Below are 56,313 nucleotides of genomic sequence, written 5' to 3'. Positions count from 1 at the left end.
CCCGCGCCGCCGCGCGGTCCTCCGGCGCCGCCGCGCCGCTTTCCGGCGGGCGCGGCCCGCGCCGAACGGGCCCCGCGGTCCGTGTGCCCGCCGCGGGCCGGCACCGGGCCCGCTCGGCTGTGTGCTCTGCTCAGCTCCATGCGTCCTTCCTCGGCGACCCGGAGTCATGCGGAAACTACCGACAGCGACGTCTCATGGCACTGCGTAACACGCGGTGGCCCCCCGAAATCCCCTGCGGCTTCCGGCCGCAAAGGTGTGGCGGCCGCCGGTGACGCTCTAGGCTTGTCCCGTGGCTGAGACCGCTGAGACCCCCTCGACCCGCCCGTCCCCGGCCGCCTCCACCGCGGCGGCCGCCGGTGAGGCGCCGGTGCCGACCTACGACCTGGAGCGCGAGCTCCAAGCCGGAGGCGCCGACTGCGTCGCCGGAGTCGACGAGGTCGGCCGCGGCGCGTGGGCCGGCCCGGTCGTGGTCTGCGCGGCGATCGCCGATGGCACCGGCCCGCCCGAAGGGCTCACCGACTCCAAGCGGCTCACCCCCCAGCGGCGCACCGGCATGGCCGAGGCGCTGCGGGGCTGGGTGCGCGACCACGCCGTCGGCAGCGCCTGGCCCGGCGAGATCGACGAACTGGGCATGACCCGCGCACTGCGCCTGGCCGCCACCCGCGCGCTGGAGAGCCTGGCGCTCAGGCCCGACGCCGTCATCCTCGACGGCAAGCACGACTTCCTGGGCGCGCCCTGGAGCGTGCGCACCCGCATCCAGGCCGACCTCTCCTGCGTCGCGGTCGCCTCGGCCTCGGTCCTGGCCAAGGTGCACCGCGACTCCTACATGGCCGGCCTGCACCCCGCGTTTCCCGACTACGGCTTCGACACCTGCGTCGGCTACCCCTCACCCGCCCACCGCGCGGCACTGGCCGAGCACGGCCCCACCCCTCACCACCGGATGACCTGGTCCTACCTGGACGCCCTGCCCAAGTGGCGGCACCTGCGCAAGCCGCGCCCCGACCCCGGCGGCCAGATACCCCTGCTGTAGCCGGTCAGGCCCCGACACGCCGGATCCCTGCTGGGCACGGCTCCTATGCACGCCGCGGCAGTGCTGCAGTGCTTGAATATGGGACCCGCTACGCACGAAGGGAAACGGATGCCGCGCGACGAACGCTCCCGCACCACGGAGCCGCCCCACCGCGCCTCCGCCCTGAACCGCTTGCGCGGCCTCTACTACGGGTTCCCGCTGCGCACCCGCCTCGTCGCCGGCCTGGCCGTCGTGACCGTGCTCGCGGTGGCGGCGCTGCTGCTGGGCCTGCCGGTGGCCACCACCGTCTTCGCGGCCGCCGCCGCCCTGCTGGTCTTCGCGGCGCTGATGCGCTCCTCCGACGCCGTGGCCACCGCCCTGATCAGCATCGGCTGGCTGGTGCTGGCCTACACGCTGTTCCTCATCCCCATCCGCGTGGCCGACTCGTCGGTACTGCTGCTGTTGCCCCTGCTGCCGCTGCTGGTTTCGCTGGCCGCCACCCGCATCACCGCCTTCCCGGTGTGGCACACCACCCTGCTGGCGCTGCTGGTGGCGCTCATCGCCGGCATGGGCACGGCCCTGGCCGGGATGCTCGCCGGGTCCGCGCCCGCCGCGCTCGGGGTCGTGTGCGCCTTCGCCGGCGCGGGAGCCGCCCTGCTGTGGCGGGTGGTGGCGGCCTACCGGCTGCGCCGCACGATGAGCGACCTCGGCGCGCCCCCGCCCGGCCGCAGCCGGGGCACGCGCGGCGTCGCGCCCGCGCAGCAGGCAGGCGGCCAGGCGCGCCAGCGCGCAACCGAGGGCGGGCGCGCCCGCGCGGGCCAGGACGGCGGCGACGACGCCGTACCCGTGCCCGTGGACGAGGCGCTGGCAGAGCTGGAGGACATGATCGGGCTGGACCCGGTCAAGCAGCAGGTGCGCGCCATCGCCGCCTCCATAGAGGCCGCCCGGCTGCGCGCCGACGCCGGGTACGCCGTGGACCGGCCGCTGCGCCACCTGGTCTTCTCCGGACCGCCCGGCACGGGCAAGACCAGCGTCGCCCGCACGCTGGCCACCGTCTTCCACTCGTTCGGCCTGCTGCCCACGCCTCGGGTCGTCGAGGCCCAGCGCGCCGACCTGGTGGGGGAGTACCTGGGCGCCACCGCCATCAAGACCAACGAGCTGGTCGACCGCGCGCTGGGCGGCGTGCTGTTCGTCGACGAGGCCTACGCGCTGGTCAACGACTCCGACGGGCAACCCGACCGGTTCGGCAACGAGGCCGTGCAGACCCTGCTCAAGCGCGCCGAGGACGACCGCGACCGCGTGGTGATCATCCTGGCCGGCTACGAGGCCGAGATGGACCGGTTCCTGGCCTCCAACACCGGCCTGGCCTCGCGGTTCTCCACCCGCATCACCTTCCCCAGCTACAGCGCCGACGAGCTTGAGCGCATCGCCGGGTTCCTCTTCGAGCAGCGCGGCGACCTGCTCGACGGCGAGGCGCGCCCCGCCCTGCGCCGCCGCTTCGACCGGATCGTGCAGCGCGGCGCGATCGACGACCTGGGCAACGGCCGCTTCGCGCGCTCGCTGGTCGAGAAGGCCGCCGAGGCGCGCGACGTGCGGGTGGTCACCTCCTCGGAGCAGGCGGGCCCGCCCGAGGCCGCGGAGCTGGTGACCGTGCGCGCCCCCGACATCGCCGCGGCCTTCGACGGCCTGACCGCGCGGCTGGCGGGGTTCGGCGAGGCGCCCGACATCGACGAGGCGCTGGCCGAGCTGGACGCCATGATCGGGCTGGAGCCGGTCAAGCGCCAGGTGCGCTCGCTGGTGGCCCAGCTGCAGATGGCCAAGCTGCGCGAGGAGCAGGGCCTGCGCAACCATCCGCCCATGCGGCACTTCGTCTTCTCCGGGCCGCCCGGCACCGGCAAGACCTCGGTCGCGCGCATACTCGGCCGGGTCTTCGCGGCCCTGGGCCTGCTCAGCAGCGCCGGCGTGGTCGAGGCCCAGCGCGCCGACCTCGTCGGCGAGCACCTGGGCGCCACCGCCATCAAGACCGGCAAGCTGGTCGACCGGGCGCTGGGCGGGGTGCTGTTCGTGGACGAGGCCTACGCCCTGCACAACCCCGGCTACAGCGGCGGCGACGCCTTCGGCGCGGAGGCCGTGCAGACCCTGCTCAAGCGCGCCGAGGATGACCGCGACCGGCTCGTCGTGGTGCTCGCCGGCTACCCCGCGGAGATGGACCGGTTCCTGGCCAGCAACGCCGGCCTGTCCTCGCGCTTCAACGTCCGGGTCGCCTTCCCCAGCTACACCCCCGAGGAGCTGGCCGAGATCGCCGAGTCCGTGGCCGAGGGCACCGGCGACGCCTTCGACGCCTCCGCCCGCGAGGACCTGCGGCGCATCTTCGGCTACGTGTGCGAGTCCGGCTGGATCGACGAACTGGGCAACGGCCGCTTCGCCCGCTCCCTGTTCGAGAAGGCGTGCTCGCAGCGCGACGTGCGGGTCGCCGAGGAGCTGGGCGACAGCGCCACCGCCGCGGAGCTGACCGTAGTCACCAGCGCCGACGTGCGCCAGGCCTACGCCGAGGCCACCCAGCGCTGACAGACCCCCGCCGACGGGGGCGCGCCCCGGCCGCGGCGCGGGCTCCGCGTGACTCCGGCGGCCGGGCCGGGCGGCGGGCGCCTGCTGCTAGTGTCCGCCCCATGAGTGGACCCAACGCCCCCGTCGGCCAGGCCGTGATCCTCGCGGGAGGACAGGCGACGCGGCTGCGCCCCTACACCGACACCCGCCCCAAGGCGATGGTCGAGGTGGCCGACCGCCCCATCATCGACTACCAGCTGGAGTGGCTCGCCGGTCACGGAGTCGAGCACGTCGTGGTCTCCTGCGGCTACAAGGCCGAGGTGCTGCGGGAGCACCTCGACGCACACCCCTCCGGGCTGGACATCACGCTGCTGGTGGAGGACGAGCCGCTGGGCCGCGGCGGAGCGCTGCGGTACGCGGCGTCGGGGCTGCGCGAGTCCGCCGCGCCCTACTTCGCCCTCAACGGCGACGTGCTGACCTGGTTCGACCTGGAGGAGTTCACCGCCTTCCACCGCGAGAAGGGCGGCCTGGCGACCCTGGCGCTGGCCCAGTACCAGACCAGCTGGGGCATCGTCGACGTCACCGACGACGGCGCGATCGAGGGCTTCACCCAGAGCCCGATGCTGCCGTTCTGGATCAACGCCGGGGTTTACGTCTTCGAGCGCGCCGCCACCGACCTGCTGCCGGCCAAGGGCGACCACGAGTCCTCCACGTTCCCCGACCTGGCCGCCGAGGGCCGCCTCTTCGGCTACCGGATCACCGGGTTCTGGCGGGGCGTCGACACGGTCAAGGACGTCAAGGAGGCCGGCGAGCAGATCCCGGCCCTGCGCGGCGCGCGCTAGAGCCGGGACCGCCGCCCGCCCGCTGCCGGGGCGGGCGCGTCAACGACCTGTTCAGCCCGCGGACGTACGGGCGCCGCGGCCGTGTCGGATACCGCCCGGTATGGTCGGGCCGTGACGTACTTAGCGCCTGCCCCGCTGTCCACCGCGCCCAACTTCCGCGACCTCGGCGGACACGCCACGCGCGGCGGCGGCCGCGTCCGCCCCGGGGTGGTCTTCCGCTCCGATGCCCTGGACCGGGTGGACGCCGCGGACATGCGCACGCTGGAGGAGGCCGGTGTCCGCCAGGTCATCGACCTGCGCACGTCCTTCGAGCGCGAAAGCAGGCCCGACCGGCTGCCCGAGGGCGCCGACCACGTCGTGCTGGACGTGCAGGGCGACCACTCGACCGGCGCCGACCTGGTGCAGGTGCTGACGGAGCCCGGGCGGGCCCGGACCGTCTTCGGTGACGGCGGCGCGACGAGGTTCATGCACGAGGTCAACCGGGTCCTCGTCAGCGCCGAGGACGCCCGCGCGGGCTACGCCGAGATGGTGCGGCGCATCGCCGCCGGCCCCGGCGCGGCCGTCGTCCACTGCACCGCCGGCAAGGACCGCACCGGCTGGGCCGCGGCGGTGCTGCTGGAGATCCTGGAGGTGCCGCGCGAGACCGTCTTCGCCGACTACCTGGCCAGCAACGACCGGCTGGTCCGGATGCAGGAGCTGACGCGCGAGGCCTGCGAGCGCTCGGGTGTCGACCCCGCGCTCGTGGCGCCGATGACCGAGTGCCGCCGGGCCTACCTGGAGGACGCCTACGCCGAGGTGGAGCGGGTGTTCGGTACCTTCGAGGGCTACGTCCGCGACGGGCTCGGGCTGGACCGGCCCACCGTCGAGGCCGTGCGCGGGCGCATGCTGGGACAGTAGCTGGAGTAGGGGAGGCGGTGGCACTTGCACGGCATGCACGAGGACCTCGTCCTGCGGCCCGACAGGCGCAAGGGGCTGATGTACCTGTGCGCCGCGGCGGCGCTCTCGGTGGCCGTGGTCGCGAGCGCGGCGGTCGGCGCCGGCGGCGCGGCGGCGCTGGCCGCGGCGGTGCCGTTCGGCGCGATGCTCGCCTTCGGCGCCGGGCACATCCACAGCGCCCGGGTCGTCCTCACCGAGCAGGAGGTCGTCACCCGCGGGCTGGTGCTCCAGCGGCGCCGGGCGCGGTCGCGCGTGGCGGAGGTGGTGCGCGCCACCCTCGTCGCGCACAGGGGATCGCCCGGTGACACCCTGTTCCTGCTCGACGCCCGGCGCGCCGTCCTCTTCCGGCTGCCTGCCGCTCTCTACCCCCGCGGTGAAGTCGACCGGCTGGTCAACGCGCTCGGTGTGCCGTCCAGCGGTCCCCGCGAGCCGGTCAGCGCCGGCGAGCTCTCCGACATGTACCCCGGGCTGGATCTGGTCTCGGTCCTCGAGCGGCATCCGTTCCGGATCGGGTTCGCGATCACCGGTGCCGTGCTGGTCGCCGTCTTCGCCACCATGCTCGCGGCGTGGTACCTCCCAGCGTTCTGACCCGCCCTGACCCGGTCGGACGCAGGCGAACGGTGCCGGCGCCTCAGAGGTCTTCGAGGCGGGCCGTGACGTCCTCGCCGGGCTCGGCGTCCTCGACGACCTCCATCAGCATGCGCAGTACCACCGGGCGCTCATGCCCGCGGTCGAGCAGCCGCTCGGCGGCGGTCCACAGCTCGGCGGGCTCGCCCTTCCACAGCCGCTCGGCCAGCCGCTCGTGGGCGTCGAGCGCCTCCTCCGTTGCGGCCGGGTCGGCGGAGGGTCCCGCCGGGGCGCCGGTGGAGTGCTTGCCCTTGTGCTTGACGGGGGAGTCGTACTCGCCGAAGTGGTCCAGCCGCAGCAGCGCGCGCCTGCCCTCGCGGGTGGCGGGGTCGAACTCGTCCTCGGACTCGGCGAGCAGGTCGCTGGTCAGCAGCGGGAACGCGAACATCCGGCGCGGTAGCGCCGACAGGTCGCCGTCGGGGACCAGGCGCCGCACGACCTCGGGCGGCAGGCCGAAGGAGGCCGCGTCCAGGTAGGAGGTGGTGAAGGCCGAGGTCGCCTCCCACAGCGCGTCCAGGGTCGCGTTGACCGCGACCTCGGGCAGCCCGTGGCGCGGTCCCGCCCAGCGGATCCAGGCGGCCAGCACGTGCGGCATGGCCTCGTGCTCCTCGGGCAGCAGGATGACGCGCCGGGGCAGCCATCTGAGCAGGAACGCCTCGATCTTTCGGGGGCTGACCCGCAGCGGGCGGTCGGAGTCGGCGTCGCAGCCGTAGGCGATGATGTGGTCTACGCAGCGGCTCGCGGCGCCGGAGTCGGAGAGCTCCGCAGCGGCGTCGGAGGCCAGGAACCGCGCGGCCAGGGTGGCCCGCCGGTCGCGGCTGCGGGCTGCGCGCTGGTTGGCCCTGGGGTCGCGCGGCAGCGCCCGCACGCGCGACCTGATCAGCGCGTGGTGGGCGGCCGGCGAACCGTCGGTGATCCCGGGGCCGCCGGCGTTGGCGGCGATGGCCCGGTCGGTCTGCTCGACGGCGCCTTCCAGCAGGTGGCGGGCGCGCTCCGGCCGAATCTGGGTGAAGGTCGCCATCGGGTCGCCGCCCTCGGCCTGGCCGCGGCAGTGCTCCAGCAGACGTTCGACCTTGGTGGTCACCCAGGCGTCGCGCAGCACGCCGCCGCTGTTGTGGTCGAGGACGGCGATCAGCGCGTGCTCGCCGGATTCGGCGTCGTCGTCGCCGCTGCCGTAGCGGAAGGTCGTGATGACGTCGTCGGTGTCGCCGAAGCGGGTGCCCGAGGTGTAGGCGGCGATGGGCCGGGCGCGTCCCACGGACTCGGCCCAGACCGGGCGGGCGACGCCGCGCTCGGTGAGCGTTGCCGCTCCCTTTTCGGCCAGTTCCCTTTGGCGGACAGTGGTGCCCAGAACGGCGATCCCGGTGAGCAGGGCGAGGCCGGCCGCGGACCCGGAGGCCTGCGCGTGGGCCACCAGCCCGTCGCCGAGCAGGCGCTCGACGTCGACTCCCGGCACACGCCGGCCCCACCAGGAGCCGAGCATCTCGCTGACTCCGATCTCCGCGTCCAGGGGGTCGCGGGTGGCGAGCAGCGCGCGTGCGGCGCGCAGCATCTCGGCGAAGACGGCGTCAGGCAGGGCACCGGGGTCCGGCTGGTCTGAGTGGGGCGGTACGGACACCCCACAGAGCCTAGGGCACCGGCGGTATCGGACGCGGTGCGTGCGCGCGATCGAACGCCCGGCAGCGGGGCGGATCGGCGCGGCGCGGGCTGCGCGGGGCGCAGGGCGGGCGGTCCGGGGCGCCGCCGGCGGCGGGGCGGAGTGGCCGGCGACCGGGAGCCGCGGGGCGGGTGCGCACACGTCCGCCCCGCGCCGGGGGCGCGGGGCGGACGAGGCGCGGTCGGCGCCGGAGCGCGGCGTGCGGAGCGCTGCGTGCGGCGGGTCAGGCCAGCCGGTCGTGGCCGTGGGTCCGCGGCGGGGCGATGAGCCCGGAGGGCGGCGCGGACTTGACCATGGCCTGCAGGTGCTCGCGGGCCACCCGCTCCACGAGTCCGGCGGTGACGGTGAAGCCGAGGTGCTCGGCGCACTTCCACGTGTCGTGGACACAGCGTTCGACGCATCGGTGGGACAGTCCGAGCCCGACGAACTCGTCCTGGAGTCGTCCGGCGATACGTTGCAGATCACCCACTGGATACGTTTGCAGCATCCTCGCTCACGCCCCCTCGCATGCTTGGCCTGGCCGTCGACTCGTCGACCACAATCCATTTCACTTCGTTATGGCGGGGTGTCAACCCCTGCAACGGAGGGCCTTAACGAGGTTTTGCGCGCCGCTGAGACGCGGCCGGTCAGCCCTTGTGAACGCGGTCGCCGCTGAGCAGCGGCCGTGCACCGTCCGGTTGCGGTCCTGTTTTCGGACAGGGGGCGTGTCCTAGAGTAGGCAGACTTTCCAGCCTTATCCTGCGCAAACCACACGGCATTAGGAAAAGGCTATCCGAAACGGTGGACAGCAGCCTAGGGTGGACACCAAGGCGTATTATTTACCATCCGCTATGGCCGCTGACTTTCCGCAGTCCCCGTCTCGGCGAGTCGATGCGGTTGTGGCCTATGCTGATGCGGTGACGGGCCCGGCACGCCCCCTTGCGGGATTTCGCGTCAGGGATCGCACGTCGCCGGTGCGTCATGGACGATAGGGAGTGATCGGCGCGGCCACCGGTGAGCCGTGGACGAAGCGGCCTCCGCCTCCACAGGTGCCCGCCCGCATTGGTTAAGCTTCTGGCGCTCGCCCAGGCGAGTCCCCTCGAACGGGGGAAAGGACCCCGGAGGTGTCATTGTTGAGCACCGAGACGTCCGTCCCGCCCCCTCGCATGTCCGAACTGGGCCCCGTCGACTCCGCCCTGCTGGACACGCTGCTCAGGGAGGCCCCGATCGGGTTCGCCTTCTTCGACCGCGCGGGCAGGTTCCAGCGGATGAACCGGACCCTGGCCGCCATCTACGGTCTGGAGGAGCCCGCGTGCCGCGGCCGCACCCCCTCCGACGTGCTGGCCTCGCCTGACGACGCCGCCGCCCACGAGGCCGCCATCGCCGAAGTGCTCGCGGGAGCCGAGGCGGTCGACAGCGGCCACCGCCTCGCCGCCGGCGAGCCCGACGAGTCCGGCGAGCGGCGCCAGTGGTCGCTGTCCTGGTTCCCGGCCCGCGGCGAGGGCGAGGCCGAGGGGGTGGCGATGATCGCCGTCGACCTGTCCGACCGCTACCGGGCCGAGGTGGCGCTGGGGCGCACCGAGGAGCGCTACCGGTCGCTGCTCACCGCGACCAACCAGGTCGTGTGGACCGCCGACGCCGGCGGTGAGGTGCGCGAGGACTGCCCGGAGTGGCGCACCATCACCGGCCAGACCGCCGAGCAGTACCTGGGCCGGGGCTGGCTCGACGCCGCCCATCCCGACGACCGCGACCAGGTCGAGCGCGCCTGGAACGACGCCGTCGCCGACCGCGCCACCTTCGACGAGATCTTCCGGGTGCGCACGCAGTCGGGCGACTTCCGCTACTACCGCTCCCGGGCCGTGCCCATCATGCGCGGCGACTCGCTGATGGAGTGGGTGGGCGCGCACAGCGACATCACCACCCAGCACGAGGCCGACGACATGCGCCAGCGCCTCACCCAGCAGCTGGGCGAGGCCGCACTGCGCACGGTGCGGCTGCAGAAGGCCACCGCGGACCTCGCCGAGGCGCTGACCGTGGGCGAGGTCGTGCAGGCCATGACCGAGATCGGGCAGTCGGCCGTGGGCGCCGACTCGACCGCGCTGGGCGAGCTGGACCGCGACGACCTGCGGCTGCACATGCTCGGCGACGAGCACGGAGCCCGCTCCGGCGCGCGCACCGCCGCCGGTGCGGAGTGCCCGGTGACCATGGAGTTCGCGGTCCGCGAGCGCCGTCCGTTCATCGCCGGCAACCCCGCCGAGATGCGGGCGCTGCTGGAGGACGCGGACGAGGCCGAGGCGCTGGAGTTCCTGCGCGCCACCGACGAGCGCGCCTGGGTCGCCCTGCCGCTCCTGAGCGCCGGCCAGCCCATCGGCGCGCTGCGCTTCACGTTCGCCAGCGCCCGCGACATCTCCGACGAGGAGAAGGTGTTCCTGGAGGCCTTGGCCGGCCAGTGCGCACTGGCCCTGGAGCGGGCCAAGCTCTTCGAGCGCGAGCACCGCACGGCCGAGGCGCTGCAGGCCAGCCTGCTGCCCGAGGACCTGCCCAAGGTCAAGGGCATCCGGATGCAGGCGTTCTACCGCTCGGGCACCCAGCACGTGCAGGTCGGCGGCGACTGGTACGACGCGTTCCCGCTGCCCGACGGCCGCGTGGCCGGGGTGCTCGGCGACGTGATGGGCAAGGGGATCAAGGCCGCCACGGGCATGAGCCGGGTGCGCAACGCGCTGCGCGCGCTGGCGTTCAGCATGCCCGAGCCCGCCGACGTCCTCACCGGCCTGGACCGGATGTTCGACGCCACCGAGGGTGTCGACCAGGTCACCACGCTCGTCTACTTCGTGCTCGACCCCGAGACCGGGCAGATCGACCTGAGCAACGCCGGGCACCTGCCGCCCCTGGTGGTCACCGAGAACGCGGGCCCCTGGCTGCTGGAGACCGCCCCCGACACCCCGCTGGGGGTCAGCTCCGAGCGGGGCCACCACAAGTTTTTCGTCCAACCCGGTAACACCGTGGTGCTCTATTCCGATGGACTTGTTGAGAACCGAAAGCGCGCGGTCGCATCCGGTCTCGACGAACTGGTCACCGTAGCTTCCCAGGCGCGGCCGGAGGTGGTGGGCGATCCACAGCACATGCTCCAGTACCTTGTTGAGGGCATGCTCGCGGGGTATGAGCAGGACGACGACGTCACGCTGCTCGCCGTCCACCTACCGGTGATGGACAGCGCACCGGAGTAGGAGACCGTACGAAGAAGTCCGACACTTTGCCTAAGGTGGAGGAGCCATCAGCCCCGCTCCGGCGGGGGGTGGGTTCGAGGACCCGACGGTGGGGTTGGGCCCGCGCACAGAGCGGGAAAATCCTACTGGGCGGATGTGCCCAAACGCTAGAGAGGGCGCATACGCTGAAAGAAGTCGGTGTCCCCGTCGGCCAGGCGGGGATGATCCCGGGCAAGAGCGAGGAGAGGGCGGGGCTCTCCCCTCGCGGCTCATAGGGCCGCCGGGTCCAGCAATCTCGCCACACGTCCGTTCGAGAGGTGTTTGTGTCACCTGCCAGTTCGACCCGCTCTAAGCAGCCGGACTCGCTGCACGAGCCCGTCATCCAGCAGTTGATCGAGCGTGGGCGGTCCCAGGGGTACCTTGAGCCCGAGGACGTGCGCCGTGCCTTCGAAGAGGCCGACATCCCGATGTCGCAGGCCCAGGCGGTCCTTCGCAGCCTGACCAAAGAGGGCGTGACCCTGGTCGTGGGGGCCGAGGAGTCCGCGCCGTCGCGCCGCAAGTCCGCGTCGCGGCGCAAGCGCGACACCGCCAAGAAGCCCGCGGAGTCCGCCCCCAAGGCCGCCAAGCGCGCCGCCGCCGCCCAAGAGCAGACCGACACCGTCACGGCGGTCGTCGACTCCGCCTCGCCTGCGGCCACCGCCACCGCGCCGAAGAAGCGCGCCGCGGCGGCGGCCCCGGTCCAGGAGGCCGACCAGGAGCGGGAAGCCGAGGCGAGTGCCGAGCCGGCCGCCAAGCCGGCCCGCAAGAGCGCCGCCAAGTCCGCCAAGTCCACCTCGGCGGCCAAGAAGGCCAAGACCGACTCCCCGACCAAGAGCGCCGAGGGCGCCGGCGCCGCGGCCGCTCCCGCAGCCGGGGCCGCTCAGGCCGGTGCGAAGGACGACCAGGGCGAGGACGCCGGGCTGGAGGTCGCCGAGGACCAGGAGCTGGAGCTGGAGGCGACGGACGAGGAGTTCGAGGACACCGGCGTCGAGCTGGAGCTCGTCGAGGACACCGACGACCGCCTCGCGCCCGCCGAGGGGCCGGTCGCCGGCTCGGGGGTCAAGCCCGAGTCCGTCGGCATCCCGGAGAAGGCCGCGGCCAACACCTCCGAGGACGAGGCCTTCGTCCTCTACGACGATGACGACGACGCCCCCGCCGCGCAGGTCGTCGCCGCCGGAGCCACCGCGGACCCGGTCAAGGACTACCTGAAGCAGATAGGGAATGTCGCACTCCTCAACGCCGAGCAGGAGGTCGAGCTCGCCAAGCGCATCGAGGCCGGCCTGTTCGCCGAGGAGAAGCTGGCCGACGACGGCGACTCGCTGACCCGCGAGTTCCGCGACGAGCTGGAGTGGATCGCCGAGGACGGCGGACGCGCCAAGAAGCACCTGCTCGAGGCCAACCTCCGCCTGGTGGTGTCGCTGGCCAAGCGCTACACCGGCCGCGGCATGCTGTTCCTGGACCTGATCCAGGAGGGCAACCTCGGTCTGATCCGCGCTGTCGAGAAGTTCGACTACACCAAGGGTTTCAAGTTCTCCACCTACGCCACGTGGTGGATCCGCCAGGCGATCACCCGGGCGATGGCCGACCAGGCGCGCACCATCCGCATCCCGGTGCACATGGTCGAGGTCATCAACAAGCTGGCGCGGGTGCAGCGGCAGATGCTGCAGGACCTGGGCCGCGAGCCCACGCCCGAGGAGCTGGCCAAGGAGCTCGACATGACCCCCGAGAAGGTCGTCGAGGTCCAGAAGTACGGCCGGGAGCCGATCTCGCTGCACACCCCGCTGGGCGAGGAGGGCGACTCCGAGTTCGGCGACCTCATCGAGGACTCCGAGGCGATCCAGCCCGGCGAGGCGGTCAGCTTCACCCTGCTGCAGGAGCAGCTGCACTCGGTGCTCGACACGCTCTCCGAGCGCGAGGCCGGCGTGGTCTCGATGCGGTTCGGACTCACCGACGGCCAGCCCAAGACCCTCGACGAGATCGGGAAGGTCTACGGCGTCACGCGCGAGCGCATTCGGCAGATAGAGAGTAAGACCATGTCGAAGCTGCGCCACCCGTCGCGGTCCCAGGTGCTGCGCGACTACCTGGACTGACCCGGCCAAGCAGCCCGTGCCGCCCCTGTGCCCGGCGGCGGGACGGCTACGGCGGACGGGCGGGACCGGGCACGCCCACCGGAGCCCCGGCACCGGTGCGCCCGCGCGCAGCGCTGCTGTGCGCGCCGCGCACCCGCGGGTCGTGCGGCCCGGTCCCGTCTGCGCCGTCGGTCGGCGTCGTGTCGCGTCGTCCATGCTCCGTGCGGTCCGTGGGTGTACGCCGGTACCGGGTCTGCACCGCTTCCGGTCGGCGTCGGCGAGGTTTGCGCAGGTCAGGGGGAGGGGCGTGCCGGGGTGCGCCGCTTCGGGATGCCGTCCGGGCCGGCCCCCCTGACCAAGAGAACCGGCCCGGAACGCGCCCGCGGCGGCGACGTGCGGCCCGCCCCCGTATACCGTGGCGACTACTCGGGGGCCGCCGTGGCCGTGCGCCCGCTCACGCACTGCTTCCTCATCCGACACCGGCAATCATGCCGAGTGCCGTGTATGGCCGAGATAAAGCGTCGAGACCTGTTTGTTACCAGGTGGTGTAGACCTCTGCCTGCGCAGGTCGATGCCGGTATCCCGTCCTCCCGGAGGCCGTCGGCGCAGTACCGCGGACGGTGCTTGCGGCTCAGGCCTCAGGCCCGCTCGATCACGTCCAGCCGCCAGGGGCGGCCGCCGCGATCGGGGACGTGCAGCTCCGCGGTGTAGCCGATGTCGTTCAGAGCCTCGGCGACCTCGGCCGGGGTGTGCGCGCGGACGTCCTCGGCCAGCAGGCTGTGCGCGACCGCGCCGCGTGCGGCCTTGGCCATGTGGCTGACGACGCTGCGCGTGGCCGACGCGCCGCTGCCGGTCTCGCGCAGCACCCGCACTGACACCGTGCGCCCGGCGGTTGCGCCGCCGGGCCGCCACGCGGCGGCGTAGGTCGAGGACCGGCAGTCCACGACCGCGCTCCCGTCGGCCCGCTTGTCCAGCAGGTCGCTCAGCCGGGCGCGCCAGAACGCGCCCAGCGGGCCGACGCCGGGCAGCCGCGAGCCCATCGACAGCCGATAGGGCGGCACGCGGTCGCCGGGGGCCAGTACGCCCCACAGGGCGGAGAAGACCAGTACCGACTCGGCGGCGCGGTCGGCGGCCGCCGACGCCAGCAGGTCCGGCAGGGCCAGCCGGTCGAAGAGTACGCCGGTGTAGAGGTCGGCGGCGCGCAGAGTCGGCGCCCGGACCAGCTCCCGGTTGCGCCGCACGGCCTCGCCCTGGGCCGCCGAGAGCCCGAGCGCCTCCCGGGCCGCCTCCTCGGGGCCGCGGCACAGCTCCTGCAGCCGGGCCAGCACCTCGTCGCGGTGCTCGGCGGTCTCGGGCAGCGCCAGCGCCCCCGTGTCGACCGGCGGGCCGTCTCCGTGCACGGCCTTCCCCTCGGACGGGGGCAGCAGGATCAGCATGCGGGAACTTTCCAACTCGTCGACAGCGGGAGACGGCCTGCGCGGCGCGGTCGGCCGCGACCGGACCCGGCACAAGGATAGGGGTGCCGCACCGCTCGTCTGGCGCACACCGGTCCGCTTTGCGCACGGATGTGCCGTCCGGGAGGTGTTCGATGGGCTGACCCCACGCGGTAGTGCGGTGGCCTGCCGCCCCGGCACGCCCTAGGTTGGACGCTCGGCGGAGCGCCGGAATGCGTGATCAGGGGGTGGCAGGTGCGGTCAGGGGCGTGGTGGGCCCGGCGGGTGGCGGAGGACTGGCCCGCCGCCGAGGTCGAGATACGTTCGGGGTGGCGGCTGGCCTGGAGCGAAGGGGTGACCCGGCGGGCGAACTCGGCCGTGTGCCTGGAGCCCGGTGCCCCGGTCGGGGTCGTCGAGGAGTTCTACCGCGCACGCGGGGCGGCGCCCTGTGTGCAGATCTGGCCGAATGACGGCGAGACCGACGACCGGCTGGCGCTGCACGGCTACGGCGTGGAGCGCGCAGCGCAGGTGATGGTGCGCGACCTGGCCGAGCGGCCGCCCCAGCCGCGCCGAGCCGACGTCACCGTCACGTCGCGGCCCGACGACGCGTGGCGCGCGCTGTGGGGGGAGTCCGGGCGCTCGCCGGAGCACGTCCCGGCGCTGCACCGCATCCTGGAGCGGGCGCCGGCCGTCGGCTACGCGCTCGATCGCTCGGGTGCCGCACGCGGGTGCGCGGTGCTGAACGGGGAGTGGGCCGGCGTCTACGCCATGGCCACGCGCCCCGCCGACCGCGGCCGCGGGCTGGCCGGTGCGGTGCTGGAGTCGCTGCTGGAGTGGGCGGCGGCCAAGGGTGCCGCGTGCTCCTACCTGCTGGTGGAACAGGACAACGCGGTGGCCCAGCGGGTCTACAAGCGGGCGGGCTTCGCCCTGGAGTGCGCGTACGGCTACCGGGTGGGCCCCGCCGAGCCGGACGGCGGTGCGCGGCGGCCCCGGTGAGCGGCGGCCGCAGCGGGAGTGCGCTGCGGGCGGCGAGAGGGTCCGGAGAACGAGGTCGGCGGCGGCCCTCCCGGAGGAGGACCGCCGCCGCACGCCTGTGATGACCTAACGCTCCTCATCGGCGGACGCGGCCGGCGACTCCTGCAATCGGCTGGTCTCGTCCTGGATCTCGGCGGCGATCTTGCGGATCGAATCGTCATGCTCACGCATGTGATGCGCGCAGAACAGCAGTTCGCCACCGGAGTTGAGAACCACTCGGACGTACGCCTGCGCACCACAACGGTCGCAACGGTCTGCAGCCGTCAGCGGCTGGGTGGGGGCAAGGGTTCCAGTCACTTCGCCTTCCTCAATACTCGGCGCTAGTCACTCAGCACAACATCTAACCGGACCAAGAGCTTCCCAACCAGCCCCTTTGTACGCCGTCAGCGGAATCGGCCCGCTCCGGCGCCCGGGAAAGGGCCGGTCACCGGTGTGTTCCGGACGTTCGCGCCGTTCGGGCGGCGGCGGCGGGTCCCCGCATGGTGGTCGATGGTGATGGGCGTCACCCTACTCGCGGCAGACCGTCGCTTGCCCTACCGGGGCCGGGGTAAACGTAAAGCCCACCTCCGCGCGCCCGCCGTCGATGTGCGGTATGCGAACGCGTGTCGGGGGTGCCGCGCGGGCGGGCGCCGGGCCGCCGGCGCCGGGCCGCGGCCCTCTCGGCGGGCCGGAACGCCGGTGAGGCGGCGGAGTCAGCGGAAACCGAGGTGGTAATCTCGCGCGTGGTGTGCACGTGATGATCAGGCGGCCGTCCCGCTGCGGTCGGGTGAACCGCACGCCGACCACGCGGTCACCCCGCGACGGAGCGGGTCCGCCCGCTGCCGCCCGCGGCCCTGCGGCCGCTCCCGGCGAGCCGGGGCCGACCGCGCGGTGCGCGCGACGGCGCCGCATTCCTGTCACACCGGTGCGTCAAGCTAGCGGCGACGCACCCGCCCCCTGTCCGCCAACATCCAGCGCACGCCCCCGCGCCGTGTGCGCCGGCCCTGTCCGCCCAACGCAGGAGAGTCCCACGTGACCGCCCTAACCGCAGCCGTCGACGAGCCCGAAGACTACTCCGCGCGGCACCTTTCGGTCCTGGAAGGACTTGAGGCGGTCCGCAAGCGCCCCGGCATGTACATCGGGTCCACGGACAGCCGCGGTCTGACCCACTGCATGTGGGAGATCATCGACAACTCCGTCGACGAGGCGCTGGGCGGCTACTGCACGCGCATCGACGTCGTGCTGTACGGCGACGGCTCGGTCGAGGTCCGCGACAACGGGCGCGGCATCCCCGTGGACGTCGAGCCCCGCTCGGGCCTCTCGGGCGTGGAGCTGGTCATGACCAAGCTGCACGCCGGCGGGAAGTTCGGCTCCGGCTCTTACACCGCCTCCGGCGGTCTGCACGGCGTCGGCGCCTCCGTGGTCAACGCGCTCTCGGGCCGACTGGACGTCGAGATCGACCGGCAGGGCCACACGCAGGCGATGAGCTTCCGCAGAGGCATCCCGGGCCGCTTCGAGGGCGAGGGCCCCGACGCCCCGTTCACCCCGGGATCGGGCCTGCAGGAGGTGCGCCGGGTCGCCAAGAAGGTCACCGGCACACGCATCAGGTTCTGGGCCGACCGCCAGATCTTCCTGAAGGACGCCGACATCACCCGCGAGTCCCTGCTGGACCGCGCGCGCCAGACCGCGTTCCTCATCCCGGGGCTGACCCTCGCGGTGCGCGACGAGCGCTTCCCCGAGGAGGGCACCTACGAGGAGGAGTTCCGATTCGACGGCGGCATCGGGGAGTTCTGCACCTACCTGGCACCCGACGAGGCCGTGAACGACGTCCTGCGCATCCAGGGGTCGGGGCACTTCACCGAGACCGTCCCGGTGCTCGACGACCAGGGCCACATGACCCCCACCGACGTCGACCGCCATCTGGAGGTCGACGTCGCGATGCGCTGGGGGACCGGCTACGAGAGCACCGTGCGCTCCTTCGTCAACGTCATCGCCACCCCCAAGGGCGGCACGCACATGACCGGCTTCGAGCGCGCCCTGGTGCGGGTGGTCAACGACCAGCTGCGCGCCAGCAAGCTGCTCAAGGACAAGGACGACCCGGTCACCAAGGAGGACGTCCTCGAAGGGCTGACCGCCGTGGTCACCGTGCGGCTGCCCGAACCGCAGTTCGAGGGCCAGACCAAGGAGATCCTGGGCACCTCGGCGGCCTCGCGCATCGTCTCCCAGGTCATCGGCAAGGAGCTGCGCACGTTCTTGGCCAGCACCCGCCGCAGCGAGAAGCAGCAGGCGCGCGCCGTGCTGGACAAGGCCGTCAACGCCGCCAAGGCGCGCCTGGCCGCCCGCCAGCAGCGCGAGACCCAGCGGCGCAAGAACGCGCTGGAGAGCTCCGCCCTGCCGGCCAAGCTGGTCGACTGCCGCAGCGAGGGCCTGGACCGCAGCGAGCTGTTCATCGTCGAGGGCGACTCCGCGCTGGGCACGGCCAAGCTCGCGCGCGACTCCGAGTTCCAGGCGCTGCTGCCCATCCGGGGCAAGATCCTCAACGTGCAGAAGTCCTCGGTCTCGGACATGCTGAAAAACGCCGAGTGTGCGGCGATCCTGCAGGTCATCGGCGCCGGGTCGGGGCGCACGTTCGACATCGACGCCGCCCGCTACGGCCGGGTCATCCTCATGGCCGACGCCGACGTCGACGGCGCACACATCCGCTGCCTGCTGCTGACGCTGTTCTACCGCTACATGCGCCCGATGCTCGAAGCCGGCCGCGTCTACGCCGCCGTCCCGCCGCTGCACCGCATCGAGCTCACCAACGTGCGCAAGAAGCGCGGCGCCAAGCCGGAGGACCGCTACATCTACACCTACACCGACGCCGAGCTGCAGCGGCGGCTGCTGGAGCTGGAGAAGAAGGGGCTCACCTGGAAGGAGCCGGTCCAGCGCTACAAGGGCCTGGGCGAGATGGACGCCGACCAGCTCGCCGAGACCACGATGGACCCCCGGCACCGCACGCTGCGCCGCATCCGCGTCGAGCACGCCGAGGAGGCCGCGAAGGTCTTCGACCTGCTGATGGGCAACCAGGTGGCCCCCCGCCGGGAGTTCCTCTCGCAGAGCGCCCAGGAGCTCGACACCAGCCGCATCGACACCTGAGCGCCGAGCGCCGCGGGCCGCACGCCGCGGCCCGCCGCCGGCAGCGGGCGCGGGCAGCAGCCGGCAGCGCGCGCGGGCCGTCGGGCCTGTCCTCCGGCCGGGGCTACGCGGGCGGGTTCCACTCGCCGGTGGACAGGAAGCGCTCGATCGCCGCGGTGTAGGGCGCCGGGTCCAGCCCGGCCTCGGCCACCCAGGCGTCGTCGTAGTAGGTGTGCCGGTAGCGCTCGCCGCCGTCGCAGATCAGGGTGACGACGCTGCCGCGGCGGCCCTCGCGCAGCATGCGCGCGAGGAGGTGCCACACGCCCCACATGTTGGTGCCGGTGGAACCGCCCGCGCTCAGTCCGGTGACCGCGTTGAGGTGGCGCATGGCCGCGATCGCGGCGGCGTCGGGCACGGGCATCATCAGGTCGATGACCGAGGGCACGAAGCTGGGCTCCATCCGCGGCCGGCCGATCCCCTCGATGCGTGAGGGCATGCCGGTGGCGTAGTCGGAGGCTCCGGTGACCCAGCCGGGGAAGAACGCCGAGTTCTCCGGGTCGACGACGGCCAGGCGGGTGTGGTGCCTGCGGTAGCGCAGATACCGTCCGATGGTGGCCGAGGTCCCGCCGGTCCCGGCGCCCACGACGACCCATTCGGGCACGGGATGGCGCTCCATGGCCAGCTGCTCGAAGACCGACTCGGCGATGTTGTTGTTGCCGCGCCAGTCGGTGGCCCGCTCGGCGTAGGTGAACTGGTCCATGTAGTGGCCGCCGGACTCGGCGGCCAGCCGCTCGGCCTCGCTGTACATCTCGGTCGGGACGTCGACGTAGTGGCAGCGGCCGCCGTAGCGCTCGATCAGCGCGATCTTCTCCGGGCTGGTCGAGCGCGGCATCACCGTGACGAAGTCCAGCCCGATCAGGCGGGCGAAGTAGGCCTCGGAGACGGCCGTGGAGCCGGAGCTGGCCTCGACGATCGTGGTGTTCTCGTCGATCCAGCCGCTGGCCAGGGCGTAGAGGAACAGCGACCGCGCCAGGCGGTGCTTGAGGCTGCCGGTGGGGTGGACCGACTCGTCCTTGAGGTAGAGGTCGATGCCCCACTCGGGCGGAAGCGGGAACACGTGCAGGTGCGTGTCGGCGGAGCGGTTGGCGTCGGCGACCACCTTGCGCACCGCCTCGTCCACCCAGGCACGGGAGCGCCTGGACGAGCGCTCCACGCAGGGGTCGTCCGGGCCGTCGGCGGGTGGGGACATGGCCCGACCATATCGCCCGGCCCCGGCGGAGCGCGCCGAGGGGCTCTCCGCCTGCACGGAGAGCCCCTCGATGCGGATGGCGCCGCCCGCGGGCGGGTGCGCGGCGTCCGGTCAGTCCAGCGAGCCGCCCGACATGGCGGCGTGCATCCGCCGGTAGGGGGCGGCCTCGTCGTCGCGGCTCTGGCGCTCCAGGGAGCGCGCCAGAGCGATGTGGGCCCAGCTGTCGCAGGGGTCGAGCTCGATGATGCGCCGGAAGGTCTCCTCGGCCTTGGCGAGCTGGGCGGAGTGGAAGTAGGAGCGGCCCAGCAGCTCCAGGATGGAGCGGCTGCCCGGCTCGTCGTCGGCGATGGGCTTCAGGATGCGGGCGGCCTCGATGTAGTCGCCCAGGTCGAAGTACAGTCTGCCGCGGCTGAACGTCTCGTAGGTCGTCTCCTTCACCTGGCACTCCCTTCGTCGGTCCGCACAACCCCGAAGCGGAATGACCTATTCCCTCAGACTCCCTTGAATTCCCGTGGACGGCGCCCTTCACACCTCGGCCCCGTACCGCGTCCGCACGGCCGGACCTACGCGTCCTGCGGCTCGACCCGCCCGGTGTCGACGTCGTAGACCGCCCCGGCCACCGGAAGGGCGCGCGGCAGCAGCGGGTGGTGGCGGATGCGCTCCAGGTCATGGCGGAGCGCGCCGACCTGGTCGTTGTCGGTGTGGAACTCCAGGCTGCGCGTGTCGACCCCGAACCGGCCCTCGATCGCCTCGTGCACCTCGTCGTCGCCGGAGACCGACGCCATCTTGCACCGGGTGTGCGGCATGACCAGGACCCGGTCGACCTCCAGCAGATAGACGGCGAGCACCAGCGTGCGCAGCGTGTCGTCGGTGACCCGGGCGCCGGCGTTGCGCAGGATCTTGGCGTCGCCGGGCTGCAGACCCAGCGCCTGAAGCGGCTCGATCCGCGAGTCCATGCAGGTCACCACGGCCAGGCCGCGCGCCGCGACCGGGGCCAGGCCGCTCAGGCGGAAGTCGGCGGCGTAGGCGTCGTTGGCGGCGAAGAGGTCGTCGAAGGCGCTGTTCACGAGTTGCTCCCCGTTCGGATGGGCCCGTGCGGGCGATGCGTGCACGCACCGCCCGCACGGGCGCGGCGGCGGACGCGGCCGCGAGAAGCGGTGCGCATGTATGCGCTCCGTCCCCGAGGCCGCGCTGCGGACGTCGTAGGGCGGTCGCCCCGGTGCGGCGGTGCGCCGGAGGCAGCGGTCAGCCGCTGCCTGCGGAGCCGGCGAGCCCGGTGTCGGTGCGGCCGGTGCCGACCACGGCGATGGCGCGCGGCAGCGGCTCGCCGGAGCCGTCGCGGCGCTCGTCGAGGTCGGGCAGCCGGACCGGGCCGCCGTCGGCCTTGCTCGCGCGGGCCGGAGCCCGCCCGATCCAGGCCAGCACCAGCCGGTCCTCGCCCTTGAGGAACCGCTGGCAGCGCACCCCGCCGGTGGCCCGCCCCTTGGTGGGGAAGGTCTCGAACGGGGTGACCTTGGCCGCGCCCCCGCCGGTGCCCGGCAGCTCGTCGGAGCTGCCGGCGACGGTGAGCACCACGGAGTCCTCGGGCAGCACGACCGCACCGAACCATAGTGCCCGAGCCCCCTCGGGCAGCCGGACACCGGCCACCCCTCCGGCGGGTCGGCCCTGCGGGCGGACGGTGTCGGCGGAGAAGCGCAGCAGCTGCGCCTCGCTGGTGATGAAGACGAGGTCCTCCTCGCCGGTGGCCAGTTGGGAGGCGCCGATGACCCGGTCCCCCTCGCGCAGGTTGATGATCTCGAAGTCGTCCTTGTTGGGCGGTGACTCCGATGTCACCCGCTTGACCACGCCCTGCTCGGTGCCGACGGCGATGCCGGGGCCGTCGTCGTCCAGGGCGGCGACCGAGACCACGCGCTCGTCCTCCTCCAGCGAGACGAACTCCGCGACGGGCAGCCCGTGGGACTGCGGCGGCGACTCGGCCGCGTCGTCGGGAAGCTCGGGCAGCTCCACCACCGGCACCCTGATGGCCCGGCCCTGGTCGGTGATCAGCCCGACGTCGGCGCGGGACGTGGTGGGCACCGACGCCGCGATCGCGTCGTGCTTGGCGCGCAGCCCCTCGTGCATCGGCGGCACGCGCGGCCCGGCGCTGCGGCCGAGCAGACCGGTGGCGCTGAGCAGCACGTGGCAGGGCTGGTCGGCCATCTCCAGGGGAATGGAGGCGCTGCGGGTCTCGCCGGTGCTCTCCTGCAGCACCGTGCGCCGGTCGGTGGCGTAGTCCTTGGCGACCTCGCCCAGCTCCTTGGAGACCAGGCGGCGCAGCTTGGAGTCGGAGTCCAGGATCGCGGTCAGTTCTTCGATGTCCTTGCTGAGCTGGTCGCGCTCGGTCTCCAGCTCCAGCCGGTCGTACTTGGTCAGGCGGCGCAGCGGCGTGTCGAGGATGTAGCGCGCCTGGGTCTCGGACAGCTCGAAGGTGGTCATCAGCCGCTGGCGCGCCTGCGCGGTGTCCTCGGAGTCGCGGATGAGCGCGATGACCTCGTCGATGTTGAGCAGCGCGACCAGCAGGCCCGCGACCAGGTGCAGCCGCTCCTCGCGCTTGGCGCGGCGGTGCTCGCAGCGGCGCCGGACGACGTCGAGGCGGTGGTCGACGAAGACCTGGAGCAGGTCGCGCAGCCCCAGCGTGCGCGGCTGGCCGTCGACCAGGGCGACGTTGTTGATGCCGAAGCTCTCCTCCATCGGCGTCAGCCGGTAGAGCTCCTCCAGCACCGCCTCGGGGTTGAAGCCGTTCTTCAGCTCGATGACCAGCCGCAGGCCCTGGTTGCGGTCGGTGAGGTCCTTGAGGTCGCTGATGCCCTGCAGCTTCTTGTTCTGCACCAGCTCCTTGATGCGGCTGACGACCTTCTCCGGGCCCACGCTGTAGGGCAGCTCGGTGATCACCAGGCCGGTGCGGCGCGGCGAGACCCGCTCGACGCTGACGGTCGCGCGGGTGCGGAACGTGCCGCGGCCGGTGCGGTAGGCGTCGCGGATGCCGTCGAGCCCGACGACGGTGCCGCCGGTGGGCAGGTCGGGGCCCGGCACGAACTCCATCAGGTCCTCAAGCGAGGCGTCCGGATGGGAGATCAGGTGGCGCGCTGCCGCGATGACCTCGCCCAGGTTGTGCGGCACCATGTTGGTGGCCATGCCGACGGCGATCCCCGAGGCCCCGTTGACCAGCAGGTTGGGGAAGGCGGCGGGCAGGACGTCGGGCTCGCTCTCCTGGCCGTCGTAGTTGGGCTGGAAGTCGACGACGTTCTCGTCGAGCGACGTCACCATGAGCTGGGCCGCGCGGCCCAGGCGGGCCTCGGTGTAGCGCATCGCGGCCGGCGCGTCGTCGCCGCCCAGCGAGCCGAAGTTGCCGTGCCCGTCCACGAGCGGCACCCGCATCGCGAAGGGCTGGCTCATCCGCACCATGGCGTCGTAGATGGCGGAGTCGCCGTGCGGGTGCAGCTTGCCCATCACCTCGCCGACCACGCGCGCGCACTTGACGTGCGCACGGTCGGGGCGCAGGCCCATCTCGTTCATCTGGTAGAGGATGCGCCGCTGCACCGGCTTCATCCCGTCGCGGGCATCCGGCAGCGCGCGCTGGTAGATCACCGAGTAGGCGTACTCGAGGAAGCTTCCGCGCATTTCCTCGGAGACGTCGATGTCGATGATCTTCTCAGCGAGATCCTCGGGAGGTGGTGGAGAGGTTGTACGGGCCATGTCGGCAATTCTGGCCCGCTGCGCCGACCATCGCGAACCAGGAGCCCCGCCCGGGCCCGTCGCGCTGCGTTAGGATTCCGTTAAAATAGCGGTAATTGGGGTTGCCTCTGGGGTTTCGGTCGCACCGCGGTCGCGACGATGCTCACGGTGGGTGACAGGGAGGGTTGGGAGGGCGGGTCCGCGGGTCCCCCGCGCGTGAGAAGAGCCACGCCTCCCGGAGGAAGAAGCGCGGGGACCGACGTGCCACGGCGCACGTAGGCGCAGGTGGCGGCCCCGCGCTACGCATCGTGCGCAGCAGGGGAGGGCGATGGGAGGCGGCGAATGGTACACCCGTTCCCCGGGCAGTCAAGGCGGAGACTGATTCCGGGGCTAGCCTCAAAAGGGCACCTCCACCGCACGGGAGCGCTCAGCGCCCGCCAGATCACCATGAGTCCGGTTAGCCCCACGGCTCCCGCGGCCCCGCCCGGCCCACCCGGCCCGCACGCCCCGCCGGCACCGCCCGGCCGCCCTCCGGCGGCCGGCCGCCGCACCGACCGACGATGAACGACGTGCCAATGCTGCTGCCCGCCATCCTCGCGCTGCACGCCGCCGCGGCGGTGCTGCTGCCGCCCCTCGCCGGCCGACTGGGCGCCCGGATCTTTTTGCTCGCCGGACTGCCGCCCGCCGCCGCGGCGGTATGGGCGCTCGCCCACACGCCCGCGATCCTCGACGGCACACCGGTGCACGCGACGGTCGCGTGGGCGCCCGCCCTCGGCATCGCCTTCGCGTTCCGCGTCGACGCCCTCGCGCTGGCCATGACCCTGCTCGTGAGCGGGGTCGGCGCGATCATCTTCGGCTACTGCGCCGCCTACTTCCACGCGGACGAGCGCGGCCTGGGCCGGCTCGCCGCGGTGATGGTGCTGTTCGCGGGCTCGATGCTGGGCCTGGTCACCACCGACAACCTGTTCGCGCTCTACGTCTTCTGGGAGCTGACCTCCGTCACGTCCTTCCTGCTGGTGGGGCACGACGACCGCAAGGAGCAGGCGCGGCGCGCGGCCACCCAGGCGCTGGTCACCACCGCGGGCACCGGGCTGCTGATGCTCATCGGGTTCGTCATGCTGGGCTGGGCGGCGGGCGACTACAGCATCTCGTCCCTGGTGGCCGACCCGCCCGAGGGCGGGCCGTGGCTCACCGCAGCGCTGGTGCTGATCCTGGTGGGCGCCTTCGCCAAGTCCGCCCAGGTGCCGATGCACTTCTGGCTGCCGGGCGCGATGATCGCGCCCACCCCCGTCAGCGCCTACCTGCACGCGGCGGCGATGGTCAAGGGCGGCGTGTACCTGGTCGCCCGCCTGGCGCCCGGGTTCGCCGAGGCCGGCGTCTGGCAGGTCCTGGTGCTCGGCGTCGGACTGGCCACCATGATCGTGGGCGGATGGCGGGCACTGCGCCAGGACGACCTGAAGCTGCTCCTGGCCTACGGCACCGTCAGCCAGCTCGGTTTCCTCACCCTGCTCGGGGGCGCGGGCACCCAGGTGGCGGGGACCGCCATGATCGGTGCCCTGCTCGCCCACGGCCTGTTCAAGTCGGGGCTGTTCCTCACCGTCGGGATCATCGACCACCAGACCGGGACCCGCAGCATCAGCCGCCTCACCGGGCTGGGCCGGCGCATGCCGGTGCTCGCCGCCGCCGCGTGCCTGTCCGCGGCGTCGATGGCCGGGCTGCCGCCCCTGATCGGCTTCGCTGCCAAGGAGGCCGCCCTGGAGGCGTTCGTGCCCGGAGCGGCGCCGGGCCTGCCGGCGCCGGCTTCGGCGGTCGAGCTGGCCGGACTCGTGGCGGCCTCGGTCCTCACTTTCGCCTACAGCGCCCGGTTCCTCTGGGGCGCCTTCGGCGACAGGCCCACCGTCTCCGAGCGGGCCTTCGACGCCCCCTCCGCGGCCTTCGTCGCCGCCCCCGTTGGACTGGCGGCCCTCAGCCTCGCGCTGGGCGCGGTCCCCGCGGTCGCCGACGCCCTCGCGCAGGGCTACGCCCACGCGCTGCCGACCGGTGAGAAGCCCTACCACCTGGCGCTGTGGCACGGGGTGACACCGCCGCTGCTGCTGACCGCCGCCGTGGTGGCCATCGGCGTGCTGCTGTTCGCCAAGCGCCGGACAGTGGGCCGGATCCAGAACGCCATGCCGCGCTGGCCCGACGCCGAGTACGGCTACCACCTGTTCATCCACGGCATCTACAGCGTCGCGCTGAGCGTGACCCGGCGCACCCAGAGCGGCTCGCTGCCGGTGTACCTGGGCATCATCCTGGCCGTGCTGCTGGTGCTGCCCGGCGCCCGGCTGGCGGCGGGGCTGGTCACCGGCGAGATCGCCATCCCCGGCACAGAAGAGGGCCTGCGGATCTGGGACAGCCCGCTGGAGCTGCTGGTGACGGTGGTCATCGTCATCACCTCCGTGGCCACCGTGCGCGAGCACCGGCGCTTCCCGGCGCTGATCCTGCTCAGCGTGCTGGGGTTCGGCATCGCCGGGCTGTTCGTGCTGCACGGCGCGCCCGACCTCGCACTGACCCTCGTGCTGGTCGAGACACTCACCACGATCATTCTCGTATTCGTGCTGCGGCGGCTGCCCGCCACCTTCAGCGTGCGGCCGGGGGGCTGGGGCAAGCGGCTGACCGTGCTGCTGTGCTCGGCGGCGGGCACCTTCATCGCGATATCGCTGTGGCTGATGACCGCCGCGCGCACGGCCGACCCGGTCTCCACCGAATACGCCGACCTGGCGAAGAAGGCCGGCGGCACGAACCTGGTCAACGTGATCCTCGCCGACTTCCGTGCGCTGGACACCCTCGGCGAGATCGTGGTGCTGGCCACGGCGGCGGTCGCGGTGGCGTCGCTGGTGCTGTTGAACCGGCGCGACCGGATCGTCGACGAACCCGCGGCCGAGAACGAGGGCGAGAGCCCGGAGGGCGCGGAGGGCGCGGCCGGACCCGGGCCCGCCGACACGGGCGCGCTCGCGCTGCGGCGCCGCACCGCGGGCGCCGAAGGCGCCGGGGCCGAGACCGCCGAGCGCGGTCCCGCCCGCGAAGGGGAGGCCGGCAGGGCCGCGGGCGCCGACGAGTCCGCGGACGCCGGCACCGCGGCCGACGACGAGGGGAGCGACGATGACCGAGCATGAACCGGTCCGCCCCGAACCCAGCCCCGGGCGCGCCGACGGCGAGTGGGGGCGCTCGGACCGCAGCGGCGCACCGCCCGAGGACTGGGAGGCGCCCCGGGAGCGCTGGCTGAGCACCGGAGTTCGGCCCGCGTTCGGCCCGCGCTCGGTGATGCTGGAGGTCTCCGCGCGGCTGCTGACCCCCGCTATCCTCACCTTCGCCGTGTTCCTGCTGGTCTCCGGGCACGACCGGCCGGGCGGCGGATTCGCCGGCGGGCTGGTGGCCAGCATGGCCTACGTGCTGCGCTACATCGCGGGCGGTCGCCACGAACTGCGGGCGGGCATGCCGATGCTCCCCAACAGCCTGCTCGCCCTCGGGCTGCTGCTGGCCTGCGGCACCGCCGCCGCGCCGCTGCTGCTGGGGCACCCGGTCCTGGAGGTCCACAGCTTCACCGCACACCTGCCGGTCTTCGGCAAGGTCAAGTTCGCCAGCTACCTGCTATTCGAATCGGGGGTGTTCCTCATCGTCGTCGGTCTGGTCCTCTCCGTCGTCGCTACGCTGGGCGCGCGCATGGAGGCCGAAGAAGAGGAGGCCCGCAGCCGCGAAGGCGCGGGTCCGGAGGGAGGCCACCGATGAGCGCACCCGGTTTCATCCTCATCGCGGCCGTCGCCGTCCTCTACTCCAGCGGCTTCTACCTGCTGCTCCAGCGCTCCCTGATGCGCGTGGTCTTCGGCATCGTCGTCCTCGGCCACGCGGCCAACCTCTCGCTGATGCTCACGGACCGCGCGATCACCCTGCCCCCGCTGCTGACCGGCAAAGAGGGGCCCATCTCCGACCCGATGCCCCAGGCCATGGCGCTGACCGCCATCGTGATCACTTTCGGGGTGACCACCTTCCTGCTGGCGCTGGCCTACCGGGTGTGGCTGGGCGACGACAACGACGAGGTGCCCGCCGACCTCGAGGACCGCCGCATCGGGCGGCTCTCGGAACCGGAGGACTCCTCGTGAACGTGCTGCTGGCCGTGCCCGTGGTGGTCCCGCTGCTGGGCGCCGCCGCCTCCCTGCTGCTGCGGCGCGCCCCGCGCCTCCAGCAGGGGGTGGCCGTGGCCGCGCTGGCCTCGGTCGCCGCGGCCACGGCGCTGCTGCTGCGCGCCACCGCCGACGGCGCGGTCCTGACCAGCCAGGCCGGCGGCTGGAAGGCGCCGCTGGGCATCACCCTCGTCGCCGATCCGCTCGCGGCCCTGCTCCTGGCGGTGTCGGCGGTGGTGCTGCTGGTGGTGCAGTTCTACGCCATCGGCCAGGACATCGCCGGGTTGAGCCGCGCCATGCCGCAGGTGTTCCACCCCATCTACCTGGTGCTGACCGCCGGGGTGTGCCTGAGCTTCCTGGCGGGCGACCTGTTCAACCTCTTCGTCGGCTTCGAGATCATGCTGACGGCCAGCTACGCGCTGATCACCCAGGCACCCACCCGGGCGCGGGTGCGCGCCAGCATGATCTACACCGTGGTCAGCCTGACCTCCTCGATCCTGTTCCTGACCGGTATCGCCCTGGTCTACGGGCTGACGGGCACGGTCAACCTCGCCGACGCCGCCGTGAAGCTGGGCGGCGCCCCCGCCGAGCTGCGCATGGTCCTGGCACTGCTGTTCCTGGTGGTGTTCGGCATCAAGGCCGCGCTTGTGCCGATGCACTTCTGGCTGCCGGACAGCTACCCGGTGGCCATCACCCGCATTTCGGCGATCTTCGCCGCCCTGCTGACCAAGGTCGCGGTCTATGCGATCATCCGCAGCCAGACCCTCCTCTTCGGCCGCGACGACATCGCCGCGGTGCTGCTGTGCATCGCGATCGCGACCATGGTCGTGGGCATTCTCGGCGCGCTGGTGCAGGACGACATCAACCGGCTGCTGTCCTTCGCGCTGGTCAGCCACATCGGGTTCATGATCTTCGGGCTCGGCCTGAACTCGGTGGCCGGAATGGCGGGCGTGGTCATCTACCTGGTGCACCACATCGTGGTCCAGGCCAACCTGTTCCTGGTCAACGGCCTGATCCGGCAGTTCGCCGGGCACAGCTCGCTGCGGTCGATGCGCGGGGTGACCACGGTCTCGCCGATGCTGTCGGTGTTCTTCTTCCTGCCCGCCATGAGCCTGGCCGGGCTGCCGCCGATGTCCGGCTTCATGGCCAAGGTCGCCCTGTTCCAGGCCGGGGTCGGCGCCGGGGGCTGGCTCGTCTACACCGCGATAGCCGCGGGGGTCGTCACCAGCCTGCTGACGATCGTGGCGATCTTCCGCGTCTGGGTGCGCGGCTTCTGGGGCACTCCGATGCCCGACATGATCGAGGCCCGTGTGCGCCTCAAGAGCGGCGCCCACGTGGGCGGACTGCGGATCATGGCGGCGGCGACCGGCGTGATGGTGGCCTTCGGGCTGCTCGTGGCCGCCGCGGCCGGCCCGCTGTCGGAGCTGGCATTCGTCGCCGCCCACGACCTGATGAACGGAGCCGCCTACATCGAGGCGGTGCTGGGGGAGGGGGCGCGGTGAGCGGACGGACGCCGGCGGGCGCGGCGGCGCTCAGCCTTCCCCAGCGGCTGGCGGGGCGGATGGCCACCGTCGTGTGGCTGACCGTCATGTGGGTGATCCTGTGGGGCGACGCGAGTCTGGGAACGGTGGTGGCGGGCGCGTGTGTGGCGTCGGGGTGCTACGCGGCGGCGCGGCTGCCGCACCTGCCCGTTCGGCTGACCTTCCGGCCCCTGCATACGCTGCTGCTGGTCTGGCACATCGCCGTCGAGCTGCTGACGTCGAGCGTGCGCGTCGCCGTCCACGTGCTGTGGCGGCCGAGGCGCATGCGCGGCGCGATCGTCGAGGTGCCGATGCGCACCGACTCCGACCTGCTTCTGGCGCTGACCGCCGCCGGGTTGTCGCTGATCACGGGCAGCCTGGTGATCGAGCTCAACCGCGAGGAGGGCGTGCTGTACGTGCACGGCACCCCGATCCACTCGGAGCGGTCGGTGCGCAACCTGCGCCGGCAGGTCCGCCGGACCGAGGAGCTGTTCGTGCGCGCGTTCGGCACCTCGTCCGACATCGAGGAGTTCGAGCGGGAGGAGCGGCTCATGCTGGAGGCCGAAGCCGCCGACTCCGCCGAGGGGGAGGCATGAACATCCTGGACTACGCCTACACGGCGACCTTCGCGCTGCTGGGGGCGGGGGTGCTGCTGACCATGTACCGGCTGGTGCGGGGGCCTTCGGTGATGGACCGGATCGTGTGCCTGAACACCACATCGGTGCTGCTGGTCAGCTTCATCGCGGTCGAGGTGGCGCTGCGCGGCGACACCGCCTACATCGGCGTGGTGATCACCTTCGCGCTGCTGGGCTTCGTCGGCTCCCTGACCGCGGCCCGCTTCGCCGAGAGGAGGGCCCATGACCGGGGCTGACATCGCCACCGCGGTGCTGCTGCCGCTGGGTGCGGCCTTCGCGTTCGTCGGGACCCTGGGCCTGGTGCGCTTCCCCACGCTGCTGGGGCGGGTGCACGCCGCCACCAAGCCCGACACCGTCGCCCTCGTGCTGATCCTGGCGGGCGCGGCGTTCCAGCTGGACGACGTCCGGGGGGCCGCCTGGCTGGGGCTGGCGGCGCTGTTCCAGTTCCTCACGGTCCCGGTGCTGGCGCAGACGCTGGGCCGCGTGGCCTACAGCCGCGGCGAGATCAGCACCGGGCACCTCGTCACCGACGAGCTGGCCGACGCGGTCGAGCGGTCGCGTGAAAGGGGCGACGGCGGCGGCACGTGACCGGCCGCGTGGGCGGTCCCGGACCGGGCGCCTGTGCACGGCCGCCGCGTTCGGACATCGGGCTCTGGTAGCAAGGGTGCCATGGTGACCCCTGCGCCCTTCGGGGCGGAACCCGCGTCCGCGCTTCCCGCCGACCCCGCCGCGGCGGTCGCCGACCCCGCCGCCGACGCCGCGCTGCGCGATGCCGCAGAGGAGCGCCTGCGTGCACTCGCCGGCGAGTCCGCGCGGCTGCGCGAGGACCAGTGGAGCGCCATACGCGCCCTGGTGGCCGAGCGCCACCGCGCCCTGGTCGTGCAGCGCACCGGCTGGGGCAAGTCGGCGGTGTACTTCGTCGCCACCGCGCTGCTGCGCGCCGCCGGCGCGGGCCCCACGGTCATCGTCTCCCCGCTGCTGGCGCTGATGCGCAACCAGATCGCCGCGGCCGAGCGCGCCGGCATCCGCGCCCGGACCATCAACAGCGCCAACCTGGACGACTGGGAGGCGATCTACGCCGAGATCACCGCGGGCGCGGTCGACGTGCTGCTAGTCAGCCCCGAGCGGCTGAACAACCCCGACTTCCGCGACCGCGCGCTGCCCCGCCTGGCGGCGGGGGCGGGCCTGCTCGTCGTCGACGAGGCCCACTGCATCTCCGACTGGGGCCACGACTTCCGGCCCGACTACCGGCGCATCCGCACCCTGCTGAGCGGGCTGCCGCCGCAGACGCCCGTGCTGGCCACCACCGCCACCGCCAACGGCCGCGTCACCCGCGACGTCGCCGAGCAGCTGGAGACCGGCGACGGCGCCGCCACCCTGGTGCTGCGCGGCGGGCTGGACCGGCCGAGCCTGCGCCTGTCGGCGGTCGACCTGCCCGACACCCCCGCCCGGTGGAGCTGGCTGGCCCGCCACCTGGACGAGCTTCCGGGTTCGGGCATCGTCTACGCCCTCACCGTCGCCGCTGCCGAGGACACCGCCGCCTTCCTGGCCGAACGCGGCTACGACGTGCGGGCCTACACCGGCCAGACCGACCCCGAGGAGCGCCGCCGCGCCGAGGACGACCTGCTGGCCAACCGCACCAAGGCGCTGGTGGCCACCAGCGCGCTGGGCATGGGCTTCGACAAGCCCGACCTCGGCTTCGTGGTGCACCTGGGCGCGCCGCAGTCGCCGATCTCCTACTACCAGCAGGTCGGCCGCGCCGGCCGCGGCCTGGAGCGCGCCGAGGCGGTGCTGCTGCCCGGCCGCGAGGACCGCGAGATCTGGTCCTACTTCGCCTCGATGGCGTTTCCCGCCGAGGAGACCGTGCGCCAGGCCCTGGACGTCCTGGCCGAGGCGGGCGAGCCGATGTCGCTGCCGCGCCTGGAGACCCGGGTCGACCTGGGGCGCAGCCGACTGGAGCAGATGCTCAAGGTCCTCGACGTCGACGGCGCGGTGCATCGGGTGCGCGGCGGCTGGACCGCCACGGGCCGGCCGTGGGAGTACGACTCCGAGCGCTACGCCGCGGTCGCGGCGGCGCGCCGCCGCGAGCAGCAGGCGATGCTCGACTACATCGGCACCGACACCTGCCGCATGGAGTTCCTGCGCCGGCAGCTCGACGACCCCGGCGCCGAGCCGTGCGGCCGGTGCGACAACTGCGCGGGCTCCCCGTTCGCCGCGTCGGTCGCCGCCGAGGACCGCGAGGCCGCCGCGCGCCACCTCGACCGCCCCGGCGTGGCGGTGGCGCCGCGCAAGCAGTGGCCCACCGGAATGGCCGCGCTCGGGGTCGACCTGTCCGGCAAGATCCGCGCCGAGCGGCGACCCGCCGAGGGGCGCGCGCTGGCGCGGCTCACCGACATCGGCTGGGGCACCGAGCTGCGGCGGCTGCTGAACCCCGAGACCCCCGACGAGCCGGTGGGCGACCACGTGTTCACGGGCGTCGTCGACGTGCTCGCCGCCTGGCCGTGGGAGCGCCGGCCCGTCGGCGTGGTGGCGCTGCCGTCGCTCACCCGCCCGCGGCTGATCGCCGACCTCGCCGAGCGGCTGTGCGGGGTCGGCCGGCTGGAGCCCGTCGGCTCCCTCGCCTACGCCGAGCCCGAGGCGGGCACCGGAGCGCGCCGCCACAACAGCGCGCAGCGGCTGGCGCAGGTGTACCGGGCCCTGGCCGTGCCGCCGGCGGTGGCGGCGGCGGTCGGCGGACTGGGCGGCCCGGTGCTGCTGGTCGACGACCACACGGACACGGGCTGGACCCTGGCGGTCGCCGCCGGTCTGCTCACGGACGCAGGCGCCGAGGAGGTCCTCCCCCTGGTCCTGGCCGCGAAGAGCTGACAGCCGCGGCGCCGGCCCGCGGGCCGGCGCCGCGGTCGGCGGCTCGGGCGCAGTCCGCGCGCCGTCCCCGGCCTCCGCACGCGCCGCGCGGGTCGCGGTCCCGCCGGTGAAGGCCGGGCCGCACCCGGTCGGCGCAGGCTAGTCGCCCAGGTCGGGGCGAGCGCCCGGCTGGTGGAGTGCGCGGGCGGCGAGGGCCTGGGCGCGGGTGAGCGAGTCCTTGGGGTGCTTGCCGGCCAGCCAGGACGGCAGGAACCCGGCGATGAACGCGTCGCCGGCGCCGATCGAGCCCGGGGAGGGCTCCACCGGTTCGGCCGGCACGGTCTCCAGGTCGTCGCGGGTCTTGGAGGCCCACAGCGCGCCCTCGTCGCCCAGCTTGATCGCGACGTTGGGGTACCAGGCGGTGAGCACCTTGGCGGCCGCCTCGGGCTCCTCGCGGCCGGTCAGCACCTTGGCCTGCTGGGGGTTGGCGAACAGCAGCCGCGCGCCGTTGGTCCAGTCGAGGAAGTTCTCCGCGCCGGCGCGCTCCAGCGGGGCGTGCGAGCCGCCGTCCACCGAGATCGACATCCCGGACTCGCGCGCCATCCGCAGCGCCATGCGGGCGGCGCGGCGCGAGTCGGGGTTGATCAGCGTGAAGGCGGACATGTGCAGGTGGCCGTCGGGGCCGAACACGTCGCGGGGCAGGTCCTCGGGCTGCAGGCGGGCGTTGGCGCCCGGGTCGCTGAGCATGGTGCGGTCGCCCTTGTGGGTGATCATGACCACGCAGGTGCCGGTGGGCCGCTCGGGGTCCATGACGAGCCGGGAGTCGATCCCGTAGCCCATCAGCTCCATCTCGCGGGTGCGTCCGGTGATGTCGGATCCGCGCCGCCCCACGAAGGTGGTGTCGACGCCCTCCATCGCAAGCCAGGCCGCCACGTTGGCGCCGGACCCGCCACCGTAGGTCTGCACTGAGGAGGGGGTGTCGCTTCCGCGTGCGAGCGGGTAGAAAGCCCGCGCGACGCTGTCGGTCATGAGATCGCCGATCACGACCACTCGTGCCATTGCCTTGCCCACCACCTTGCGGTCCCGAATGGGGGACTATGCGCGACCATGCCCGAAGAGCCTGTGTGCAGACAGACGTTAACAGGTTAGGGGGAGACGTCGGGTAACGAAGTGGCAGAGCTGCGTGATATCGGACCCGCTGCCCGAAAACTCGATGGTGACCGGATCGCGAATCCGGAGCGGAACGGGCGGCGTGAGGTCCGCCACGCGCTCCGGCGACTCGAATAGGCTCAAAACCGTGCAGTCATACCCGAACCACTGGGAAGCCGACGTGGTCCTCACCGACGGCGGCACCGCGCACCTGCGTCCCATCACCGCTGATGACGGCGACCTGCTGCGCGCCTTCCACAGCCGCCTGTCGCCGGAGACCATCTACTACCGCTTCTTCGCGCCCTACCCCAAGCTCTCCGCGCGCGACGTGGACCGCTTCACCAACGTCGACTACGAGAGCCGGGTGGCGCTCATCGCCACCATCTCCGACGTCATGGTGGCGGTCGTGCGCTACGACAAGGTGGCCGAGGACGAGGCCGAGGTCGCCTTCGTGGTCGAGGACGGCCACCAGGGGCGCGGACTGGCCTCCGTGCTGCTGGAGCACATCGCCGCGGCCGCCACGGAGCGCGGCGTGAGCCGGTTCATCGCCGACGTGCTGCCGGAGAACCGGCGGATGATCAACGTCTTCCGCGAGGCCGGATACACCGCCCAGCAGTCCTTCGACGAAGGCGTCATCCGCCTCACCCTGGACCTGGAGCCCACACACGACGCCGAAGAGGTCATGCGCGCCCGCGAGCAGCGAGCGGAGTCGCGCTCGATCGCCCGCCTGCTCTTCCCCGCCTCGGTCGCGGTGATCGGCGCCAGCCGCACCGCGCACACCATCGGCCAGTCGGTGCTGCGCAACCTGCTCGACGGAGACTTCAAGGGCCCGGTCTACCCGGTGCACCCCACCGCCAAGGCGGTGGCGGGCGTGCGGGCCTACACCGGCATCCTCGACGTCCCCGACACGGTCGACCTCGCGGTGGTGGCGGTGCGCGCCGACATGGTCGTCGACGTGGTCGAGGAGTGCGCGCAGAAGGGCGTCCACGGGCTGGTGGTCGTCAGCTCCGGGTTCGGTGAGGCCGGTCCCGAGGGGCGCGAGCGCCAGGACGAGCTCGTGCGCACCGCACGCGCCGCCGGGATGCGGGTGATCGGCCCCAACTGCCTGGGCATCGCCAACACCGACCCCGGGATCTCGCTGAACGCCACCCTCGCGCCCTACGTGCCGCCGCGCGGGCCCATCGGGTTCTTCTCCCAGTCCGGCGCGCTGGGCCGGGCCATCCTGCAGAGCGTCGCCGGACGCGGTATGGGGCTGTCGACGTTCGTCTCGGCCGGCAACCGCGCCGATGTCTCCGGCAACGACCTCGTGCAGTACTGGCAGGAGGACCCCGCCACCAAGGTGGTGCTGCAGTACCTGGAGTCGCTGGGCAACCCGCGCAAGTTCACCCGGCTGGCGCGCCGGCTGGCCAAGCAGAAGCCCGTGGTGGCCGTGCGCAGCGGCGGGTCGTCCCAGGGGGTGCCCAGCGGGCACGCCGCGGGCGCGCTCTCGCTGCCCGACTACGCGGTGACCTCGCTGTTCGAGCAGGCGGGTGTCGTGCGCGTGGAGGACATCACCCAGATGTTCGACGTCGCCCAGCTCTTCGCCTACCAGCCCCTCCCGTCCGGGCCCCGGGTGGGCATCGTCGGCAACTCCGACTCCCTCGGACTGCTGGTCAAGGACGCCTCCGTGCGCCAGGGACTGCGCCCGCGCGAGCCGGTGGCCCTGGGCCCCAACGCCACCGCCGAGGACTTCGACGAGGCCCTGACCGCGGTGCTCGCCGACGACTCCGTCGACGCGCTGGTCGTGGTGTTCATCCCCGCCCTGACCCCCATCTCCGACGACGTCGCCGAGGTCATGCGGGCCAAGGCCGCCGCGGCGGACAAGCCCATCGTCACCACCTACCTCGGCTACCAGGGGCTGCCCGCCGAGCTGCGCCAGATCGGCGAAGGCGGCGAGACCGCGGCGGGCTCCGTGCCCTCCTACCCCGCGCCCGAGGACGCCGTGCGGGCGCTGGCCTACGCCACCCGCTACTCGCTGTGGCGCAACCGCGAGAGCGGCCGCCACCCCGAACTGGCCGACATCGACGGCGCGCGCGCCCGTTCCATCGTCGACCGGGCGCTGGGCAAGCGCGACGAGGAGCAGCGGGCCGAGGACCGGACGATCTGGTTCACCAGCGAGCCCGTGCAGAACGAGGAGTCCGCCGCCGACCGCGAGACCGCCTACGAGCTGCTGTCGTGCTACGGCATCGACGCCGTGCCCTATGTGCCGGTCTCCACCGAGCAGGAGGCCGTGCGGGCGGCCGAGGAGCTGGGCTACCCGGTCGTGGTCAAGGCCAACGCCCCCGACCTGCGGCTGCGCGCCGGCGGCACCGGCATCCGGGCCGACCTGCGCTCGGCCACCGACGTCAGCGGCGCGTTCACCGCCCTGGACGACCGGCTCGGCGCCGACGCCGACCTGGTGGTGCAGCCCATGGTCGTGCCGGGTGTGCCCACGGTCGTCCGCGCGGGCGAGAACCCCTCGTTCGGCTCGGTCGTGGGCTTCGGCCTGGCCGACGTCACGGCGGAGCTGCTCGACGACCGCGCGTTCCGGCTCGCCCCGCTCACCGACACCGACGCCGCGGACCTGGTGCACGCGGTGCGCGCGGCGCCGCTGCTGTTCGGCCTGCCCGCCGGAGCGACCAGCCTGGCCGAGCAGCCCGACGTCGAAGCGCTGCAGGAGACGCTGGTGCGGGTCTCACGGCTGGTCGACGCCTTCCCCGAGGTCGCCCACATCGAGCTGGACCCGGTGATCGTCAACTCCGCGGGCGCCCACGTACTGGGCGCACGCGTGTGGTTGCGGGAGCCGCCCGACCGGCGGATGGACTCCGGGCCCAGGCGGCTGCGCAACATCACCTTCTAGGGATCCGGCCCGCGCGTGATGCCGGGCCGGCCGGTGGTCCGGCCGATCAGGCCGGTTCGGGCTGGGGTTCGGGCTCCGGCGGCAGCGGTCCCGGCCCGGGGCCCGGCTCCGGGTCCGGGGGATCCGGAACGGGGTCGGGCGGCAGCGGCCCCGGCTCCGGCAGCGGCGGGCCGCCCGGCTCCGGAGGGTCCGGCACTGGAGGCACGGTTGCGTACATGCCACGGGGACTACCCGCAATCGCCGTGCTTTCCACTTCCGCGGGCGGGCCGACGGTGCGGGGGGCGACCGGGCGCGCGGCGATCCGCGGGGGCGGGCGGGTGCGATCCGTCTCCAGAAGAAGGCAGGATGGAACCATGAGGAAAACGCGTGCCGTGTCCACCGACTGGCGCTCGGAGGTCGAGCGCAGCGGCTACTACCCGGCCCTGGTAATCGACGCCGTCGCCACAGCCCTCGGCGACGAAGGGGCCGAGGCCTTCGTCGTCCACCACGAGGCCACCTTCGACCCCGCTCTGGAGATGCGGCGGCACATCACCGTTCTGATCCTGACCCCGACCCGGCTGATCGTCTGCCACACCGACGAGCATCCGCCCGCCGAAGCGGGGGGCCGCCCGCACGCGTCCACCACCACCGACGCGATCCGGCTCGGCAACATCCAGTCCGTTGCGCTCACCCGGGTGGTCTCCGACCCCGCCAACTACGTGCCGGGCACCATGCCCAGCGAGGCCGTGCTCAGCATCGGCCTCGGCGTCAGTCCCGGCGCCATCGCCAACGTCGACCTCGAACCCGCCTCGTGCAACGACGAGTCCTGCGAGCTCGACCACGGCTACACCGGTGCCATCACCGCGGAGCCGCTGACGGTGCGGGTCAGCCAGACCGCGGACGGCGCCGACTCGGTGACCAACCTGATCCACTTCACCGACGCGCTGTGCGAGGCCACCGGCACCTGAGCACCCGCGCGCGGGCGGGCCCGTGCGCGCCGGGAACTCGGGGACGGCCGGATTCGGGGCCGCGGCAGAGCAGGCGGAGCGGTGCGGGGAGCGGCGGCCGGGCGGCCCGGACCGCGACACCCGCCGCCGTGCCGACCGAGCAGCACACCACGGGGAACCAGCCGCCAGGCGACACCAGTGAAGGGACCGCCCGTGCCCGTACGCACCGATGACCTCAGCACACCCCGCTACGAGGCATCGCTGGCCTCGCTGACCACGTCGGTCCTGGCGTCCCTCGGAGTCGCGGGAGAGGCCGACCTGCTGGGCCTCCCTCCGGTTCGGCGGGCCTGCGTCCTGCTGGTGGACGGGATGGGCTGGGAACTGCTGCGCGAGTACCGCGTGCACGCGCCGTTCCTGGCGACCCTGCTGGAGTCCGGCACCCCCCTCGCCGCCGGATGCCCCACCACCACTGCCACCAGCCTGGCCACCATGGGCACCGGTCTGGTGCCCGGCCACCACGGCATCGTCGGCTACCAGGTCGCCGTGCCCGGTACCGAGCGCGTGCTCAACCAGCTGCGGTGGGGCGACCCCGAGGTCGTCCCCGAGGACTGGCAGCCGCACACCACCGCCTACGAACGCGCCGAACGCGCCGGCGTGCGCACCGCCTACATCGCCGACGAGGCCTACCGGGGCAGCGGGCTGAGCCGCGCCTCGGCGCGCGGCTCCCGCTACGTCGGCGCCGACAGCATCACCGAGCTGGCCGTGCGCGCCGGCGAGGCGCTGGAGGGCGACGACCGCGTGCTGGCCTTCGTCTACCACTCCGACCTCGACTCCTACGGCCACCTCTGCGGCGTCGACTCCCCGTACTGGCGGCTGCACCTGGGCTACGTCGACCGCCTCGCCGAGCAGATCGCCGACTCGCTGCCGCCCGACACCGCGCTCTACATCACCGCCGACCACGGCATGGTCGACACCGCGCCCGGCACCCGCATCGACATCGAGTCGGGGCCCGCCTTCAACGCGGGGGTGCGCCTGCGCGCCGGCGAGCCGCGCCTGCGCCAGATCTACACCCGCGACGGCGCGGCCGCCGACGTCGCCGCGGCCTGGCGCGAACTGCTCGGCACGCGGGCCCGGGTCCTCACCCGCGACGAGGCGCTTGCGGAGGGCCTGTTCGGCGACGTCGAGGAAGCGGTGCGGCCGCGCATCGGCGACGTCCTCGCGCTTGCCCGCGGCAACACCGCCCTCATCGCGCCGGAGTCCGAGCGCACGATCAGCCGGCTGGTCGGCCACCACGGCTCCCTGACCGCCGCGGAGCTGCACGTGCCTCTGCTGCGGGTCACCGCCGCGCCGTAGCCGGTGCGGGGCGGCGCCGGGCGACCGGGGCGGGGTCCCTCTTCTGCGGAGTCGGCGGCGCCATCTAGGGTGGCGGTCGTGGACACTGTGGACATCGGAGCCCCCGCTCCCGACTTCGAGCTGCACGACCAGGACGGCACGGCCCGCACGCTGCACGGGATGCTGGCCGAGGGCGGCCCGGTGGTGCTGTTCTTCTACCCCGCGGCCATGACGCGCGGGTGCACGGCCGAGAGCTGCCACTTCCGCGACCTCGCCGCCGAGTTCGCCGAACTGGGCGCCCAGCGCGTGGGGATCAGCGCCGACGACGTCGGCACCCAGCGCGCCTTCGCCGACGAGCACGGCTTCGGGTATCCGCTGCTGTCCGACCCCGACGGCGCGGTCGCCCGCGCTTACGGCGTCCGCCGCGGGGGACCGCTCGCCGCGCTGTCGCCGATCCGCCGCAGCACGTTCGTGATCGACACCGACGGGCGCATCCTGCACGTCGTGCGCAGCGAGCTGCGCATGCAGGCCCACGCCGACGGCGCCCTGCGCGCGCTGCGGGAGCTCCGCCGGCACGGCGAGGCGCCGCGGGAGCGCGAGGACTGAGGCGGCGGCCGCACAGCGGGCCGCACTCCCCTCGGGACCCTCCGCCGGGCGCCGACCGGGGGCGGGGCGCCGTCCCGCACGGCCGCGGCTGCGCAGGCACCGGCGAACCCGCCGGCAGGCACGGGTCAGCAAAACACGGAAGGGGCCGCCGGAACATGGCGGAGCAGAACGAGGCAGCGACAGGATCCGCGGCGCAGGCGTCCAACGGTCCGGGAAGCGGAGGGGGCGCCGCAGGCGAACGGCCGCCGGTGCGCCGGTCCGCGGAGCGGGGCGTCGCGGTGATCACCCTGGACTCCCCCGCCAACCGCAACGCGCTCTCCGCGCGGCTGCGGGCCGCCCTGGCGTCCGAGCTGGCGGCCGCGATGGCCGACGACACCGTGCGCGCGGTGCTGCTCACCGGCGAGGGGCCGGCCTTCTGCGCCGGCGCCGACCTCAAGGAGGTCGCCGCCGAACGCGCCGGAAACCCGCCGGCCGTCTCCGCGCCCGGCATGCCCGAGCTGTTCTCGGCGATCATGGATGCACCCAAGCCGGTGGTCGCCAAGCTCAACGGCCCCGCCCGCGCCGGCGGGATCGGGTTGGTCGCGGCGGCCGACATCGCCATCGCCCCCGAGGACGCCACCTTCGCGTTCACGGAGGTGCGCATCGGCGTCGTTCCGGCGATCATCTCGGTTCCCGTCGCCGCCCGCATGCACGACCGCCAGCTCGCCCGCTACTTCCTCACGGGCGAGGCGTTCGGCGCCGCCGCGGCGGCCGAAGCCGGTCTGGTGACCTCGGCGGTGCCCCGCGAGGGCCTCGACCAGGCGGTCGAGGCGGTGCTGGACGGCTTGCGCAGTGCGGCGCCCGGCGCGCTGAGCCGGACCAAGAGCCTGCTGGGCAGCGCCGGCCCGGTGGGACCGGACGAGCGCGCGGCCGCGTTCGCCCGCATGGGGGAGCTGTCGGCCGAGTACTTCGCGAGCGAGGACGCGGCCGAGGGCCGCGCAGCGTTCCTGGAGAAGAGATCGCCGAGTTGGGTGCTGTAATGGACGACGTGACTTACTCAGGAGATACGCGGGTCGGCGGACCCGCCGACGTACGTGAACTGCAGGAGCTCACCATCAGCAAGCTGGCGGTGGGGCCCATGGACAACAACGCCTACCTGCTCCGGTGCCGCCGCACCGGCGAGGCGGTGCTGATCGACGCGGCCGCCGAGGCCGACCGCATCCTGGAGATGCTCATCGGCGAGGGCGGCCTGGCCCGCGCCATCACCACCCACCGCCATCCCGACCACTGGGGCGCGCTGGCCGAGGTGGTCGGCACCACGGGCGCGCGCACCGTCGCCCACCCCGACGACGCCGACGAGCTCCCGATCTCGGTGGACGAGCCCGTCGAGCACGGCTCGCGCGTCCCCGTGGGGGAGTCCGAACTCCAGGTCGTCCACCTGCGCGGGCACACCCCCGGCTCGATCGCGCTGCGCTACGACGAGCCCGGCGGCCGGACGCACCTGTTCACCGGCGACAGCCTGTTCCCCGGCGGGGTCGGCAAGACCGCGGGCGCCCCCGAGTTCGGGTCCCTCATCGACGACGTCGAGGAGCGCGTCTTCGGCGTCCTCGGCGACGACACGTGGGTCTACCCGGGCCACGGCAAGGACACCGTCCTCGGCGCGGAGCGCCCCAGCCTCCCCGAATGGCGCGCCCGCGGCTGGTAGCGCAGGCGTGTACCGACTCGGCGCGGTCCCCGGTGCGCGCGCCGGGGACCCGCGGCCGCCCGGCGGGGCCCGTACGGGCAGGCGGCCGCACGGGGCCGGGGACCGCTACGGCAGCCCGCGGGGCTCCTCGGACTCGTCCTCCTCGTGCACCGCGCTCTCCTCGGCGCTGTAGGCGCGGCGGTCGGCTCCGGCGTCGCGCGCGACCATGGTGTCCTCGCTGTCCTCGCGGACGCCCTCGTCGGACTCGACGACGCGCACGCCGCCCGTCTCCTGCTCGGGACCCGGGGGCGGGAACTCGTCGGCCGTGCGGGCGGTGCTTCCGAGGGCACCGGGCACGTCGGGCTGCTCGCGGGCGAGCGCCTCGTCGAGCGGCTCACCCGATTCCTCGAACGGGACGCCCGACTCCTTCTCCGTGCCGGTCGAGCCGGACTCGTCGATCGCCGTGGGCACCCGGCCCGGCAGCGGCTGGTCCTCGGTGGTGTCCTCCTGGGCCGGCAGCCCGGCCTCCTCCCAGTCGGCGGCGGTCTCGTTGACCGGGTCGGCCGGGTGCTCGTTCTCCTCCGGGCGGTTCTCGCTCATGGCCGCCCACTATCCCCGCAGCGGGGGGTCTAATCGCCCGCTGACCTGGGGTGCGTTCGCGCGCCGCCGGTCCGCGCGGTCCTCAGCGGGCCGCAGCTCAGAAGGGGGAGGCCCGGTCGGGCAGCGGCCGGCGGGCGACGAAGCCGAGGTCGGTGCGGTGGTACCAGCCGAGCTCGGCCTCGCCCTCCAGCCAGCACAGCCGAACCGAGACTCCGTCGAGCATGGCGGGGAAGTCGATCAGCAGCGGGGCGATGCCCTTGACCTCGATGCCGTTGTCGACGAACCAGCTCTGCAGCTCCATCAGCCGCGCTTCGGCGGCCTTCATCTCGGCACGCCCGCCCAGCGCCGACTCGCCGCCGCGCAGGTCGGAGGCGAGCTCGGCGAGGTCGGCGCGCAGGGTGACCAGCTCACCGGCCTTGCGCCGGACCTCGGGCATCAGCTCGCGCGCCTCGGCGAGGGTGAACACGCGCGGCTCGTTGCCGGATCCGGAGAACGGGTCGGCGGGGGGCGGTGCGGCATCGTCCATACCCGCACGCTAGACCATTCCCGGACCGCGGTTCGCGGGGCGGGACCGGGCAGGACCGGGCGGGCCCGGCAGCGCCGGGTGGCGTCATCCCGCGCCGTAGCAGACGAACCCGGCCCCGGCGAGGTGGTCGGCCACGGCGCGCGCCGGGGGGACGCCCGCGCGCAGCGCCGCGTGGAAGGCCAGCATCGCCGGTCCGATCCCGTGGTCGCTGACCGGCAGGACACCGGCGACCACCACCCGGCCGCCCATCGCGAGCAGGGCAGCGGCCATGCCCAGAGGCGCACCGGAGGACGCCGGGGCCGACCCGCCGACCCAGCACGACGACAGGACAGTGACCCGCGGCGCCCGGGACAGGCGCTCGACGTCGTAGGCGAACAGCGGGCCGTCCTCCAGCAGCATCGCCGAGAGCATCGGGGCCTGCGCCGACACCGAGCCGTGGGCGGCCAGGTGGGCGACGTCGGCCCCCTCCATACCGCGCAGCACGGGTGCCACGCGGACCGCCGGGCCGTGCAGCGCCTCGGCCGGCGGATACACCGGGGCGAGCGCGCGCACCTCGTCCGCCGCGCCCGCAGGCGCCCCGCCCGCGGCCAGCAGCGCGCGGGGGGCCGCTGCGAGCCGGCCGCCGCCGCGCTCGCCCGCGTCCTCGCCGCAGCGGGCCAGCCACGCGCGGCCGGACGGCGCCACGCTGACCTCCCGTCCCCGCAGGCTCGGCAGCAGGCCCCAGGGCAGCGCCTGCGCGGCCGGGGACGGCACGACGACCAGCGGACGGTCGCCGACGGCCTCGGCGACCGGCGCGAGCAGCAGGCGCTCGACCAGGTCGGAGGCCGCGCCTCCGCCGCCGCGCACCGCGCGTCCGCGCCGCCCTTCGGCCAGCACCCGCGCGCGGGCGGCGTAGGCGAGCTTCGCGGCCGCGTCCTCGACGGCCCCCGCACCCGGCAGCGGATGCAGGCGTGTGCGGCCGTCGACCACGGTGATCGCGGCGTCGGCGCCGTGCACGCGAACGTAGCGGACGAACGCGCGGTTCCCCAGCGGCTCCGCCAGCGCGTCCGCCGACGGAAGGCCAATGTCGGCGGCTCCGGCGTCGTCGGCGTCGTCGGCGGCCATGCAGGCGGCGTGCCATTGGGCGCCGGACAGGGCGTCGGCGAGCACGGACAGCTCGCGCCGGGCCCACGCCTCGCCGAGGCGGGCGCGGACGTGCGCTTCCCGGTAGCGGTCCAGCAGCCGCACCCACGCGGCGTCGCGGCACGGCCCCGCGGGTGCGGCCGGAGCGGATGCGAACTCGACCCACTCCAGCGCGGCGGCGGCGTCGCCCTCGCGGATGGCCACCCGCGCCCCCGCCGCGGCCACCTCGCGCCGGTGGGTGCGCGCATGCACCAGCAGCTCCAGGTGCCGGACGGGCCGGAGACCGGCGGTGCGGCCGGCAAGCCGCCCGCGCGCCGCACGGTGGTCGCCCGCCGCGAGCGTCCTCAGCGCCGCCGCCTCGCGCGCCGAGGGCAGCATCGACGACACCGGCCCCAGCGGGGCGCTTTGCACGCAGTGGGCCAGCGCCGTCGCGGTCTCGGCGGTGTCCGCGCAGCCGCTGGCGGCCCACGCAGGCGGCGGGCCGCCGACCGGGCCGTCGTCCTCGCGGTCGGCGCGCGGGAGCGGCACGGAGGTCCCGCCGGTCGGCCGTCCGGGGTGCGGCGTGCCGTCGCCGGAACGCGCCGCGGGACCCGCACCGCCGAACCCGCCGCGTTCGCCACGGCGGACCGCGCGACCCGCCGAGGAACGGGAGAACGGCCGCGCGGCCGGCCGCCGGGCGGGCGCCGCGCTGTGGCGTGCCGCCCATTCCACCAGGCCGGCCAGCTCGACCCAGAGCGAGTCGGCCGGGAAGGCGCGCCGCAGCCTGCGGGCGATGTCGCGGGCCGCTCCGGTATCGCCGTCGGCCAGCAGCACCTTGGCCCGCAGCAGCCCCGAGGTGGCGGCCTCGGCGGTCGCGCGGCCGCCGCGGAACAGCCCGGCGGCGGCGCCCAGCTCGCCCAGGCCGCCCAGCGCACGCGCGGCCTCGCGGTGCATCCCCGCGGCGAGCAGCGCGTCGGCGTGGTCCATGCGCACCGAAGGGCGCCGACCCGGCGGAACCAGCCGCTCGGCCGCACCGAAGCACGAGACCGCGCGCGCGAGGTCGCCCGTGCGCACCGACAGGCAGCCGAGGTTCTGCAGCGCCACGCCCCGCAGGCACGCCTGCCCGTCCTCGGCGGCGCCGGCGAGCGCCCTCTCCAGATCGGCGGCGGCCTCGTCGAGCCGTCCGGCGTACATCAGCGCGAGGCCGCGGTTGCTGAGAACACCGGGGAGCAGGTGCCCCTCGGCGTCGCCGTCCAGTGCGGCCAGGGCGGCGTCGAACCGGGCGCGTGCGGCGCCGAAGCGCCCGCGCTGAGCGGCGGCGAGGCCGTGGTGGGTGAGCACCGTGGCGCGCGCCGAGGAGGTGTCGGCGCTCAGCCGCGCGAGCGCCTCGGCCGCCACGCCGCCGCTGCCGCGCAGCGCCAGCAGGCCGAGGCGGGACGCGCGGGCGTGGGCCGCGCTCTCGGCGTCGCCCGCCCGCGCGGCGACGGCGGCCGACTGGCGCAGCAGGCGCTCGGCGGCGGCCGGCTCGCCGAGCTCGCGGCGGGCCACACCCAGCATCCGCAGGGCGACCGAGCGCGTCGTGGGATCGCAGTCGCCGTCGAGCACCTCCTCGGCCCGGCGTCGGGCGAGGTCGGGGTCCCGGGCCACGAGTGTCACCGGGTGCGAGGCGCCGTCGAGCCGCCCAGAGGCCATGGGGGAGTGCCTTTCGCCGTGGGTGCGGGGGAGTGCGAAGAAGCGGATGAGGAGGACACGCGGCCGCCGCCCGCCGTTTCCGGTGCGGGGCGCCACAGACAGTACTAAGCCGGTTACGCGCGCGTGTAGGTCGAAGAGCGGACCTGTCGGATTCGCCCCATAGGCCGCCCGGCCGTGTCGCCGCCAACCGGGACATTCCACCCCGCAGGACCGCGCCCGGAACCACGCCCGGCGGCCCGCCGCAACCCCCCGGCCCGGTGACCGCACCGCCGCCCCGCCCCGCCTTGGGTTTGGGCGGGGGCTCATCGACGGGTGTGGCGTGTTCTCGGCGGCAGGCTTTTTCGCTCCTTGCGCGCTGCGCGCCCGACCGCCGTGGACCCGGGGCCCGCTTCGGGCGGCTTCCGAAGGGGCCGTGTCGCGCGGCGGTTCGGCGTTGAGCGCGGCCAGCGCGGTAAGCGCGGTAAGCGCGGACGGGTGCGGGGAGCCGGGTGGCGGTGCCCGGCGATGGCAGGCGGGAGCGCTCGCCCCGCCCCCTCGGCGCGGCTGCGGGTGGCGGAGGGTTCGCGGCGGCGCCCTCGCCGGGGCGGACCCGCTGAGGGACACGGTGTGCGCCATGCCCGGCTCGCAGGCCACGGCGGTCCCGCTCGCCTGCCGCTCTCGGCGGTGCCCCAACGGTGCGGGCGGAGGTCGGAGCCGGGTCGCGGGGACGGCGCCCGGGCGATGGGGCGGGTGCTCCGCGTGCGGGTCCGTGCGCCGCGGACGGCTCAGACGGTCAGCCAGGGTGTGGTTACCGGGGCTGCGCCGGGGCGGTGCAGCACGAGGCTGACCGGGCCCGCGGGGACCTCGGCGGCCACGAAGGCGCCGTGCTCGTCGACCGGGAAGAGCGCGCTGCCCCGAGCGGTGCGGACCTCAGCCGTGGTCGCGCCCGGCGGGTCGACGCTTCCGACGAGGGTGCGGTGGTCGTCGATGGACGTGACCTCCAGTCCCAGCGCGGCGCCGGGGGCGTCGAAGCGCAGGTAGCGGGGCGCCTCGGCGAGGGCGGCGTCGCGGACCGCGGTGGGCGGCGTGTCCGCGGAGTCGTCGGTGATCTCCGTCATCACCGCGTCGTCGCGGCGCGCCGCGTAGGCCGCCCCGGCCGCCGCCCGCACCTGCGCGCCGACCCGGCCCGCGGGCCCGTGCTCGGCCTCCAACTCGGCGACGAGGCGGTCGAGATCGGGCTCGCCGCCATCGCCCTCGCGGTGCTGAGCGGGAAGCGGGCTGTCGGGCGCGTCGCTGCCGGTCATGCGGGGTACCTCCTGCCTGCCCTGAGGCCGTGCCGGCCCTGTGCCTACTGCCTGCCGGTGCCCGACCGGCGGGGCGCGGAGCTGTCGGGGGCCGCCGGCTCCGCTGGAGCCGCCCGGCCGGCCTTGCCGTCGCGCGCCCGTTCGCGGCCGGCCCCGCGGTCGTGCCCGTAGCCCTGTTCCGCGAGCGACCGCTGGAGCCGGCGGCGGACCCGGCGGCGCACCGCGGGCACCTCCGCGGGGCTCAGGCCCGCGAACTCGGCGATCTCGGCGGCCGGTGACCGTGGGGCGTGCAGTTCCAGCACCGCCACCGTCCGGTCGGGCTCTCCCAGCGCGGCGATGGCGCGGCGCACCAGCCGGTCGCGCTCGGCCGCGACGGCCGCCGCCTCCGGGCTGCGGTGGTCCACCGCGTGCAGCCGCTCGGGATCGGCGGGCGGCGCGCGCCGGGCGAGCCTGAGGAGTCGGCCGCACTCGCGCCGGGTGGCGGTGGCCAGCCAGGGACCGACGCTCTCCGGTGTGCGGATCCGGGACAGGTGCTCGGCCAGGTTGGACCACACGGTCTGCTCGGCGTCCTGGGCGTCGTGCGGAGACAGGCCGTGGCTGCGCACGACGGCGTGGACGCGTGCGGCGAACCGGTTCATCAGCGCCTCCCACGCCGTGTCGTCGTCGCACAGGGCGCGCTTCACCAGCTCGCCCGTCGAGACCTCGGCGTAGGACTGGTCAGCCACCCGCACCCCCAGTAGACTCACTGCTCCCGCCTCGCGCGCACGGCAACAGTAGCCGCTCGCCTGAGGGGAAGCGGGGGAAACACCGGATCCGCCCGTGGTGGACCTGGTGCCGATGGTGCCGATGGGGCACAATGGGCTCAGGAAAATCCAGGACGGACAGCTCCTCTTCGGGTACGAGGGCGTCGGGGAAGCGCACTCGTTCGTATCAGGAGGTTCGGTGTCCGCACGTGGCGTCTTGTACGTCCACTCCGCGCCTGCGGCGCTGTGCCCACACGTCGAGTGGGCGGTCGCGGGTGTGGTTGGCGTGCCTGTGAAACTCGACTGGAGCGCCCAGCCGGCGGCTCCCGGTGCTCATCGCGCCGAACTCAACTGGCAGGGGACTCCGGGCACCTCGGGTGCCATCGCCTCGGCGCTCAACGGTTGGCAGAAGCTGCGCTACGAGGTCACCGAGGAGGCCACCCCCGGCTGCGACGGCGTGCGCTACAGCTACACGCCGGCCCTGGGTATCTTCACCGCCGTCACCAGCGCCGCCGGCGAGGTGATGGTCTCCGAGTCGCGGCTGCGCAACGCCGTCGAGCGCGCCCAGGCCCAGGAGGGCATCGACCTCACGAACGAGCTGGACCGGCTCACCGGGCGGGTCTGGGACGAGGAGCTCGAACCGTTCCGCTACGCGGGCGACGGTGCCCCGGTCCGCTGGCTGCACGCCGCGGGCTGAGCGGCCCGCGGCCGTTCGCGTCCGTCGCAGGGACGCCCCGCCGCACGCGTGCGGGGCGCTCGGTCCGACGAAGCCCGCCGCCGCGACCGACCGCGGTCGACCGCGGTCGGCCGGGGCGGCGGCCTAGCAGCCGTCGCGGTGTCGGTCGCCCGCGGTTCCGGCGATCGCGCCCGCCAGGGTGAACAGGAACATGAACCCGATGGGGATCATCGGCCAGAACAGCAGCGGCTCGGCGGCGATGACGCTCGTGACCCCCCAGATCCCGATGAGGATCACCGATATGGCGGCCAGCCCGCGCCAGGGCTCCAGCCGGTCGTGCCATTCGGTGCTGCGCCCGTTGCGGACTGCGGGCTCGGCCGGCTCGGGAACCGCCGGAGGCTCCGGAAGGTCGCGGGTCAGCGGCCACAGCTCGCCCATGGTCTTCGCGCGGATCGCCGTGTTCAGGCGCTCCTGGTACTCGTCGAGGTCGAGCCGGCCCTCACGCAGGGCGACGGCCAGGCGCTCGGCGCAGGCGTCGCGGTCGGAGTCCGCGGCCCGCATCTGGTCCGGGGGCAAGTACTGATCGTCCATGCTCGTCGATCCCTCCAGCCGGAGTGGTGACGCTCATCTGCGCGACCCGGAGTTCTCATCGGGCCAGATGGCGGCGGCGACCAGGATCGCCGCCCAGATACCCAGCGGGACCAGCGGCCAGTACGGCAGCAGGTCGCCGCCCATGATGCTGGTGACCCCCCAGATGCCGCTCATGATGACCGCACCCCCGAGCCACCATCGCCACTCGTCTACCCAGTCTTTCCACGGAGATACCAGGGAAGAGCGGGATGAGCCGACGGGCACGGGTTCGGAGTCGTCGCGCTCGGCCGGGGGCGGAGGCTCCGGGAGGTCCGCTGTGAGCGCCCGCAGCTGACCGACGACCACGGCGCCCATCGCCTCGTCCAGTCGGCGCTCGTATTCGTCGAGGTCGAGACGGCCTTCGGAGAGCGCCGTCGCGAGGCGTTCGGCGCAGGCATCGCGGTCGGCATCCGAAGCGCGCATCCGGCTCACCGGGACGCGTTCCTCGTCCAACGCCCACCCCCTGCCGCACGATGATGGGAATTTCACGATACGCCGCGCACGCGCGGGAGAAAAGCGGCGGAGCTGAGGGGCGGGTGCAGCGGGAGGTGCGAGCGGCGGAGTGCGGGGCCTTCGGGTCAGCGGCGGCAGCCGCCGCCGGAGAAGAGAACCACGGCCCAGATGGCGAGCGGCATCGCCGGCCAGAAGTACTGCAGATCGCCCGAGGCGACGCTGGTGACCAGCCAGATGGCGATCATCAGCACGGCCCCGCCCGTCCAGGTCTGCCACCTGCCGGTGCGCTCCCGCCAGGAGGGCGGGGCGTTCTCCGCGCCGGTGCGGGCGAGGTCGACCGGGCCTTTGCCGGGGGTATCGGGGTCGGGGAGGTCGACGGTCAGCGGGACGAGGTCGCCCCTGGTGACGGCGCCCATCGCCGAGTCGAGCCGAGTCTGGTACTCGGCCATGTCCAGGCGGCCCTCCGACAGCGCGGTGGACAGCCGGCGCGCGACGGCGTCGCGGTCGGCGTCCGAAGCGCGGAGCTCATCGTGCGGCGTGAGATCGGCACTCACCTTTCACGCCTCCTCCCGGTCTCTCCGATTCCCTTTCGCCCACTTTAGACGCGGACACGGGCCCCGGGGATCCCTCCTGAGGCCGGGTTTTCCCCCCGGCGGGTGATACCTCGGTACCAGCCGCCGGGCCCGGTGGAGGAGGCCCCCTACCCCGCGCCCCCGCCTCGCCCGCGGTGCCAGGCCGCGACGCCGGCGCAGGTGGCGCCGTCCACCGCGCCGATCACACCGGTGCCCTCGAAGGAGCCGGTGTAGTCGAAGCGGCCGCCGTCCAGCCGCAGGACCGCGCCGCCGGCCTCCTCCAGCACCAGCGCCGGTGCCGCGACGTCCCAGTCGCGCACCGCGACGTCCTTGACGAACAGGTGGGCGCCGCCGTCGGCGATGCGGCACAGCTTCAGCGCGATGCTGCCGGACTCCAGGTAGCCGGAGCAGCCGAAGCGCTGGTAGGCGGCGCGGGCGATGCCGCGCGGTTCGGGGGTGTTGTCGGTGAGCACCCCCGCTCCCGTGTCCGGTGCCGACACCCGCAGGCGCTCACCGTCCACCGCCGCGCCGCGGCCGCGCACCGCCGTGTAGCAGCGGCCGGACTCGGGCGCGAAGACGGCCGCGGCCACGGGCCGGCGGCCCTCGACCAGCGCCGCCTGGGTGACGTAGCCGCCGAACCCGTGCACGTAGCTGGCGGTGCCGTCGACGGGGTCGATCAGCCAGTAGCGCTCGGGGCGCCGCCCCGAGAGCCCGGCGGGGTCCTCCTCGCTGAGCACGGGCACGTCCGGCGCGGCGCGGCGCAGCCGGGCGCTCAGCTCGTCGTGGGCCATGGCGTCGGCGCGCGCCTTGAACTGGTCGCCCTCCCACACCCCCGAGGTAACCCGGGGATCGCTGCGCCAGGCGCGCAGCAGCGCCCCCACCTCGCGGACCGCCCGCTCGGCGGGCGCCAGCAGCGCGGCCGCCCCCGCGGCGGCGCCTGCGGCCCGCCCCGTCTCGGCGCCGGCGCTCACGTGCCGACCGCGCCCACGGCCGGCTCGGCCGCGGCGGAGGGCGCAGGGGTGAGGCCGGCGCCGGCGAAGCGCGCCTCGTCGACGAAGTCGTCGGACCAGCGCCGGACCATGACCACTCCCTCGCGCCAGTCGTCGCTCAGGCGGGGGCCGCCCCCCGTGGCCTGGCCCAGCAGCCCGCCGACCTCGTCGACGCCGGCGGCCAGCGTGAGCGGCGCCGTGGAGGAGAAGCGCGGGTTGATCTCGAAGATCCGCGGCTCGCCGCCGGAGTCCAGGGCCAGCTGCACGTTGAAGGGCCCGTCGGCGCGCAGCTCTTGCTGCACCGCACGGCACACCTCGGCGATGCGCGCGTGCCGGCGGGTGACGGCGTACTTGGTGACGCCCACCTTGAGGACGACCTCCTTGGGCACCACGGCCTGCACCGAACCGTCGCGCCAGACCACCACCGAGACCGTGTACTCGGTGCCGCCGACGGCCTCCTGGGCGATCAGCTCGTCCGCGGGGCGGTCGCTCTCGGCCAGCAGCGCGCCCAGATCCTCGGCCGAGTCCAGGCGCACGACGCCGCGGCTGCCGCGCCCGGAGCGCGGCTTGACGATGATCGGCCGCCCGGGCGGGCCGGTCCACTCCGCGGCCCGCCGGGTGCGCGGCACCGGCAGGCCCGCGTCGCCGAGGCGGTGCATCAGGGTGTACTTGTCCAGGCAGGTGGCCACGAACCCGGGACGCGGCAGCAGCACCGCGATGCCGTCGTCGGTGAGGCGCGAGACCGCCACCAGCTCCTCGTCGACCAGCGGGACGACGGCGCAGGCCCCCTCCTTGAGGCAGATGCCGCGGATCTCGGGCAGGTAGGCCTCGCTTGAGCCCGGCGGGACCAGGTAGCACCGGTCGGCCAGGTACAGGCCGGGGGCGGCGGGGTCGATGTCGGTGGCCACCACGCGGTAGCCCTGCCGCTGGAGGTGCTGGATGGTTCCGGGGGTCTGGGGAGCGCCTGCGGTGGTGACGACGACGGTGGGCTGGCGGGGCTCTTCTGCAGCGGACACCGATGGACCTTTCCGTTGGGGCCGGCTCTTGTGGTGCGTCGGTTCGGGGCTGCTGGGTGCGGTACGCGGCGAGGCCGGGCACCGCCCCCCGCGGGGCGGCGTCCCCAAGGCGGGCAAGGTGAGGTGGAGCGTCTCCGATCGGGCGGTGGCGGTGACGAGCGGATACGCGCCGTCCCCTCGAGCCTAGACCGCGAACGCCCTTTGAAACCGCAGGTGGCCGGTTCCGGTTCCCGGGACAACCGAACGGGGCCGCCCGGCGTAGTGGGCGGGCACCGGGCGTGCCGGGCGTGCCGGGCGCCGCGCCAGCCGTGCCGCCGCGGGAGCGCGGCGCCGATCGGCGTGTCGGCCGCGGGCCGCTACCGCGGTGTCGGCGCCCCGCTGTCGGAGGAGTCGAGCAGGCCGTGGCCGACCAGGAACGACACCAGGTCGCCGCCGCCCGCGTAGTGGTGGGCGGAGATCCCCAGGCGCTTGGCCGCGAGCACGTTCTCCTCGCGGTCGTCGACGAAGGCGGTGCGCTCGGGCGCGGTGCCCAGCGCCTCCAGCACGTGCTCGTAGATCGCGGCCTCGGGCTTGCACAGGCCCAGGTCGCAACTGAAGAACAGCGCCTCGAACCCCGACATCACCGGCGACTGCCGCAGCGCGGCGGCGATGCCGACCGGCGCGTTGGACAGCAGCGCCGAGCGCACGCCGCGCCGCGCCAGCAGCTCCAGGACGCGGGCGGTGTCCCCGCGTACGTGCAGCCAGGAGCCCACGTCCAGCGCCCACATCCCGTGCAGCGTGGCGGTGTCCCAGTCGGCGCCCACGCGCCGGGCGACGGCGCCCCAGTACTCCCGGGCGCTCACCCCCCGGTCGTAGGCGCGGCGCTCGCTCCAATAGGCCGACCACAGGTCGTCGGCCGGGACCCCGGCGAGCCGCTCCATCCGCGCCCGGTCCTCCGGCGGCGGAGACTGGGAGATGACGTCGCCGAAGTCGAAGACGACCGCCTCGATGTCCGAGACCCCGGTTTCCATGCCGGCAAGCACCCCATCCGTGTCGGAGATCCCCGTGTCCGCACGGAGACTATGCGAGGAACGTGAATACCGCCCCGACGCCGGGCCGGGGGCCCTTCGTGAAGCGCCCCCGGCGGGGCCGCGGCCGTAGCCGCCGCTAAGCGCGGGGCTCGAAGGTCACTTCAGCTCGTAGACCGGTGCGACGAGGGCGCGCCCGATCGCGTGGAAGAAGAGGTTGAAGCCGAGGAACGCCGGGGTGGCGGACTCGTCGAGGCCGAGCGACTCCACGTCGACCGCGTGCACCGCGAACATGTAGCGGTGCGGGCCGTGGCCCCCGGGCGGGGCCGCGCCGATGTAGCGCCGGGCGCCGGCGTCGTTGCGCAGGGTGAGTGCGCCCGAGGGGAGGCCCGAGCCGTTCTCGTCGCCGGCTCCGGAGGGCAGTTCGGTGACGTTCCCGGGGATGTCGCAGACCACCCAGTGCCAGAAGCCGCTGGCGGTGGGTGCGTCGGGGTCGAAGCAGGTGACCGCGAAGCTGCGGGCGCCCTCGGGGTGGCCGGTCCACGACAGGTGCGGCGAGACGTCCCCGCCGCCCGCGCCCATGATGCCGCTGACCTGCGGCGTGGGCAGGGTCTTGCCGTCGGCGACGTCGTCGCTGGACACGGTGAACGCCGGGACGGCGGGGAGGAAATCGTAGGGGGAAGGCGGCTGTGGCACGTCGAACCTCCTGGAGTGGTCGGGTCGGCCGGGGCGGGGCGCCCCGTGCCCCTGCTAACCAACGGACACCCCAACAACTATCGCGTGTGCCGCGTGTTCGCTAACGCGTGTCGACGTGTTGGAAGGTCTCGGCCAGCCGCCCCTCGCCCAGACCGCCCGCCGCCGCGTTCTCGGCGAGCCACGGCCGCAGGAACCCGGCCAGCTCACCGATGTCGCCGATCTGGCTGGCGTGGCAGGACAGCGCGGCCAGCTTGCGGTCGAAGACGCCGGTGACGTCGGTGAAGCGGTCGGGCGACGGGCCGTGCGCCAGCCAGACCTCGGGCACCTTCCACGGCTCCAGGCCCTCCTCAGCGAGCAGCTCCGGGTGGGCGTGCGGGTTGCGGGCGTCGGGGTAGACCGCGTTGATCCCGGCCTCGCCGGTGGCCAGGTGGTCGGGATGGCTGGGCGCGATGCGCTTCCAGTCCCGTTCGGGGCTGGGGATGACCACGCGCTGCGGGCGGACTAGGCGGATGACCCGGGCGATGTCGCGGCGCAGCTCCAGGGTGGGCAGCACGCGGCCGTCGGCGTAGCCCAGGAACCGGACGTCGTGCACACCCACGGCCGCCGCGGCCTTGCGCTGCTCGTCGCGGCGCAGCGCCGCCATGGCGTCGGCGTCGACCGTGCGGTCGTCGCCGCCCGCCTCGCCGTCGGTCACCATCAGGTAGGTCACCTCGACCCCGGCGTCGGTCCACAGCGCCACCGTGCCGGCGCAGCCGAAGTCGACGTCGTCGGGGTGGGCCATGACGACGAGCGCCCGCTCGATCCCCTCGGTGTAGGCGGCATCGCCGCCCGCGTCGTTTCCGTTCGGCATTGGCGCCCTCCTTCGTCGCGTGCTGCAGGGTCGGCGGTCGGCCGGCCCCACACGGACAGCGTCGGAGGTGCCCGGACGATTCCGCGGCGCGCCGCGCCGACCGGATGCGGTCACCGCCGGCGCAGCGCCCCGGCCGCGGCGAGGTAGGGCAGCGCGGCCAGAGCGAACAGGGCGGCGGGGGCGAGCCACACCGATCCCAGAGCGTAGGCGCCGAAGGCGAGCACCGTCACCGACTCGGCGCCGAACCCGGCGAAGGAGGCGACCGTGGCCCGCGCCTCCTCGCCGACGCTGTCCTGGAGCCGCGCCTCGGCGGCCGCGCCGGCCCACTCGCTCACACCGAAGGCGACGGCGAGCAGCAGGAGCCCTGCGGGGTGGCCCGCTCCGGCGCCCGCGGCCATGCAGCAGGCGGCGACGACCAGCGCCGGAGCGGTGTGGCGGGTGTGGCGGCCGGCCAGCCAGCCGCCCACCACCGCGCCCGCCGAGACGACGAGCAGCGCCAAGGGGACGGCGGGCGTGCTCAGACCGGTCGAGCGCGCCAGCAGCGGCACGTACTCGTCCAGCGCCCCGGACAGGCCGACCAGTACCGCGAGCAGCACCAGCGCGCGGCGGGCCGGGCCGGAGGCGCGGATCTCGGCCGACGCGCGCCCGGCCACCCCGGCGGCCGAGGCGACCGCCGAGCGCAGCGGCCGTGAGGGGCGGCGGCCCCCGCCGGTGTTCCCGCGGCGCCGCGCCGCGCGGCGTCCGCGTTCGCCGCCCGCGGGCAGCGCCCGGCCCGCGGCCGCGCACAGCAGCGTCGCCAGGATGCTCGCCGCGCCCGCCGCGGTGTAGCCGCCCCAGGCCAGGACCGGGACCGCGGCCAGTGAGGCGACCATGATCGCGGTGGTGCCGGCTGCGCGGGAGCGCCCGATCAGCCGGGTGTAGGCCGCGGTCACCCACGCGGCGGCGGCCGCGCGTCCCGGCCCGGCCGCGTCGGGCGCGGCGGTGCGGGCGAGGTGCGTGAGCTCGGTGTAGACCAGCGCCTCAAGGGCGCCGGAGCGCATGGCCGACCCCGTGCCCCAGAGCACGAAGCCGGCGGCGAAGGCGGCATAGGAGGGCGCGAACGTCCACAGCGCGAAGCCCGCTCCGCTGAGCAGGGGTGCGAGGGCGATCAGCGCGCGGCGGGAGCAGAGGTCGGCCAGTACGCCGGAGGGGATCTCCAGCAGGAGGCCGGTCGCCGACCACAGCGCGAACAGCGAGGAGATCTGCGCGGGGCCCAGCCCGGAGTCGGCGAACAGCAGCGCGTAGACCGGGTACAGGAGGACCAGGTCCTCCAGGAAGGTGTACGCGTACAGTGCGCGGGCGAGCCGCGCCTCGGATGCGGGTGAGGATCAATGTCGCTTGTGCATACCACCCAGCCTAGCGGCGGGGCGGGCGGGGCGCACGGGCGTTCCACAGCACGCCGCCCGCCGGGAGCCGGCGGCGCGGCAGTAGGGCCGCCCCGGTGGGGCGCCGCCGCGCGGAGCCGCGCTCGCGGTCCGGGAGGGGTCACGGCACGGCGACCGCGCGGCCCGTGACGGGTCCGGCCGCCGCCCGCTCGCAGACGCCGGTGCCTCGATGCCGTAGCGCTTCGCGTACACGCCCGCGGCAGCCTGCCCGGCCGGGCCGGGCAGCTCCATCGGTTCGGAGCGGGCGCCCCGGCAGGCGGCCCGGCCCGAGCGGGATCGAACCGAAACCCGCCCCGACCACGCCGCCGCCGGTCCCGTTCGGGCCCGGGCCGCCGTCCCGGCCGACCCTGCGCCCGGTCGGCGGCGCCGTCGCCCCGGCGCCGACGGGGTCGGCGACCGCCGGCCGCCCCCGGACCGGTGCTGAGGCGGTCGCGCCCCGCCCCGGCCGTCGGCGGCGCGGTGGGCGACCGAGTGCCGGGCGCCGCTGCGCCGCGCGCAGCGCTGCGGGTGAGCGCGCCTCAGGCCGTCATCGGAGGGGTCCGCGCTCCGAGCGCGCCGCAACGCCGAGGGCGGCCGCCGGCCTGGGCGGACCCGGCGGCGGCGCCGCACCTCCCGGGGACGTGCGCAGCGGCACGGTACTGTGAAAAGGCCGTAACGCCTCGATCGACGCTGCCGACCGAAACCGCCGCCGAGCGCGGGCGTAGCGGCCGGCGGCACCGGCCGGGGGAGACTCCCGACTGGAGACAGCACGATGCCCCGTAAACGCATCCCGCTCGCCCGCGTGCTCCTGCGCACGCTGCTGGGCGCCCTGGGCGTCCAGCTCGCAGTGGTCCTGGGCCTCGTCGCCGTCAACCAGTGGCGCAAGCGGGTGCGCCCGCTGCGTGCCGACTTCCCGCGCACCGCC

The 56,313-nt window shown here is 74.2% G+C and carries 48 protein-coding genes (1 of these 48 running past the window's edge); 25 read left to right on the top strand and 23 right to left on the bottom strand.

What is annotated here, in order from left to right; translation table 11 throughout:
- The first annotated feature begins 289 nt into the window (after window positions 1–289).
- From ABEA15_RS12520 to ABEA15_RS12500, 5 genes are all read left to right on the top strand, one after another.
- A complete protein-coding gene (locus tag ABEA15_RS12520) occupies window positions 290–1,030 on the top strand; it encodes a ribonuclease HII (RefSeq protein ID WP_425579387.1) in 741 nt (246 codons plus the stop codon).
- Between the two features lie 108 nt (window positions 1,031–1,138).
- Window positions 1,139–3,577, top strand: coding sequence for an AAA family ATPase (locus ABEA15_RS12515; RefSeq protein WP_345556756.1), 2,439 nt, complete (start codon window positions 1,139–1,141; stop codon window positions 3,575–3,577).
- 101 nt (window positions 3,578–3,678) lie between these two features.
- Window positions 3,679–4,398: a nucleotidyltransferase family protein gene (locus tag ABEA15_RS12510; protein ID WP_345556755.1), complete on the top strand. Its 720-nt coding sequence runs from the start codon at window positions 3,679–3,681 to the stop codon at window positions 4,396–4,398.
- Between the two features lie 111 nt (window positions 4,399–4,509).
- The gene (locus ABEA15_RS12505; RefSeq protein ID WP_344147965.1) at window positions 4,510–5,295 is read left to right on the top strand and encodes a tyrosine-protein phosphatase; all 786 of its coding nucleotides are present in this window, start codon (window positions 4,510–4,512) and stop codon (window positions 5,293–5,295) included.
- 24 nt (window positions 5,296–5,319) lie between these two features.
- Complete coding sequence (locus tag ABEA15_RS12500) at window positions 5,320–5,922, top strand: hypothetical protein (protein ID WP_345556754.1); 603 nt, start codon at window positions 5,320–5,322, stop codon at window positions 5,920–5,922.
- Between the two features lie 43 nt (window positions 5,923–5,965).
- Here the strand turns inward: ABEA15_RS12500 and ABEA15_RS12495 are convergent, their stop codons facing one another.
- A complete protein-coding gene (locus ABEA15_RS12495; protein ID WP_344148036.1) occupies window positions 5,966–7,513 on the bottom strand; it encodes a hypothetical protein in 1,548 nt (515 codons plus the stop codon).
- Between the two features lie 328 nt (window positions 7,514–7,841).
- On the bottom strand, window positions 7,842–8,105 hold the full coding sequence (locus ABEA15_RS12490) for a hypothetical protein (protein WP_344147972.1): 264 nt from the start codon (window positions 8,103–8,105) through the stop codon (window positions 7,842–7,844).
- 625 nt (window positions 8,106–8,730) lie between these two features.
- Between ABEA15_RS12490 and ABEA15_RS12485 the strand changes: the two genes are divergently transcribed.
- Window positions 8,731–10,824 (top strand): SpoIIE family protein phosphatase, encoded by a 2,094-nt coding sequence (locus tag ABEA15_RS12485; protein ID WP_425579386.1) that lies wholly within the window; start codon window positions 8,731–8,733, stop codon window positions 10,822–10,824.
- Between the two features lie 413 nt (window positions 10,825–11,237).
- Window positions 11,238–12,932 (top strand): RNA polymerase sigma factor, encoded by a 1,695-nt coding sequence (locus ABEA15_RS12480; RefSeq protein ID WP_344148041.1) that lies wholly within the window; start codon window positions 11,238–11,240, stop codon window positions 12,930–12,932.
- Window positions 12,933–13,549: 617 nt separating this feature from the next.
- Here the strand turns inward: ABEA15_RS12480 and yaaA are convergent.
- Window positions 13,550–14,347 carry a peroxide stress protein YaaA gene (gene yaaA, locus ABEA15_RS12475; protein ID WP_344147975.1) on the bottom strand — a complete coding sequence of 266 codons (798 nt, stop codon included), beginning with the start codon at window positions 14,345–14,347 and terminating at the stop codon, window positions 13,550–13,552.
- Between the two features lie 282 nt (window positions 14,348–14,629).
- Between yaaA and ABEA15_RS12470 the strand changes: the two genes are divergently transcribed.
- Window positions 14,630–15,340 (top strand): GNAT family N-acetyltransferase, encoded by a 711-nt coding sequence (locus ABEA15_RS12470; RefSeq protein WP_345556753.1) that lies wholly within the window; start codon window positions 14,630–14,632, stop codon window positions 15,338–15,340.
- A gap of 105 nt (window positions 15,341–15,445) precedes the next feature.
- On the opposite strand, the gene ABEA15_RS12465 is transcribed toward ABEA15_RS12470, so the two are convergent.
- A complete protein-coding gene (locus tag ABEA15_RS12465) occupies window positions 15,446–15,676 on the bottom strand; it encodes a DUF7455 domain-containing protein (RefSeq protein ID WP_344147981.1) in 231 nt (76 codons plus the stop codon).
- Window positions 15,677–16,390: 714 nt separating this feature from the next.
- Here ABEA15_RS12465 and ABEA15_RS12460 point away from each other — a divergent pair.
- Window positions 16,391–18,496: a DNA gyrase/topoisomerase IV subunit B gene (locus tag ABEA15_RS12460; RefSeq protein ID WP_345556752.1), complete on the top strand. Its 2,106-nt coding sequence runs from the start codon at window positions 16,391–16,393 to the stop codon at window positions 18,494–18,496.
- Window positions 18,497–18,599: 103 nt separating this feature from the next.
- Here the strand turns inward: ABEA15_RS12460 and cds1 are convergent, their stop codons facing one another.
- The 4 genes from cds1 to ABEA15_RS12440 all read right to left on the bottom strand — a co-directional run bounded on the left by cds1 (window position 18,600) and on the right by ABEA15_RS12440 (window position 23,459).
- Entirely contained in the window at window positions 18,600–19,724 is a 1,125-nt protein-coding gene (cds1, locus tag ABEA15_RS12455; protein WP_345556751.1) for an L-cysteine desulfhydrase Cds1, read from the bottom strand.
- Window positions 19,725–19,835: 111 nt separating this feature from the next.
- Window positions 19,836–20,162 (bottom strand): tetratricopeptide repeat protein, encoded by a 327-nt coding sequence (locus ABEA15_RS12450; RefSeq protein ID WP_344147990.1) that lies wholly within the window; start codon window positions 20,160–20,162, stop codon window positions 19,836–19,838.
- 125 nt (window positions 20,163–20,287) lie between these two features.
- Window positions 20,288–20,791, bottom strand: a complete 504-nt coding sequence (locus ABEA15_RS12445; RefSeq protein WP_345556750.1) for a beta-class carbonic anhydrase — start codon at window positions 20,789–20,791, stop codon at window positions 20,288–20,290.
- A 178-nt stretch (window positions 20,792–20,969) separates the two neighbouring features.
- On the bottom strand, window positions 20,970–23,459 hold the full coding sequence (locus ABEA15_RS12440) for a DNA gyrase/topoisomerase IV subunit A (protein WP_345556749.1): 2,490 nt from the start codon (window positions 23,457–23,459) through the stop codon (window positions 20,970–20,972).
- 539 nt (window positions 23,460–23,998) lie between these two features.
- Here ABEA15_RS12440 and mbhE point away from each other — a divergent pair.
- From mbhE to ABEA15_RS12400, 8 genes are all read left to right on the top strand, one after another.
- The gene (mbhE, locus tag ABEA15_RS12435) at window positions 23,999–26,593 is read left to right on the top strand and encodes a hydrogen gas-evolving membrane-bound hydrogenase subunit E (protein WP_345556748.1); all 2,595 of its coding nucleotides are present in this window, start codon (window positions 23,999–24,001) and stop codon (window positions 26,591–26,593) included.
- Window positions 26,580–27,206, top strand: a complete 627-nt coding sequence (locus tag ABEA15_RS12430) for an MnhB domain-containing protein (protein ID WP_345556747.1) — start codon at window positions 26,580–26,582, stop codon at window positions 27,204–27,206. Before mbhE ends, ABEA15_RS12430 begins: the two co-directional genes overlap by 14 nt.
- Window positions 27,203–27,577, top strand: a complete 375-nt coding sequence (locus ABEA15_RS12425; protein WP_344148003.1) for a sodium:proton antiporter — start codon at window positions 27,203–27,205, stop codon at window positions 27,575–27,577. Before ABEA15_RS12430 ends, ABEA15_RS12425 begins: the two co-directional genes overlap by 4 nt.
- Entirely contained in the window at window positions 27,574–29,100 is a 1,527-nt protein-coding gene (locus ABEA15_RS12420; protein WP_345556746.1) for a Na+/H+ antiporter subunit D, read from the top strand. The genes ABEA15_RS12425 and ABEA15_RS12420 overlap by 4 nt, the downstream gene beginning before the upstream one ends.
- On the top strand, window positions 29,097–29,714 hold the full coding sequence (locus ABEA15_RS12415) for a Na+/H+ antiporter subunit E (RefSeq protein WP_345556745.1): 618 nt from the start codon (window positions 29,097–29,099) through the stop codon (window positions 29,712–29,714). The genes ABEA15_RS12420 and ABEA15_RS12415 overlap by 4 nt, the downstream gene beginning before the upstream one ends.
- Complete coding sequence (locus ABEA15_RS12410) at window positions 29,711–29,989, top strand: MrpF/PhaF family protein (RefSeq protein ID WP_344148011.1); 279 nt, start codon at window positions 29,711–29,713, stop codon at window positions 29,987–29,989. Before ABEA15_RS12415 ends, ABEA15_RS12410 begins: the two co-directional genes overlap by 4 nt.
- A complete protein-coding gene (mnhG, locus tag ABEA15_RS12405; RefSeq protein ID WP_345556744.1) occupies window positions 29,976–30,341 on the top strand; it encodes a monovalent cation/H(+) antiporter subunit G in 366 nt (121 codons plus the stop codon). Before ABEA15_RS12410 ends, mnhG begins: the two co-directional genes overlap by 14 nt.
- Window positions 30,342–30,422: 81 nt before the next feature.
- A complete protein-coding gene (locus ABEA15_RS12400) occupies window positions 30,423–32,618 on the top strand; it encodes a RecQ family ATP-dependent DNA helicase (protein ID WP_344148018.1) in 2,196 nt (731 codons plus the stop codon).
- Window positions 32,619–32,756: 138 nt separating this feature from the next.
- Here ABEA15_RS12400 and ABEA15_RS12395 read toward each other — a convergent pair whose 3' ends face one another.
- On the bottom strand, window positions 32,757–33,647 hold the full coding sequence (locus ABEA15_RS12395; protein WP_345556761.1) for a carbohydrate kinase family protein: 891 nt from the start codon (window positions 33,645–33,647) through the stop codon (window positions 32,757–32,759).
- A 247-nt stretch (window positions 33,648–33,894) separates the two neighbouring features.
- Between ABEA15_RS12395 and ABEA15_RS12390 the strand changes: the two genes are divergently transcribed.
- The 6 genes from ABEA15_RS12390 (at window position 33,895) to ABEA15_RS12365 (ending at window position 41,172) form a co-directional block, all read left to right on the top strand.
- Complete coding sequence (locus ABEA15_RS12390) at window positions 33,895–36,624, top strand: bifunctional acetate--CoA ligase family protein/GNAT family N-acetyltransferase (RefSeq protein WP_345556743.1); 2,730 nt, start codon at window positions 33,895–33,897, stop codon at window positions 36,622–36,624.
- A 353-nt stretch (window positions 36,625–36,977) separates the two neighbouring features.
- On the top strand, window positions 36,978–37,571 hold the full coding sequence (locus tag ABEA15_RS12385) for a DUF5998 family protein (RefSeq protein ID WP_344148024.1): 594 nt from the start codon (window positions 36,978–36,980) through the stop codon (window positions 37,569–37,571).
- A 192-nt stretch (window positions 37,572–37,763) separates the two neighbouring features.
- A complete protein-coding gene (locus ABEA15_RS12380) occupies window positions 37,764–38,903 on the top strand; it encodes an alkaline phosphatase family protein (protein ID WP_345556742.1) in 1,140 nt (379 codons plus the stop codon).
- A gap of 78 nt (window positions 38,904–38,981) precedes the next feature.
- Complete coding sequence (locus ABEA15_RS12375) at window positions 38,982–39,488, top strand: peroxiredoxin (protein WP_345556741.1); 507 nt, start codon at window positions 38,982–38,984, stop codon at window positions 39,486–39,488.
- A 155-nt stretch (window positions 39,489–39,643) separates the two neighbouring features.
- A complete protein-coding gene (locus ABEA15_RS12370; RefSeq protein ID WP_345556740.1) occupies window positions 39,644–40,507 on the top strand; it encodes an enoyl-CoA hydratase-related protein in 864 nt (287 codons plus the stop codon).
- An 8-nt stretch (window positions 40,508–40,515) separates the two neighbouring features.
- Window positions 40,516–41,172, top strand: a complete 657-nt coding sequence (locus ABEA15_RS12365) for an MBL fold metallo-hydrolase (protein WP_344147434.1) — start codon at window positions 40,516–40,518, stop codon at window positions 41,170–41,172.
- A gap of 105 nt (window positions 41,173–41,277) precedes the next feature.
- Here ABEA15_RS12365 and ABEA15_RS12360 read toward each other — a convergent pair whose 3' ends face one another.
- From ABEA15_RS12360 to ABEA15_RS12340, 5 genes are all read right to left on the bottom strand, one after another.
- The gene (locus tag ABEA15_RS12360; RefSeq protein ID WP_344147431.1) at window positions 41,278–41,751 is read right to left on the bottom strand and encodes a DUF5709 domain-containing protein; all 474 of its coding nucleotides are present in this window, start codon (window positions 41,749–41,751) and stop codon (window positions 41,278–41,280) included.
- A gap of 97 nt (window positions 41,752–41,848) precedes the next feature.
- A complete protein-coding gene (locus tag ABEA15_RS12355) occupies window positions 41,849–42,277 on the bottom strand; it encodes a DUF2203 domain-containing protein (protein ID WP_344147428.1) in 429 nt (142 codons plus the stop codon).
- Between the two features lie 84 nt (window positions 42,278–42,361).
- Complete coding sequence (locus tag ABEA15_RS12350) at window positions 42,362–45,070, bottom strand: CHAT domain-containing protein (RefSeq protein WP_345556739.1); 2,709 nt, start codon at window positions 45,068–45,070, stop codon at window positions 42,362–42,364.
- Window positions 45,071–45,834: 764 nt separating this feature from the next.
- Window positions 45,835–46,353, bottom strand: coding sequence for a hypothetical protein (locus ABEA15_RS12345; protein ID WP_344147422.1), 519 nt, complete (start codon window positions 46,351–46,353; stop codon window positions 45,835–45,837).
- A 44-nt stretch (window positions 46,354–46,397) separates the two neighbouring features.
- The gene (locus tag ABEA15_RS12340; RefSeq protein ID WP_345556738.1) at window positions 46,398–47,078 is read right to left on the bottom strand and encodes an RNA polymerase sigma factor; all 681 of its coding nucleotides are present in this window, start codon (window positions 47,076–47,078) and stop codon (window positions 46,398–46,400) included.
- 217 nt (window positions 47,079–47,295) lie between these two features.
- Here ABEA15_RS12340 and ABEA15_RS12335 point away from each other — a divergent pair, with 217 nt between their 5' ends.
- The gene (locus tag ABEA15_RS12335; protein WP_344147416.1) at window positions 47,296–47,793 is read left to right on the top strand and encodes a DUF3145 domain-containing protein; all 498 of its coding nucleotides are present in this window, start codon (window positions 47,296–47,298) and stop codon (window positions 47,791–47,793) included.
- 123 nt (window positions 47,794–47,916) lie between these two features.
- Here the strand turns inward: ABEA15_RS12335 and ABEA15_RS12330 are convergent, their stop codons facing one another.
- The 9 genes from ABEA15_RS12330 to ABEA15_RS12290 form a co-directional block, all read right to left on the bottom strand.
- Window positions 47,917–48,363 carry a DUF1707 SHOCT-like domain-containing protein gene (locus ABEA15_RS12330; RefSeq protein ID WP_344147413.1) on the bottom strand — a complete coding sequence of 149 codons (447 nt, stop codon included), beginning with the start codon at window positions 48,361–48,363 and terminating at the stop codon, window positions 47,917–47,919.
- Between the two features lie 33 nt (window positions 48,364–48,396).
- Complete coding sequence (locus ABEA15_RS12325; RefSeq protein ID WP_345556760.1) at window positions 48,397–48,825, bottom strand: DUF1707 SHOCT-like domain-containing protein; 429 nt, start codon at window positions 48,823–48,825, stop codon at window positions 48,397–48,399.
- Window positions 48,826–48,980: 155 nt separating this feature from the next.
- Complete coding sequence (locus tag ABEA15_RS12320) at window positions 48,981–49,409, bottom strand: DUF1707 SHOCT-like domain-containing protein (protein WP_344147410.1); 429 nt, start codon at window positions 49,407–49,409, stop codon at window positions 48,981–48,983.
- 146 nt (window positions 49,410–49,555) lie between these two features.
- Window positions 49,556–50,341: a 3'(2'),5'-bisphosphate nucleotidase CysQ family protein gene (locus ABEA15_RS12315; protein ID WP_345556759.1), complete on the bottom strand. Its 786-nt coding sequence runs from the start codon at window positions 50,339–50,341 to the stop codon at window positions 49,556–49,558.
- A 53-nt stretch (window positions 50,342–50,394) separates the two neighbouring features.
- The gene (locus ABEA15_RS12310) at window positions 50,395–51,432 is read right to left on the bottom strand and encodes an ATP-grasp domain-containing protein (RefSeq protein WP_345556737.1); all 1,038 of its coding nucleotides are present in this window, start codon (window positions 51,430–51,432) and stop codon (window positions 50,395–50,397) included.
- A gap of 356 nt (window positions 51,433–51,788) precedes the next feature.
- Window positions 51,789–52,442, bottom strand: coding sequence for an HAD family hydrolase (locus ABEA15_RS12305; RefSeq protein WP_345556736.1), 654 nt, complete (start codon window positions 52,440–52,442; stop codon window positions 51,789–51,791).
- 156 nt (window positions 52,443–52,598) lie between these two features.
- Window positions 52,599–53,135 carry a YbhB/YbcL family Raf kinase inhibitor-like protein gene (locus tag ABEA15_RS12300; protein ID WP_345556735.1) on the bottom strand — a complete coding sequence of 179 codons (537 nt, stop codon included), beginning with the start codon at window positions 53,133–53,135 and terminating at the stop codon, window positions 52,599–52,601.
- Window positions 53,136–53,235: 100 nt separating this feature from the next.
- Window positions 53,236–53,985, bottom strand: coding sequence for a PIG-L deacetylase family protein (locus ABEA15_RS12295; RefSeq protein WP_345556734.1), 750 nt, complete (start codon window positions 53,983–53,985; stop codon window positions 53,236–53,238).
- 110 nt (window positions 53,986–54,095) lie between these two features.
- Window positions 54,096–55,025, bottom strand: a complete 930-nt coding sequence (locus ABEA15_RS12290) for an MFS transporter (protein ID WP_345556733.1) — start codon at window positions 55,023–55,025, stop codon at window positions 54,096–54,098.
- Between the two features lie 1,135 nt (window positions 55,026–56,160).
- Here ABEA15_RS12290 and ABEA15_RS12285 point away from each other — a divergent pair.
- Window positions 56,161–56,313, top strand: partial view of a phospholipase D-like domain-containing protein gene (locus ABEA15_RS12285; protein WP_345556732.1) — the start only. Its footprint extends 1,089 nt past the window's final position; only the first 153 of its 1,242 coding nucleotides appear in the window; the start codon lies at window positions 56,161–56,163; its stop codon lies off the right edge, out of view.

The sequence above is a fragment of the Streptomonospora halophila genome (assembly GCF_039542725.1).
In the GTDB taxonomy this organism is placed as follows: domain Bacteria; phylum Actinomycetota; class Actinomycetes; order Streptosporangiales; family Streptosporangiaceae; genus Streptomonospora; species Streptomonospora halophila.
Note: the sequence above shows the minus strand (reverse complement) of the source record. Positions and strands in the feature narration are given on the sequence as shown.

Excerpts from the sequence above, each read along its gene's own strand:
- ABEA15_RS12515 (WP_345556756.1), top strand. The coding sequence starts at position 1,139 with ATGCCGCGCGACGAACGCTCCCGCACCACGGAGCCGCCCCACCGCGCC.
- ABEA15_RS12510 (WP_345556755.1), top strand. The coding sequence starts at position 3,679 with ATGAGTGGACCCAACGCCCCCGTCGGCCAGGCCGTGATCCTCGCGGGA.
- ABEA15_RS12495 (WP_344148036.1), bottom strand. The coding sequence starts at position 7,513 with ATGCTGCGCGCCGCACGCGCGCTGCTCGCCACCCGCGACCCCCTGGAC.
- ABEA15_RS12490 (WP_344147972.1), bottom strand. The coding sequence starts at position 8,105 with ATGCTGCAAACGTATCCAGTGGGTGATCTGCAACGTATCGCCGGACGA.
- yaaA (WP_344147975.1), bottom strand. The coding sequence starts at position 14,347 with ATGCTGATCCTGCTGCCCCCGTCCGAGGGGAAGGCCGTGCACGGAGAC.
- cds1 (WP_345556751.1), bottom strand. The coding sequence starts at position 19,724 with ATGTCCCCACCCGCCGACGGCCCGGACGACCCCTGCGTGGAGCGCTCG.
- ABEA15_RS12440 (WP_345556749.1), bottom strand. The coding sequence starts at position 23,459 with ATGGCCCGTACAACCTCTCCACCACCTCCCGAGGATCTCGCTGAGAAG.
- mbhE (WP_345556748.1), top strand. The coding sequence starts at position 23,999 with ATGAACGACGTGCCAATGCTGCTGCCCGCCATCCTCGCGCTGCACGCC.
- ABEA15_RS12430 (WP_345556747.1), top strand. The coding sequence starts at position 26,580 with ATGACCGAGCATGAACCGGTCCGCCCCGAACCCAGCCCCGGGCGCGCC.
- ABEA15_RS12425 (WP_344148003.1), top strand. The coding sequence starts at position 27,203 with ATGAGCGCACCCGGTTTCATCCTCATCGCGGCCGTCGCCGTCCTCTAC.
- ABEA15_RS12410 (WP_344148011.1), top strand. The coding sequence starts at position 29,711 with ATGAACATCCTGGACTACGCCTACACGGCGACCTTCGCGCTGCTGGGG.
- mnhG (WP_345556744.1), top strand. The coding sequence starts at position 29,976 with ATGACCGGGGCTGACATCGCCACCGCGGTGCTGCTGCCGCTGGGTGCG.
- ABEA15_RS12400 (WP_344148018.1), top strand. The coding sequence starts at position 30,423 with ATGGTGACCCCTGCGCCCTTCGGGGCGGAACCCGCGTCCGCGCTTCCC.
- ABEA15_RS12385 (WP_344148024.1), top strand. The coding sequence starts at position 36,978 with ATGAGGAAAACGCGTGCCGTGTCCACCGACTGGCGCTCGGAGGTCGAG.
- ABEA15_RS12370 (WP_345556740.1), top strand. The coding sequence starts at position 39,644 with ATGGCGGAGCAGAACGAGGCAGCGACAGGATCCGCGGCGCAGGCGTCC.
- ABEA15_RS12360 (WP_344147431.1), bottom strand. The coding sequence starts at position 41,751 with ATGAGCGAGAACCGCCCGGAGGAGAACGAGCACCCGGCCGACCCGGTC.
- ABEA15_RS12355 (WP_344147428.1), bottom strand. The coding sequence starts at position 42,277 with ATGGACGATGCCGCACCGCCCCCCGCCGACCCGTTCTCCGGATCCGGC.
- ABEA15_RS12350 (WP_345556739.1), bottom strand. The coding sequence starts at position 45,070 with ATGGCCTCTGGGCGGCTCGACGGCGCCTCGCACCCGGTGACACTCGTG.
- ABEA15_RS12345 (WP_344147422.1), bottom strand. The coding sequence starts at position 46,353 with ATGACCGGCAGCGACGCGCCCGACAGCCCGCTTCCCGCTCAGCACCGC.
- ABEA15_RS12330 (WP_344147413.1), bottom strand. The coding sequence starts at position 48,363 with ATGGACGATCAGTACTTGCCCCCGGACCAGATGCGGGCCGCGGACTCC.
- ABEA15_RS12325 (WP_345556760.1), bottom strand. The coding sequence starts at position 48,825 with ATGCGCGCTTCGGATGCCGACCGCGATGCCTGCGCCGAACGCCTCGCG.
- ABEA15_RS12305 (WP_345556736.1), bottom strand. The coding sequence starts at position 52,442 with ATGGAAACCGGGGTCTCGGACATCGAGGCGGTCGTCTTCGACTTCGGC.
- ABEA15_RS12295 (WP_345556734.1), bottom strand. The coding sequence starts at position 53,985 with ATGCCGAACGGAAACGACGCGGGCGGCGATGCCGCCTACACCGAGGGG.
- ABEA15_RS12290 (WP_345556733.1), bottom strand. The coding sequence starts at position 55,025 with ATGCGCTCCGGCGCCCTTGAGGCGCTGGTCTACACCGAGCTCACGCAC.